We start from the raw sequence: 57,671 nt of genomic DNA, 5'->3' as shown, positions 1-57,671 counted from the left end.
TGGACTTCGCTCCTTCTGTCAGGCGGGCTATTGGGCCTCGCTTGACAGTCGGACGCGCGCCAGACTGCAATCCTTGGGCGCGGGCGAAACTTTTCTGCGCCTGCTGCAGATTTTCCACCCGACGCTGCGCATCCGGCGCGGGGGTGGCGGCATTCATCAAGGTTTTGAAATCTTCAAGATCGTCTGTCATTGAGCCAGCTCCTCTTGCCGCAAGGCCCGCAGGCGTTTGCGGATATCCGACATGCGCCAAGACACTGTGCCTTCAGATACGCCCAGCACATCAGCAGCCTGGGAATGGGTCATCTCTTCCTCAAGCGTCAGGGCCAAAGTGTCCTGCAATTCTTGCGGTAAGGCGCGCATGGCCCGTTGCAACCAATCGACCGCTTCGGCGGTCTCCGCCGCTTCGGCCCGGCGCATCTGCTCAACATCGCCCCACCCGACCGCAGCACGGCTGTGACTGGCTTGCCGACGGCGCGCATCTTCGGCGGCGTTGACGACAACACGATACAGCCAAGTGGTGAATTTGGCCTGCGCCCGAAACCCAACAATCTTGGTTGGTAAGGCGGCGCAGATATCCTGTGTCAAATCTTCGGCCTGATCACCGCGCCCACTCAACCGAAAAGCCAGACGAAAAATCCGGTCGTAATGGCGCGCAAGAAGGGCAGCGAACGCATCCGCGTCCCCCTTCGCGGCAGCTTTGGCCAGATCCTCATCCGAAGTTGTCATACGCATCACGATGAGTAAGACGGACCAGAAAGGTCAATCCTTGGCGGCGGGTCGAAAAAAATTAAAAATGACTTGCCGATGCCATTTTCCAATCCGCAGCAAAGGCTTCGGGGGGCGTATCGGTCAGCAAGGCGCCTTCATCAATAAAAGTGTACATTTCGGCATAGGACCGCTCGTGTTCATCCGCGTTGCGACAGCGGATATCGCTTGGATGCAGGTCAGAGACTTTTTCTTTACCCATAGCTCCCAAAAGCTCTCGAAAGCTTTCCAGCGTGGCGTCATGAAAGCGCTGCACCCGAACGCGTTTTTGCGGCACGTTCACTGCCCGTCCCCGGACCGGGTCTTGTGTGGCGACACCCGAAGGGCAGCGGTTCGTATTGCAATGCAACGCCTGTATGCAGCCGACCGCAAACATCATCGCCCGCGCCGCGTTGCACATATCAGCCCCAAGCGCAAATTTCTCGACCATGTCATAGCCCGTGGCCACCTTGCCCGAGCAGATGATCCGCATCTTGTCGCGCAAACCAGCGCCACGCAGGCAGTTGTTAACAAAGATCAACGCCTCGTTCAGGGGCACGCCGAGGCGGTTGGTGAATTCAACCGGAGCCGCCCCGGTGCCCCCCTCGGCACCGTCAATGGTAATAAAGTCGGGCAAAATTCCAGTTTCCAACATCGCCTTGCAGATCGCCATAAACTCGGAAGGACGTCCAATGCACAGCTTGAAACCGACGGGTTTTCCGCCTGACAATTCACGCAGGTGCTGAACGAAATGCATCAAACCCGTCGGGCCTTCAAAGGCCGAATGGATGGGAGGAGATATGACGTCCTGATGCTCGGGTACGTGGCGGATTTCGGCGATTTCCTTATCCACCTTGGCCGCAGGCAGAACCCCGCCATGGGATGGTTTCGCGCCCTGCGACAGTTTGATTTCAATCGCTTTGACCACATCTTTTTGGGCTTTTTCAGCGAATTTATCCTTATCGAACGTACCTTCGAGCGTACGGCATCCAAAATAGCCCGTACCGATCTGCCAGATGATATCACCGCCCTCGGCCAGATGGTGCGGAGACAACCCACCCTCACCCGTGTTATGCGCAAACCCCCCATCCTTGGCACCGCCATTTAACGCCCGGATCGCATTGGCGCTGAGTGCGCCGAAACTCATGGCGGATACGTTCAGACGCGAGGCATTATAGGGTTTGGTACACTGGGGTCCGCCCAGCATGACCCGTTCCTCACTTTCGGCCACCTCTTTGGGTGCAAGTGAATGGTTGGCCCGGTGATACCCTACGGTCATGATGTCGAATTGTGTGCCAAAAGCCTGTGTATCCATCTGCCCCTTGGCGCGGGAATAGACCAGGCTGCGGATGATACGGTTATAGGGGCGCCCGCTTTCGTTGGTCTCAACAAAGTATTGGCGGATTTCCGGGCTGACAAATTCCAGCATGTACCGGAAATGCCCCAGAACCGGATAATTGTTCAAAACGTTATGCTTTGTGGTCAGCATGTCATACAGGCCAACCACTGCGTAGGGGATCAGCAGGACCAGTAACCAATGCGCCGGTGGCCAGTACAGCCCCCACAACACAGTCAGCGGCAAACACACGTAGCTGAGGAAGTAATAGAGTTGACGTACAATCATTTTGCGCTCTCCCAAGGTGTTGCCAAACCGGCTAATGGCAAGCGTGGATCAATTCGGCTTTTGATTGCAAGCGTTTGAACCAAACGTCACGCGATCAGGTTAGATTACAAAACAGGCAGAATACAGAGCCACTGTTGATCCCCCTTGCCCCAATAGGTATGCCAAAACAAAGGTGAAATTGGGCAGGAATCCAGGCCGTGACACAGACCCGACCCGCCGTCCGGACCACGGCCATCACGTTTGCTGCCGTTTTCGTAGGGGGCGCTGCGGGGTCGTTGCTGCGCGAGGCGCTCTCGGCCCAGATCCCCGGCGCTCCGATTCTGACGGCCACGTTTGGGATCAATATTGTGGCCTGTTTCATACTCGGTTGGCTTTATGCAGTGCGGTATCGCGTGCATGCGCATGTATTGCATCTAGGCGCCGTCGGGTTTTGCGGTGGTCTGTCTACGTTTTCCTCATTTGTGGCTGAGCTGGAGCGTATGGCGGCAACGCATCTTTGGGGCGCTATTTCGGCTGCTGGTCTGGAAATAGCGGTTGGCCTCGCGGCAGCCGTTCTGGGTGAGGCTATCGGACGGCGTCTCCTAGGGCAGAGGCCAGCAAAATGACTGAGCTGTACCTGCACGCCATGTTCGGGCTGGGCGGCGGTCTGGGCGCAGTGCTGCGCCATTGGGTCGCCCTGCGGGTTCGCCACGACCTGCCGTTTGCAACACTGATTGTAAATGTTCTGGGCAGCCTGCTTCTTGGTCTGTGGATCGGTTTCCTGGGTGGGCCAGTCGATTTGGGCGAAGAAGAAAAACGGCTGGTCTTCGGGTTCTGCGGCGGGTTCACCACTTTCTCAAGCTTTGCTTATCAGTCGCTGGAGTTGCGGCGGCAACGCACGATTGCGCTGGCGGCGGGGAATATTCTACTTAGCCTGATCTTGTGTTGGCTTGCCTTGTTGCTGGGATTGTTCCTGACACACTAGTGCGCGGGAACAGCAGACTGTGTGCCTGGCTTAGGAGCGCGGCAGAAAAACAGCAAAGGAATCGTCGCCAGGGCCAGCAAACCCAGGTTATTGAAAACGGTCAGATATGAAATCAGTTCAGCCTGCTGGCTGATCGCTTGCCCCAGTATGGCAGCGCCTTGCGCACTGTCGGGCGTCAGGCCAAGCGGTTGCAGATAAGCCTGCGCAGCCGGGTTGTAAGGGGTCACATTCTGGCCAAGCACAGCGGTATTCGTCTGCAACCCGCGCACCACCCATGTCCCAACAAGCGAAATTCCAACCGACGACCCCAACTGACGGGTCACGTTGAACAATCCAGACGCTTCGTCCTGCCGGGTTTTTGAAATACTCTCGAACGCCAGAATCGACATGGGCACAAAGACCAACCCCATACCCAGACCGCTGACGGCACCTGGCCAGGCCAGCTCCCAAAACCCCGCATTCATATTCAGCGCGCCCATCATGAAGTTGCTTACCGCCGTCAACGCCATGCCCAGCCCGGCCAGAATACGCGGATCAAAACGATGCACCAGTACAGCGCCAGTAACCACCATGGACAGACCCGCCGTAATACCCCGCGGAATGAACAAATGGCCTGAGGCGATGACCGGATAGTCCAGCAGGTTCTGCACAAAAGTTGGCAGGATCGCGATGCCTCCGAACAGCGAGATCGCAAACCCTGCGATGACCAGATTGCACAGGGCAAAATTCCGGTCCGCGAAAAGGCGTAGATCAACGACGGGGCGCTTCGAGCTGAGCGCATGAACAACAAACCCCAACGCGCCCAGAACCGACGCGATCAGCGCCACCTGTATCACACGAGAGGTCAACCAATCCTTGGTTTCCCCCTGATCCAGTATGTATTGCAGGCACCCAATGCCGATGGCCAGCAAGGCCAAACCGATCCAGTCGATCTTGACCTCTTCGGTTTCATCATCCGGCAGCTCTCCGGCCAGCAACAGCAGGGCCATGGCCGCCACCGGCAGGTTTACGAAAAACACCATTCGCCACGAGAAATACTCGGTCAGGATGGCCCCGACTGTCGGCCCCAAGACGGGGGCAACCACGACGCCCAGACCAAAAACAGCCATCGCCTGCCCGCGTTTTTCGCGGGGATAGGCATCAAACAGGATGGACTGCGACAACGGGATTAGGAACGCACCGAACATGCCCTGCGCCAGTCGGAAGAAGACGATTGTCTCAAGGCTCCACGAGAGGCCGCACATGACGGACATAGCGGTAAAGCCCGTGATGGCGGTCAGGATCAGCCGTCGCCGTCCGACCCGGCGGGAAACAAACCCCGTCAGCGGCATGACCACGACAGCCGAGACGATATAGCTGGTCAATATCCACGTTGCCTGATCGGTTGTGGCCCCGAAAGCGGCCTGAATATGTGGCAGCGCAACATTGACAATGGTGCTGTCCAACACCTCGAGTATAGCGCTGAGAACAACGGCGATCACAATCACCGGATTGACGCGGCTGGCCGCCGATCCCGTCATTTTTCTGCCTGGTCGACGGTCGTATCCACAGTCACTTTGCTGCTGCCACCCACACGTAGGGGCACATCGGTCGGATCAAGTTCAACGCGCACCGCAAAGCGGCGGGTGACCTTGACCCAATTGCCGCTGGCATTCTCGGACGGCAAAAGCGAGAAAGTATCCCCCGAGCCGCGCCCGATCGAGGCGACCTTGCCCGTCAGCGTCACACCCGGCAGCATGTCGATCTGAACCGTAACCGGTTGGCCCGGGCGAATGCGCGGCAGAGCGGTTTCCTTGAAATTCGCATCCACCCACCACTGTGACGACTCTACAATCGAAAACTGCGGCGCATTGGCGGCCACCGCTGAACCTGGCCGTAAGGTCAGGTTAGCAATCCAACCATCCGCCGCTGCATAAACCTTGGTCCATCCCAGATCCGCCTGTGCGATCTCAAGCTGTGCGCGGGCAGACAGAACGTCATCTTGCTTTGCGGCCACACCGCTTTGCAGGGCCAACAGGCCGGACTGGCTGGCGGTCAGTCTGGCCGAGGCCTGCGCGAATTCTGTCGTTGCCTGGTCCAATGTGACCTGCGCCACATCTCCATCCGCAAAAAGCGCCTTGTTGCGTTCAAAATTGTTGTTGGCCGTGTTGAAGGCGGACTGAGCTGAATCGACCGCTGCCTTGGCCGCTGCGATCTGGGTCGAAAACGTTTGAACCTGCTGTATGGCTCTGTCCAGATCGGCCTGCGCCTGATCGACGGTTGCCTTGAATTGCGTATCGTCGATGGTGAACAGTAGGTCCCCTGCCTTGATTGGCTGATTGTCATTGATCGGCACCTCAGCAACCTTCCCGGTTACCTGCGCCGCCACGTTGATGATATTAGCACCGACATAGGCGTCTTTGGTCGTGGGGTACCTTTCCTCATGGCGCCAATACAGCAACAGACCAGCGGCGATGGCAATCAGCATGGCGGCAACGGCGACGCCTTTAATCGATTTCATGCGTCAGACCTTATACAATTCGCTACATCGGGTATGTGTGCATTCGCACCGCCAAATTGCCCATAATCCAGACAGTCCCAAGGATGATGATCAATAGCACCAGCGTGGAGAAAAGGATCAAATCCAGGTCTTCCCGGCTGCTGCGGCGGCGATCAATATGCAAGAAATAAACCAGTTGCACGACCAGTTGCGCCAACCCCAATAACGCGATTGAAAGGTAAACCCCCTTGGTCTCGATGCCGTATTTATAGGCTATCGCGAACACCGCCCCTGTCAGCAAAAGCGAGCCACCATAGCCAATTATGTAGCGCCGACGCTCGCGCCGGTGCATCTCGCTGCGCTTATCCATAGGTCAGCCCTCCGAAATAAACGATGGTGATAATCCCGATCCAGATCAGGTCGAGAAAGTGCCAAAACAATGCCAACCGCACCACGCGCGACATCAGCAGATCAGTCAAGCCAAACAGGCGCAGCTGAATGCCCAACACGATCAACCACAAGCACCCAGCAGCCACGTGCAACCCATGCAGAGGCACCAGACCGTAGAAGGCCGATAGAAACCCGCTGCGTTGAGGGACACCGCCTTTTTCGGTCATCGCCACGAAATCGCGGATTTCCAGCACCAGAAAGCTGAGACCCAATACCAGCGTCACGCAGAACCAGAACACGATCCGCCATCTGGGCAGGTTGTATTTCAGCGCCAGCATTGCCAGCCCCACGGTAAGGCTGCTGGTCAAAAGGATTATCGTCTGGGCAAAGATGCTTCTCAGATCGAACAGCTCGTGCGGACCGGGCCCGCCAGCCTGTGCATCGATCATGGTGATGTAAATGGCGAACATCAGGCCGAAATAGACCAGATCGCTCATCAGAAAGACCCAGAATCCAAAAGTGACAACCTCGGCGGCCTGGTCCGCGCTTGCATGCCGCCGGCCGAGGTTCAGCCCCGGATAGCTGTGCGTCGGTGCGCGTTTCATGTCACTGCCTCCAGGTCAGGGCGGGCAAGGCCGCGATTTTCCGGAGCGATTTCATGATCGCGATCCACCGGTGCAGAGCTGCGCACCAAATCAAGCCAGGCTTCGTGTTGTTTGCGAACCTCCTCGGCGGGGATGACCTCTTCGGTGTCCAGCCTGAAGGTCCACAGGATGAAGGACAGCAACATCAACGCTGTTACCAGTGCGGCCAGCCACCAGATCCACCAGACCAATGCGAACATCCAGACTCCGCTGAGTACACACAGGATGAACCCGATCCCAGTGTTGCGCGGCATCGAGATATCTTCGTACTCATCAGGTGTCGGATAGGCCTCACCCCGTTCCTTTGCGGCGGCAAAGTTATCCCGATCCGTCACCTGCGGGATGACGGCAAAATTGTAGGGCGGCGGCGGCGACGGGATCGACCATTCCAGCGTGCGCGCATCCCACGGATCGCCGACTGGCACGCGGGTGTTTTCCCGGTCGCGGATACTGACCCACAATTGCATAACCACCGCCAACAGCGCCGACAAGATCACCAGCGCGCCGATGACGGCGATGATCATATAGGGGTGGAAACTGGGGTCTTCCCAACTGAACGACCGGCGCGGCATCCCCATGAGGCCAACGAAATAAAGCGGCAGGAAAGTCAGCATGAACCCAACCGTCCACAATACCACTGTGATGCGCCCCCAACGCTCGTTCAGCCGGAACCCAAAAGCTTTGGGGAACCAGTAATTGTATCCGGCCAGCAGGCCGAACAGCACGCCCGGCAACAGAACATTGTGGAAATGCGCCACAAGGAACAGAGTGTTATGCACCTGATAATCGACCGTCGGATTGGCAAGGATCACACCCGACAAGCCACCAATCACAAACAACATCAGAAAGGACAGGCCGTACAGCATCGGCACCGAAAACCTGATACGGCCACGATACAGAGTCGCCATCCAGTCATAGACCTTCACCCCGGTTGGAATGGCGATCAGCATGGTGGCGATGCCGAACACAGCATTGATCAGAGCGCTTTGGCCCATAGTAAAGAAATGGTGCAGCCAGACGGTAAAGGACAGCACCGCGATGCACATTGTGGCAATCACTAGCGAGTTGTACCCGTAAAGCCGTTTGGCCGAGAATGTGGCGAAAACCTCGGAATAGATACCATAAGCGGGCAGAACCAGCAGATAGACCTCGGGGTGGCCGAACAGCCAGAACAGGTTGGCATAGTTCATCATGTTGCCGCCAAGGTCGTTGGTGAAAAAATGGAAATCCAGATACCGATCCGCCGCCAGCATCAGTGCGGCCACGCCGAGCGGCGGCATGGCAAAGATGATCAGGATCGAGCTGCTGATGATTGTCCAGCAATACATTGGCAGCCGCATGAACTTCATCCCCGGCGCCCGCAGCTTATAGATCGTGACTGCAAAGTTGATCCCCGTCAGCGTGGTACCGATGCCTGAGACAACAATGGCCCATATCCAGTAATCCGGCCCCACGCCGGGGTTAAAGGCGGCCCCGGTATAAGGCGGATAAGCCGTCCACCCCCCGGTTGAGAAATTGCCAACCACCAGCGACACCATCAACATCATGCCCGCCGAGACGGTCAGGCCCAGACTGATCTGGTTCATTACCGGAAAGGCCACATCCCGCGCACCGATCATCAGCGGGATCAGGTAATTCGCGAGCCCGAAGACAAAGGGCACGGCGACAAAGAACACCATGATCGTGCCATGGGTGCTGAACAACTCGGCAAAGTGTTCGGCCTCAAGGAAACCATCGCCCGGCCCGGCTGCTTGTTGGGCGCGCATGACAACGCCTTCAAGCACGCCGCGCGCCAGCATGACGATGGCAAAGACGATGTACATAATGCCGATTTTCTTGTGATCTGCGCTGGTTAGCCAGTCGCGCCACAAAGGCCCCCACAGGCGGAACCATGTCAGTGATCCGACCACGACAATGACGCCTACGATCACCACGGCCGCCGCCGCGTTGGCCACGATTTCATTTGCGTTAGGGTTTTGGATCAGACCCGTGATCGGGAAGGCATCCCAGTTCAGACGGCCAAAGAATCCTGTTTCGGTCATTGCACGCCCTCTTGCCCGTATTCAGCGGTTCCCGGTTGTTGATCGCGTGGCAACGGTTGCCCACCGTGATAGCGGTGCAAAATGGACTGGAACAGATCACCGTCCTCCAGCGTAAAATAAAGCGCATTGAGTGGCATCAGTGAGGTCCCCAACACTGCCTGTACCTCATCCCGATCCGTGCGCATGGCCAGCGTTCTGTACGTGTCTTCGGTCAGAGGGATCCCATGGGTGCGAACACTTTCAACCCAGGCATTAAAGTCTTCGGGCTGCATCGCCTGAGTCAGAAACTTCTGCTTGGTAAAACCCCGCCCATTATACTGCGTGTTTTCGCCCTGCATCGTCTCAGGCGTATCGGCGACCAGATGCAGCTGAGTCGTCATCCCCGGCATCGCGTAGATCTGCCCCGCCAGAGCGGGGATCATAAAGGATTGCATCACCGTATCCGTCGTCAGCGTCATCGCCACTTGCTGTTTGACAGGAATGCCGAACTCTCCAACGGTGGCGATACCAAGATCGGGGTAAATGAACAGCCATTTCCAATCGAGGCCAACAACCTGCACGTTCAGCGCGGGTGTTTCACCGAACGGAGCGGCGTAAGGGTCCAGCCGGTGGGTGGCTTTCCACAGGTAAAACGAAAGCAGCGCCACGATCACGACCGGTACGCCCCACATGGCAAATTCCAGCTTGCCCGAGAAATCCCATTTGGGCCGGTACTCTGCCGCGCTACCCTTGCGCCGCTGGTACCGCAAGGCGATCAGCGGCACCAATACTAAAACCGGCAATACGGCGATCATGATCAGAACAGTCGCCCGCAGCAGGTGGGTTTTCTGAACCGCCGCAATAGGGCCTTGCGGGTCCATGAAGCTGTTGCTTGCCCACGCCATCTGTGCCGAGGTCACAACAACCGCGATCACCAATGCCATTGCTGAAGGTTTGAGTAAGGCCACGCCTGATAGTCCTCTTAAGCCTTCGTTTCGGCCAACTATCGGCAGAGTCACAGATTTTCTCAAGGTTTTTTCCAAAACCGTCGATTGTTTCACGCCCTGCCTGAACAACCACAGCATTAGGTTCGTGCAAATCGCCTTCGATGATGCGGTTGACTTGGCATCGCAGCCGGGTGAGACATTTTGGTGATGCGTTGGATTATTCTCGCCCTCGGCCTTTGGTGCCTTACGACAAGTGCAAGCGCACAGGATCGCGCGACGGTAGAACGCCAGTTTCAAGCATGGCTGCAGGATACAGTCTGGCCGCGAGCCAAGGCCAAAGGTGTTTCACGCGCAACCATGCAGCGGGCCTTTGATGGGGTAACGCTCAACTGGAAGTTGCCCGATCTGGTGCCGCCGGGCAGTTCTGCTCAGACACCCAAACAGCAAAAACAGGCTGAATTTGGATCACCTGGCCGATACTTCAGTGCCGGTTCCGTTCAGGGTGCAACTGCTACGGGGCGGCAGATGGCGCGGCGTCACGCCAAGACCCTGGCGCGGGTCGAGGCGGAAACCGGGGTTCCCGGACGGATCATCCTGGCCATTTGGGGCCGGGAAAGCGGGTATGGCCAAGTACCCATCCGCCACGATGCCTTTCAGGTGTTGGGGACAAAAGGGTTCATGAGTACCCGGGCCGCGTATTTCACCGACGAGTTGATCGCCGCACTGCAAATTGCCGAGGCCGGCCACGCCCCAACGGGCACGTTGAAAAGCAGCTGGGCGGGCGCGTTGGGTCAACCGCAATTCATGCCTTCGAACTTCCTGACCTTTGCCGCGGACGGAAATGGCGACGGGCGGTCCGACATCTGGGGCTCGGCCGAAGATACAATCGCCTCCATCGGGCATTTCCTGTCGCAACATGGCTGGGTCACCGGACGCGACTGGGGGTTCGAGGTCACGGTTCCAACCCAGATAACCTGTGCGTTGGAAGGACCGGATCAGGGTCGACCTATTCAGGACTGGGCTGCCATGGGGATCACCCGCGTATCTGGCAAGCCATTTCCACCACACGAACTGCCGGGTGAGGGGTTTCTGATGATGCCAGCTGGACGCAAGGGACCCGCCTTTATCGTCACGCCGAATTTCTACGTTCTCAAGGATTACAACAAAAGCGATCTCTACGCTCTGTTCGTGGGCCATGTCGGAGACCGCATTCAGTATGGCGTTGGGGACTTCAAAGCCCGCTGGGGCAAGGTTGATACCTTGTACCGGTCAGATATCGCAGCCATGCAACGGGCGTTGGAAAACCAGGGCCATGATGTCGGTGGTGCGGATGGATTGCCGGGGTTCAAGACTCGCCGCTCGATTGGGCGCTGGCAACAAGTGACGGGGCGCAGCCCGACCTGCTTCCCAGAAACCAGCATGAAATCCGCTCTGAGGCAGTAGCGATTCGCTGCAAATTTGATGTGAATCGAGCTTCCTTGGCGTCAAGTTTGCGGGGTGACCTTCACGAAAATGTCAAGAAACGATGAAGTTTCATTATTAAATTTCCCAACCTACGTCCATTTCGTTCACGATCCACCTGTAGTTGCTTAAATTGTGGGCACCATCTTTATCCCGATTTGAAATAATGCCACCTTCACCGGCAGTGAAAGGCAACTTTCGCAAACACGTTCCCGACTGCAAACCGAAAGACTGCGACGCGGTGTTCCTTGCGCTCTGAAAAAGCAAAATTCGAACCCGTCCTGGTCTTGTTCAGGGTCGGACAAACAAGGTGGCCTGTACCCATCCTGAAAGGATGCGCGTGCCGGACCCCTAAAAACGGGAGTAGAAAAACATGAACAAGTATATTCGTACATCTCTGGCGGGGTTGTTGACCACGACCATGATCACCGGGGCCGCCTTTGCTGCAGGCACCCATCCTACAACCGGCGAAGCGCTGGCGGATGACCAGACCTTTATCTACCGCCTTGGCGATGAACACAGCTCGGTCGACCCGCAGGTTGTCGAAGATACCTATGGGGCCGAAATCACCCGCGACCTTTTCGAAGGTCTGATGAACCAGGACGAAGACGGCAACCTGGTTCCTGGCGTTGCCACCGGTTACACCACCAACGACACCAAGGATGTTTATACCTTTACACTGCGCGACAACGCCAAGTGGTCGAATGGCGACCCGGTGACCGCAGGTGATTTTGTCTATGCCTGGAAACGCGCTGTCGATCCCGAACTGTCCTCGCCCTATGCCTGGTTCATGGAGCTGATGTCGATCGAGAATGCTGCTGAAATTATTGCCGGGAACAAGCCTATTGACGAGTTGGGCGTCAAAGCCCTCGACGATCACACTCTGGAAGTCACTCTGAGCGCGCCCCTGCCCTATTTCCCGCAGATGACCACGCACTCCACCACCTTCCCGGCCCCGCAGAAAGTGATCGAGGAACATGGTGACGCTTGGACCCGGCCCGAAAACATCGTCTCGAACGGTGCCTATATCTGGACCGAACACCTGCCGCAGGAACGCTCGGTCCGTGAACGTAACGAGATGTATTGGGATAATGAAAACACGATCTTGGACAAAGTCGTGACGCTGGTCATCAACGACGAAAACGTCGCTTTGACCCGCTATCTGGCTGGCGAACTGGACCGCACCGAAGTTCCCGCAGGGCAGTTTCCCCGCATGAGCCAGGAACACCCGGATCAGGCCATCAGCTTCCCGCGCCTGTGTAACTACTATTACACATTCAACCTGACGGAAGACGGTCCCGAAGCGTTCAAGGACCCTAATGTCCGCCAGGCACTGTCACTGGCCGTTGATCGCGAGATCATCACCGAAAAAGTCATGGCTGGTGGCCAGCCGCAGGCTTACACTTTCGCTCCCGAAGCGACCGCTGGATTCACGGTCCCCGAGGTCGAGATGGCCTCGATGACTCAGCCCGAGCGGGATGAACTGGCTAAAGAACTGCTGGCCGGTGCCGGTTACGGCCCCGACAATCCGCTGAGCTTTGAGATGGTCTACAACACCAACGAAGATCACAAGAAAGTTGCCGTGGCGCTGAGCCAGATGTGGAAACAGAAACTGGGCGTGAATGTCGAGCTGGCCAACATGGAATGGAAAGTCTTCCTGGAAGAGCGCGGCAACCAGAACTTCGATCTGGCCCGCGGCGCATGGTGTGGCGACTATAACGAGGCCTCCACCTTCCTGGACCTGCTGCAATCGCAATCAGGCTATAACGACGGCAAGTACAACAATGCCCGCGTTGACGAACTGCTGGCTGAAGCCAAAACCTCGGACGATCCTGCACCTCTGTACACCGAGGTAGAGCGGATCATTGCACAGGAAACGCCTGTGATCCCGATTTACCACTATGCCGGCGTCTACATGATGGACACCGACGTAGGGAACTGGCCGATCAACAACGTCGAGCAGAACTGGTACTCGAAGAACCTCTACAAACGCGCCGAGTAATCGTCTTTGAACCTCGCCCTGTCCCGGATGCAACCGGGGCAGGGCCAATAAACATGGGGGCATGAAATGCTTGCCTATAGTCTGCGGCGACTGCTGGTCGCCATACCGACGATCCTGTTGCTGATCGTCGCCTGTTTCTTTCTTATGCACTTCGCGCCCGGTGGGCCCTTTACCTCGGAACGGCCTCTGCCACCGGCGGTTCTGGCCAATATCGAGGCCCGCTATGGGCTGGATCAACCGCTGTGGAAACAGTTGTGGGATTACCTCTACAACATCGTCGTGCATTTCGATTTCGGCCCGTCCTTCAAGTTCAAGGACCGCGATGTGAACGACATCATCGCACAGGGTTTTCCAATCTCGCTGACCTATGGGTCGCTGTCGTTCCTGGTTGCTACCACCGTTGGTGTGGGTCTGGGGATCGCCGCCGCAATCAAGCACAACAGCTGGATCGACTATTTCGCCGTGGGTCTGGGCATTGCTGCGCAGGCGCTACCGAACTTCATCATGGGCCCGATCCTTATCCTGACTTTCACCCTGTGGCTGGGGCTGCTGCCCGGCGGTGGTTGGAATGGTGGTCAGTGGCAATATCTGATCATGCCGGTCATTGCGCTGGCGACTTCCTACATGGGGTCAATTGCACGGATTACACGGTCGTCGATGCTTGAGGTTCTGAACTCGAACTTCATACGCACCGCGCGTGCCAAGGGCCTGCCGACCAGAACCGTGATCTGGCGCCATGCGTTGAAGCCGACCCTTCTGCCTGTTGTGTCCTATCTTGGGCCGGTCTTTGTCTACGTTCTGACCGGTTCTGTCTTTGTCGACATCTATTTCTCGACCGGTGGATTAGGTCAGGCCTATGTCGGCTCGGCCCTGTCGCGGGACTATGCCGTGCTGTTGGGCGTCACGATCCTTTATGGCGCGCTGACCGTTGTCGTGAACTTGCTGACCGACCTGGCCTATGCCTGGTTCGATCCGAAAATCCGGTACTGAGGGGCTGGCAATGCTTGGAAAATCACAAAAAGCCGCTCAGCTGGCCGGAGACGTAACCGACTATACGGTTATTCAGGGACGTTCGCTGTGGCAAGACGCACGGATGCGTTTTGTTCGAAACAAAGCCGCAATGGCCAGCGTCTTCATTCTGACCATGATCGTCCTGTTCACAATCTTTGGCCCATATTTCGCCGTCTGGAGCAACGAGGAAATCGACTGGAACGTTATGGGGGACGTGGCTGGCATGGGCATGCCCTCAATCGAAACCGGGCACTATTTCGGCGTCGACGATCTGGGACGCGACCTTTACAGCCGCGTCATTCAGGCCACTACAACATCGCTGCTGGTCGGGCTTATCGGGGCGGCAACCGCACTGATTGTCGGAACCTGCTACGGTATCGCCGCCGGATATATCGGCGGGCGCACCGACGGTGTCATGATGCGGTTTGTCGACATCCTGCTGGCGATCCCGGCCACATTGATCGTCATCTTGCTGCTCGTCGTGGCGGGGCGGTCGTTCTTCATGTTGTTCATCGCACTTGGCGCGGTGGGCTGGCTAACCATGGCGCGGATCGTTCGAGGGCAAACCCTGACCCTGAAAAACCGCGAGTTCATCGAGGCTGCCCGCGCTGCTGGTGTCAGCGAGTTCACCATCATGTATCGCCATATCCTGCCAAACCTTTTGGGTGTGGTAATCGTCTATGCCTCGTTGTTGGTGCCGGAAATGATCCTGATGGAAAGCTTCATCTCGTTTCTTGGATTGGGCATTTCGGAACCCTACACGTCCTTGGGTCGTTTGATTGCCGAAGGCGCAGGAACGATGGCTTACGGGACGCTGTGGCAGTTGATGTACCCGCTGACAATCTATGTCGCCATCATCATCTCGATGTTCTTCATCGGCGATGGTTTGCGTGACGCTCTGGACCCGAAGGATCGCTGATATGAGCCTGTTCTCTGTTAAGGACCTGAGCGTCCAGTTCAATACGCCCGATGGTGTGGTCGAGGCCGTCAAAGGCATCAGTTTCGACATCAATCCGGGCGAATGCCTTGGCATCGTGGGTGAAAGCGGGTCAGGCAAAAGCCAGACCTTCATGGCCGCGATGGGATTGTTGCCGCCTGCCGGACGGGCCATGGGGTCCGCTACTCTAAACGGCAAGGAAATCCTGAACCTGCCTATCAACAAGCTGAACAAGATCCGTGGCGATGATGTCGGCATGATCTTTCAGGACCCACTGACCGCGCTGACACCGCATCTGCGGATCGGTCAGCAAATGCGAGAGGTTCTGCAGGTACATGAAGGGCTGCAAGGGTCCGCCGCTCGGGCTCGCTGTCTGGAATGGCTGGATCGCGTCCGCATCCCCGAGGCAAAACGGCGGCTGGATCAATACCCGCACGAATTGTCGGGCGGTATGCGTCAGCGCGTGATGATTGCAATGTCGATGCTGTGCAATCCCAAGCTGCTGATCGCGGATGAACCGACCACGGCGCTGGACGTCACTGTGCAGGCCGACATTCTCGACCTGATGGTGCGCCTGCAAAAGGACGAAGGCACGGCGATTGCCCTGATCACCCATGACATGGGCGTTGTTGCGCGGATGTGCGATCGCATTCAGGTCATGCGTCTGGGTCAGTTTGTCGAGGCCGGAGACACGCGCGAAATCTTCCGCGCACCGCAGCACGAATACACCCGTACTCTGCTAGAGGCGATGCCGCGGATCGATGCTGGCGATGCGCCGAAGGCTTTGGACAAGGTCGAAGACCCGCTATTGAAAGTTGATGACGTCAAGGTCCATTTCCCGATCCACGTGCCGGGTGGCATATTTGGACGCAAGGTGCCATTGAAGGCGGTCGATGGCGTCAGTTTTGACATCCGCAAAGGTGAAACACTGGGTGTTGTAGGCGAATCTGGCTGTGGAAAATCCACTCTAGCAAGGGCGGTTCTTCAACTGATCGAGCCCAGCGGTGGCAATGTCAGCTGGCTGGGCCATCCCATTGTCGGGTTAAAACGGGCCGAGCTGAACAAATACCGCAAAGACTTGCAGATCGTGTTTCAGGACCCGCTGGCCAGCCTCGACCCGCGGATGACGATCTCGGCCTCAATCGCGGAACCGCTCAAGACCTATCGTCCCGATCTGACGGATCGGGAACGAAAGGAAATGGTCGCCGACATGATGGAACGGGTTGGTCTGAAGGCCAACATGATCAACCGTTATCCGCATGAGCTGTCCGGCGGGCAAAACCAGCGGGTCGGCATTGCACGGGCGATGATCAATAAACCCAAGTTGATCATCTGTGATGAGGCGGTTTCGGCGCTGGATGTGTCCATTCAAGCGCAAATCGTGGAATTGTTGCGCGAACTGCAACAAGAGTTCGGCCTGTCGATGATCTTCATCAGCCACGACCTGTCTGTGGTACGTGCGGTCTCGAACCGGATCATGGTTCTGTATCTTGGCCGAATAGTCGAGCTGGGGGATGGAGAGGTGATCTGTTCTGATCCAATCCACCCTTACACAAAATCCCTGATCTCGGCGGTGCCGATCCCGGACCCGGATGTGGAACGCAGCCGACAGCGGTTGAAGCTGCCTGGTGAACTGCCCTCACCCATGGATCCCAAAGCCGCATTGCGGTTTCTTCCCAGCCGGTTGGCCGCAGGTCAGACCGATTATGTGCCGCAGCTGAGCGAGGTGACGCCGGATCATTTCGTGGCCGAACACGACCCGCTGGAAATCATCATGAACGGGGCCTGACCCTGCTGCCCCGAAGCCGTTCACCCGGCTTCGGGGTTTGAATTGGACCCAGTGATTACGGCAACTGTCGGCAAGGCGAATCTATGGCAGGCAGATATCCGTTTCTGCTGCAGATAAGGGCAGAAATCCGCAATGTCGCGCAGGGTATATCCCGATCGTTTTGACTTCTACCGCACCGGGTGGCACCATCCTTTGCAAATGATACGTTGATTGTTACAGAGCGTTGATTGTTCGGACCACAGCGCCTAAGAGACCCGCGTAGTACGCTAACAGTCAGACATTGTTTTAGTAACTTGAGAGGTCAAATGACACGTAAGGTCACAAAGGCGATCTTCCCCGTCGCAGGGCTTGGTACGCGGTTCCTGCCCGCGACAAAGTCGGTCCCGAAAGAGATCATGACGTTGGTCGACCGCCCGTTGGTACAATACGCCATCGACGAAGCGCGTGCCGCCGGCATCACTGAATTCATTTTCGTGACCTCTCGCGGCAAGTCTGCACTAGAAGACTATTTCGATCACAACTTGGTGCTTGAGCAGGAGCTGAAAGCCAAAGGCAAGGAAGACCTGCTGGAAACGCTGAACGCCACCAATATGGAAAGTGGCGCGATTGCCTATATCCGTCAGCACAAAGCGTTGGGTCTGGGTCACGCGGTTTGGTGCGCCCGTCGCCTGATCGGCGACGAGCCTTTCGCGGTAATGTTGCCCGACGACGTGATTGCCGCCGACAAGCCTTGCCTGCAACAAATGATCGAAGCCTATGAAGAAACTGGTGGCAACATGGTGGCGGCCATGGAGGTTCCCGAAGACAAGACCAGCGCTTACGGTGTGTTAGACGTAGGTGAAAATATCGGAACGGTCGTACGCGCCCGCGGCATGGTCGAAAAACCCAAGCCCGAGGATGCGCCCTCGAATCTGGCCGTTATCGGCCGCTACGTGTTGGGGCCGTCGGTATTGTACAATCTGAACCAATTGAAAAGAGGCAGCGGTGGTGAGATTCAACTGACCGACGCGATCGCCGAAGATATTGGCAATGGCGTGCCGGTCTTTGGGTACAAATTCAACGGACAGCGGTTCGACTGCGGCTCAAAATCAGGGTTCCTGCAGGCCACGGTAGCCTTTGCGCTGGCCCGCCAGGACTTGCGCGAGGATCTGAGCCAGTATCTGCGTGACGTTGTGGCGACGGATCAGGCTGCTCAGTAGCAACTTCTGACGACACATCGACCGGGGTATTCCTCGGCACGGCATTTTCACAAGCCGGGGCGCTCAGCGCCTCGGCTTTTTTGATGCTTCTGAAAAGTTAGCAATTGGTTTTTCGGGCGTCCGGCACGTTCAGACGGGATTCATCCACCAAAAGGCAATGTGGCGCGCAATGCAATTGTCGGACCGACAGCCACAGGAGGACGCCCGTGCCACAAAATTCACCCCGATTGAGCCTTCCATTTCTGCAACCTTCACAGGCCCAGAAACACGTCACCCATAACGAGGCGCTGCGACAGCTGGATGTTGTTACCCAGCTAAGCCTGGCCTCGACAAACGCGTCGACTCCACCTGCCGTTCCAGACCAGGGCGAGGTTCACGCATTGGGCATCGCACCAACAGGGGATTGGACGGGTCAGGCCGGAATGTTAGCTGCTTGGCTGGACAACGCCTGGTATTTCGCCGCGCCCGGCACAGGCTGGCGCGCATGGGATGAAAGCACCGGTCAAATGAAAGTCTGGGACGGTGGGGCCTGGATCGATCCCCCGGTGGCGACGCAGAATTTGGACGGAGTGGGTATCGCCACAAGCTATGACAGCACGAACCGCCTGTCGGTAAGATCTCCGGCCACATTGCTCAGCCACGAAGGCGGTGGGCACCAGCTGAAAATCAACAAGGCCGGTGCAGGCGACACCGCGTCCTTACTGTTTCAGTCCAATTGGACCGGCCATGCCGAGATGGGTTTGTCGGGCACTACAGGCTTTTCCATCAAAGTCTCTCCCGATGGCAGCAACTGGACTGACGCACTAAGCTTTAACCCCACGACCGGCATTGCAGATGGCGCGGCAATTCAGGCCAGCCCTGATGATATCACACCCGGGCGCCTGATGCGGGCTGACTACGGTTATGGCCCTGGCAACCTGTTAGGGTCCGTTTCCGAAAATGGCGGTGTACCAGACGGAGCGGTGATCGAGCGGGGCTCAACCCCCAATGGCGACTACGTGCGTTTTGCGGATGGAACGCAGATTTGCACCGTCACCCTGCCCGCAACGGGCTGTATAAATGCTGATGGCGTGCTTTTCGCAAGCGGCGCGGCTGTTTGGGACTTCCCGATGACTTTTGCAACCGGTTCAACCATTTCGGTCAGTGGCAGCGGAGGGGCCAGCAATCGGTTCATCGGCTTTGAAGCCCCGACCGAAACGCAGGTAGGTTTCAAGATTTTGGCCACCAACAGCGATGCGACGGCGCGGACACCAACGGCCATTGCCATTGGCCGCTGGTTCTGACGGAACGAACTGCCCGGGTCCCGACCTGAGCAGTTACTTAGCCCTCAAATCCGCCGCTGCCTGATCCAGGAACCAGGCATAGGTTTCGCGAATGCCGTCTTCCAGCCCTACGCGCGCGCGCCAGCCCATGTCGGCCAGACGGGACACATCCATCAGCTTGCGCATGGTACCGTCCGGTTTGTTGACATCCTGCGTGATCCGACCGGTATAGCCGGTTGTTTTTGCCACCAACGCCGCCAGTTCCGCGATCGAAATATCCTCGCCACAGCCCACGTTGATGTGGCTCAGCATCGGTTGGGTGTTTGCCTCATAAGCATCGCGCGGCAGGTCGAGCACGAACAGCGACGCCTCGGCCATATCATCCACATGCAGGAATTCGCGGCGAGGTTTGCCGGTGCCCCAGATCACCACTTCGTCCAGACCATCGCGCTGCGCCTCATGAAACCGGCGGATCAGGGCGGGTAGAACATGGCTGTTTTCGGGGTGGAAATTGTCACCCGGACCATACAGATTTGTCGGCATGACCGAGCGGTAATCGACCCCGTGTTGCCGATTATAGCTTTCACACAGTTTGATCCCGGCGATCTTGGCAACAGCGTAGGGCTCGTTTGTGGGTTCCAGCACTCCGGTCAGCAACGCATCCTCGCGCATCGGCTGTGGCACGGCACGCGGGTAGATGCACGAACTGCCCAATTGCAGAAGATGTTTCACCCCAGCGGCAAAGGCCTGATGGATCACATTACATTCGATCATCAGGTTGTCGTAAATGAAATCCGCCGGATAGGTATTGTTGGCGTGGATGCCCCCCACCTTGGCAGCAGCAAGGATCACGACATCCGGGCGTTCAGCCTGCATAAAGTCGCGCACGGCGGCCTGATCGGTCAGATCTACTTCGGAATGTGTACGCGTGATCAACTCAAGCGCTTCGCCGGCTGCCTGACGATCCTGCAAACGCCGCAGAATAGCGCCACCTACCATGCCGCGGTGACCTGCTACGTAAATCTTGCGCATGTCGTGTTCCTCAGCCGTTTTCCAGACTTACCGGCAGTTCGTAACCATGCTCTTTCAACAGCGCATGGCGTTTCGCGGTTTTCAGGTCTTCGACAACCATTTCGGCGCACATTTCCTGCACGGTCAGTTCGGGCTCCCAGCCCAGCTTGGTTTTCGCATTCGAGGGATCGCCCAGCAGTGTTTCCACCTCGGCCGGGCGGAAATATTGCGGGTCGATGCGCATGATCACGTCGCCAGGTTTCAAGGCCGGCGCGTTTTCCCCTTCAATCGACGTGACGGTTGCGATTTCATCCACGCCGTCGCCCGAGAATTCCAACGTGATACCCAACTCGGCAGCGGACCATTCGATGAATTGGCGGACCGAATATTGCACGCCGGTAGCAATTACGAAATCTTCGGGATTGTCCTGCTGTAGCATCAACCACTGCATCCGCACGTAGTCTTTCGCGTGGCCCCAATCCCGCAGGCTGTCGATATTGCCCATGTACAGGCAATCTTCGAGACCTTGCGCGATATTGGCCAGACCGCGGGTGATCTTGCGGGTCACAAAGGTTTCGCCGCGGCGCGGGCTTTCGTGGTTAAACAAGATGCCGTTGCAGGCATACATACCATAGGCTTCGCGATAGTTGACGGTGATCCAATAAGAATACAGCTTGGCCACTGCGTATGGCGAACGGGGGTGGAACGGGGTCGTCTCACGTTGCGGCGTTTCCTGGACCAGACCATACAGCTCGGACGTGGACGCCTGATAGAACCGCGTTTTTTTCTCCAGCCCCAGAAAACGGATCGCTTCCAGCAGGCGCAGGGTTCCGATGGCGTCTACATCTGCCGTGTATTCCGGAGATTCAAAACTGACCGCCACATGCGACTGCGCACCCAGGTTGTAAACTTCGTCCGGCTGCACCTCTTGAATGATTCTCGTCAGGTTCGACGTGTCGCTCAGATCGCCGTAATGCAGGTGCAATTTGGGGTTGGGGTCATGAGGATCTTGATAAATGTGGTCGATCCGCTGCGTGTTAAAGGACGACGCCCGGCGCTTAATCCCATGAACTTCATACCCTTTTTCCAGCAGGAATTCGGCCAGATAGGACCCATCCTGCCCGGTAATACCTGTAATCAACGCCTTTTTCGTCATCTTATTTTCCCACGAAATACTGTGTGCATCTTTTCCACCTCAGAAACAGCAAGAACTCGCGGAATGCAACCCAACGCATTAAATCACTGAAAATACTGGCGGCTATTAACCGCCAGCCTGCGTATACATCACTATTTAACGTCAGGACGTCCCGTAGAGCGGCACATTGCTTTTAGCACCATCCGCCAGCGCTTTGCTCTGATCCCGGCGTACTTGTTCGTACAGAGCCAGCGATTGTTCAGAGAAGGCCGCGCTCGGGGGGGCGACATGAACAAAGTTTGACCGTTCGTCCTGACCGCGCACCAACATGGCATAGTCACGATCCGCAACCAGTTGCCGGGCGTTGGGGTTGAGATAGCGGATCGCCAGACCAATTCTGCGATCACCGGATCGGTTCGGACCCGAGCCATGAATAGTCAGCCCGTGATGCAGCGACATTTGCCCAGGGGCAAGTTCGATATGGGTTTTGTCTTCGTCTGCGACATCAACGGCGACTTCCTGCCCGCGCGACAACAGGTTGGTGTCGGAATAGGTGTCGTTATGCGGCAGGATCGGGTTTTTATGACTGCCCTGTACGAAATCCATACAACCGCTTTCGACCGTGGCCGGGGACAGCGCGATCCAGGCGGTCACTTGATCCGGTGTCTCACCCATGCCCCAATAGGTCAGATCCTGATGCATGCCCACCGTGTGTTCGGTATGGGCCTCTTTGACGAAAAACTCGGCGGACCAGACCATGATATCCGGCCCCAATACGCCTTCGACCACATCCAATACCCGCGGGTCCTGTGCCACCCTCGCGGCCAAAGGTATGACCAGATGTGCGTTTACACGCTTGTAGGTGTTCAATGGCAAAGGCAGATCTGCAGATAGCCAGTCGGTCTCGAGTTGTTCGAATTCCGCGCGGATTTCGGCGATCTCATCGGGAGAAAAAACCGTCAGAGGGAACAGAAATCCGTCTTCCCAATATTTCTCGGACTGGTTCACCGTCAGGGCGTGGGGTGAGTTAGCTGATTGCGGCATGAGGCACCTCTTGAATGATGATTCACGCAGGATAGGCCGGAACGCCACAAGGTCAGCGCACAACCTGTTGCCCGTTAGGCTAAGTTCAGCTTAGCCTATTCTCATGTCGTCCCGTATCCCGTCCCTCAACTGGCTGCGCGTGTTCGAGGCCGCGGCCCGCACCGAAAGCTTTGCCCGCGCGGCCACGCAGTTGAACATGTCGGCTGCAGCCGTCAGCCAGCAGGTGAAAGCGCTGGAAACGCGATTGGGCACGCCGCTGTTTCACCGCCACGCCCATGCCGTAACCCTGACCGAGGCGGGGCGGGCTTATCTGCCGTCTGTTCAACAATCGCTGCTGATGTTGGAAACCGCCACCACGGGGCTGTTCGGTGAAACGCGGGAACAGCGGTTGTTTGTGCAATCCATTCTGCTTTATGCGCACGGCATTCTGGCCGGTGGGCTGCCAGACTTTCACGCGTCGCACCCGCAGATCAGCCTGTCCTTGACCACCGGCAATCTGGTTTCAGATTTCGCCAACCAGTTCACCGATTTGCAGATCGTTTTCGGCAATCCGACACTCTATGGCGCGGACAGTGATGTGTTGTTGCATGAACGCCTGTATCCCGTAGCCCCGCCAAATATCGCCAATCAGATTCACCACCCCCAAGATCTGTTCCGTTTCCCTTTGATCGAGGTTTCGACTCACCGCGCCAGTTGGCTGCATCTGTTCGAGACCTTACGTCTGCCGACAGGTCAGGCGCGGTTTTTCTTTGCGGACAACTCCCTGATAGCGGCCGAGATATCGGCCAGCGGCGGTGGCATCGCACTGGCCCGCGCGCCCGCATCAGATCGGATCATGGAAATGTCGGGCCTTGTCCCCTGCCTGCCTGACATTCAAGTGGCAGGTCACGAAACCTACCATCTGGTCTATCCATCCCGCGCAGCCCTGCGGCCACCGGCGCGTGCCTTTCGCGAATGGCTGCTGGATCACAATGCGGCGGTCCAGACCCGGTAACGCCCCTGCCCTGTCACCTCGCGGATCAGGCCGCGCCGGGTGAACCGGTCGATATTGCGCTGTACTGCTGCACGTGACGCTTTTGTCAGTTCCTCGGCCAGTGGGGCCGAAACCATGGGCCAGGCGGTCAGAACGTCGATCAACAAAGGCGGTGTCCGCCCGCTCAGCCCGCTGGTTGCCTCGCGCGCGCGTTGTTCCCAAGCGCTGACCCGATCAAGATGCATCAGCGCGGCTAAGGTTGACTGTCCTGCCCCTCTGATCCAGGCCGAAAGCTTTTCGTCTACCTCGCCAACCCCGCGCAGCGCCCCGGGCCCGGACAGCGCCAAAGGCATGAACATCGCCCCGCCCCGCCCCATCGTTGCCGCGTGGCGGGCCGCGATAATTGCGGCTTCGGTATCCTGCCCGATCCCCTGGGACAGCGCGCGCCAGGCATGGAACCCCATGGCCGCCTGCGTCACCGGATGCAAGCCTTCGGCATTGCGCATCACTTCTGCCAGATCGGCCACTGCCTCGGGGATGTCTTCGATACCTTGCGCCATGCGATCCAAAAAGGCGGTCAAGCCAATTTCCCACCCATCCGAAGACGGGCCCGGTCCGGAAGTTAAACGCCGTACCGCCCAACCGGCCCGAAACAAAGCCTGAACGTCATCACCGGTTGCACCGATCCGCAGACCGGTCCACAACGCCAGCCGGTCAACACTGATCCGGTCCCCGGTCCACCAGCCCAGATCGGATACATCCATCAGTGCCAGCCGATGCGTCCATCCATCCGGCCCGGCCCGCAACCTCTCATCCAAAGCACCGAAAATTGCCGCCAGGTCGGCCAGTTCAAAAGACAGCTCGGCCTGAGCCGCACGCCAATCGCGCGGATCGAACAGCAAACGGCGATCCACTTTCGGGCCTGGGGGCAAAAAATCCTCGACCGCCTCTTCATCCTCGGGCGGCAGAAACCACAAGTCATCGTCTTCGGGCGGGTCCACATCATAGATACTGGGAGGGCCTACCGCATCGGCGTCCTCATCCGGATCAGGCATGACGGGCTTTTTCTTCATACCCATTATATTTCGAGGATTTGCCCCGCTTCACAAGGCGTTTTTGCGCATTACGCGTTTAACCCGCAAATCTTTCAGTAAGAAAATCCAGCTGACTGCTCAGATCGGTCTGATCGTTGCTGCCGATCAGCATGTAGCCATATCCGTCCTGCGTCCAGTTGGCTGTGGCCAATCCGCTCAGCACGGCCTGTTGCACGTCCTTGTTCGGCGCGCCCTCACCCTGTCGGATGACACAAAAGGCAAAGGGCCGACCTTCCGCATCGGCAAACACCACCTGAACCAACGGCTTGCCCTTAAATGACAGGACCTGCGCGCGTTTCAGCTCCATCCCCGGCAGGGTTTCAAGCTCTTCGCGGTTCAACGACCGACCCAGCTGTGCCTCAGCCTGCGCGAACTGCTCGTCTAAAGCCTGAGAGGAACTGTCCAGCGACGCAATCGTCTCTGGCACATACAACGACTGATAAATCGCTGCCTGTTGAACCCAGCCCAGCGGCTCGGGACGGGTCGCCCAAAAGGTCGCCGACGCAGCAACGACCGCGACCGAAGCCGCAACGGCAAGCAGACGCAGCCCACCACCGGCTCGCACGACCGGGACCACCGGCTGGGGCAAATCAACCTGGGGCGTTTCCACTGGCACACGTTCGAAAACCGCCTGCACCACAGGTGCGAACGGGTCCAGCGCCATCAGGCGCTGTTCCAATGCGGGATCCGCCTCAACCGCGCTTTCGATCGCGGCGGCTTCGGCCTCATCCAGTTTGTCTTCCAGATACGCCAACAGCGTCTCGTCGGAAAACTTCATTTGCCACTCCGTCGAACGGTGTCTGCCGCCTCATGCTGCATCACAGTTTTCAGTTTCTGCCGGGCATTGGACAACCGGCTCATGATAGTTCCTATCGGCACCTCCAGCAACGCGGCAGCTTCGCGGTAGCTATAGCCCTCGACGAACACAAGCACGACCGTCTCCCGCTGCGCCTCTGGCAGCTGCATCACTTGTGTAAACACTTCAGTGGCGAAAATATTCGTTTCTGAATCGTTTCCGGGTGCAATTAAGTCTGCTTCGGGTGTCACGGACAGCGCTTGCGCCTTGCGAACCGAACGCGCCCGTACCTCATTCAACCAGATCGAGCGGCAGATCGTCATCAGCCAGCTATCCAGCCGGTCATGTGACGTGACCTGGTGGTGTCGCTCCAACGCGCGCAGACATGTGGATTGTAGCAGATCGTCGGCCACGTCGGATGCGCCGGACAGTGCCAGCCCAAACCGCCAGACGCGTTTCGAATGCATCTGGATCGCGCCGCGCACGGCCTGTTCCGAACTAATCTCACCACCCATCGAATAAATCGCGACCTGTGTGTGTTTGCTTTCCACGGACCGGGCCCGCGGGGTCAGGACTGACATAACCCGAGGAGGAAAGAAATGAAACTTCTGTTGAAGGCAGTCACGATTGCGTCGGCAATTGTTGCAACCCCGGCGCTGGCGGACGGCTGGACCCTTGTCCCCGAAGGATCGCATCTGGCCTATGGGACCATCAAGAAAGACACCGTGGGCGAGGTCAATTCCTTCACCAACCTCAGCGGTCATGTCAGCCCAGACGGCAAGGCCGAGATTCAGATCGACCTGTTCTCGGTCGAAACCAATATCGACATCCGTAACGAACGTATGATCGAGTACGTGTTTCGCAAAGCAGGTACTGCGGCGCTGACGGCCACGTTTGACATGGCCGAAGTCTCAAGTCTGGGTATTGGCGAAACCACCACCGTCGACGCCGAGGCCATGTTGTCTTTGGCCGGAACCGATGTGGCCTTTGACGCCGAGATGTTTGTGGCCCGCCTTTCTGAGTCCTCGGTGATGGTGTCGACCAACGACATGGTGTTCATCAGCGCCGAAGACGCAGGCGTCAATGCTGGGGTCGAAAAACTGATGGAGCTGGCCAGCCTGCCCGGCATCACTCGCACGGTTCCGGTGACGGCCCGGCTGATCTTCAACTTGGATGGCGAACAGGCCTCGGTTGCCCCTGCTGCCCCGGTTGCCGTCGCCGCAGTGGAAGGAGACATCAAGGCGGGTAAGAAAGTGTTCCGCAAATGCAGCGCCTGCCACAAGCTCGAGCAAGACCGCCACACTGTCGGTCCGTCACTGCACGGAGTTATCGGCGCCACGGCCGGACAGGCGGACGGGTTCCGGTATTCGGCCCAATTGCAAGAGTCGGGCATTGTCTGGACCGCTGACACCCTGACCGCGTTCCTTTCTGACCCGCGCAGAACGATTCCCGGTAACAAGATGCAGTTTTCCGGCCTGAAAAAAGATGAAGATATCACCAACCTGATCGCCTATCTGCAGGCCGAAGCGCAGGGCTGAACCCGAACCCGGCGAAAACCGGGTTCCCTTTGCCCGCTCTGCCACGCTATCCCTTGTCTCAGCCACGATGAGGGAGACGCAGGGCATGAGCGAAACGGTCAAATTGTCATTGGACGAAATCCGAGACCTCAGCCTTTCTATTTTGACCACGTCTGGTTTCGGGCCGGATCATGCCGCAGCGATCGCCGATACGCTAACCACCTGTCAAATCGACGATTGCCAATCACATGGATTGTTCCGCCTGTTCATGTGCGCCGACACGATAAATGCGGGTCAGATCGACGGGCATGCAGAGCCAGTCCTTGAACCGTCGGATAACGCAGTCGTTCGGGTTGATGCGCAGGGCGGGATGTCCCTGCTGGCGTTCGAAAAAGCGCTGCCGGTTTTGATCGAGAAAACCCGCACCCACGGCATCGCCGCCATGGCGATCAACCGGTGTTTCCATTTCTCGGCACTCTGGCCCGAGGTGGAGCGTCTGTCCGCGGTCGGTCTGACGGCGATGGCGATGGGCCCAAGCCACGCCTGGGTCGCCCCCGCCGGTGGCACGCGCGGCAGCCTTGGCACCAACCCGCTGGCCTTCAGCTGGCCTCGCCAGAATAAAGACCCGTTTACCTTCGATTTCGCCACCAGCTCCTTTGCCCGGGGAGAGATCGAACTGTACCACCGCGCAGGCAAGCCCCTGCCCGAAGGTGTCGCCATCGACAAACACGGCAACCCGACCACCGATCCACAGGCCGCGATGGACGGTGCGATGCTGACCTTTGGCAGCTACAAGGGCTCGGCCCTGTCGATTATGATCGAACTGCTGGCCGGTCCACTAATCGATGATCTGACCAGTCTGGAAAGCATGGAATTCGCCGATGGCGCCGGCGGCGCACCTTATCACGGGGAAATCCTGCTGGCCTTCGATCCTGCGCAATTCAGCGGCGGTCGAGTCGATGAGAATGATACCCGTGCCGAACGTCTGTTTGCCGATATCACTGACCAGGGCGCCCGCCTGCCCTCGCAAAGGCGCTTTGCCGCGCGGGCCCGCAACACTGAACGCGGCTTCGTCGAAATAGCCAAAACACTGTACGTCGACTTGCAGGCTTTGGCCGAAAAGGCCCAGGCGCGCTAAAGCCCCTTTCCCTTGGCGATGCGGCTGGCTAAGAAGTCCCTCCAGACATATTCAGGAGGCCCCTTTGGACCGCATCGCCCGCACCATCGCCACCGAAATCAATGCCCGCCCCGAACAGGTGGGGGCCGCGGTGAAATTGCTGGACGAAGGGGCCACCGTGCCTTTTGTCGCCCGCTACCGCAAAGAGGTGACGGGTGGGCTGGACGACACCCAACTGCGCACCCTTTCTGACCGCCTGACCTATTTACGCGAACTGGAAGCGCGGCGCGAGACGATCCTTGGCTCGATCAAGGACCAGGGCAAGCTGACCGACGATCTGGTCAAGTCCATCGCACAGGCCGATACCAAGGCGCAGCTGGAAGACATTTACCTGCCCTACAAACCCAAGCGCCGCACCAAGGCGATGATTGCCCGCGAGAATGGGTTGGAACCGCTGGCGGATGCCATTCTGGCGGATCGGTCGGCTGACCCAGAAATTCTGGCGCAGGGATATGTCACCGAAGCAGTGGCAACCGTCAAGGACGCGCTGAACGGCGCGCGTGACATCATCACCGAACGGCTGACCGAAAACGCCGCCCTACTGGGTGAGCTGCGCAATTTCATGCAGCGCGAGGCCCTGCTGACTTCAAAAGTAATTGAAGGCAAGGAACAGGAAGGCGCGAAGTTCAGCGACTATTTCAGCCATTCGGAGCTTTGGGCAAAAGCCCCGTCGCATCGTGCGTTGGCGATGCTGCGGGCCTCGAAAGAGGGGATCGTGACACTGGATATCGCGCCCGATCCCGAAACCGGTGCCGCCCGTGCCGAAGCGATTGTCGCCGCGCACCTTCACACACGTGGAGACGGTCCCGGAGATCTGTGGCTACGTAAAGTGGCGGGTTGGACTTGGCGGGTTAAGCTGTCGCTGTCGATGATGGTCGAGCTGATGGCGGATCTGCGCGGCCGAGCGCAGGATGAAGCAATTGATGTTTTCTCGCGCAATCTCAAAGACTTACTATTTGCTGCACCGGCGGGTGCCAAGGCAACCCTGGGTCTGGACCCCGGCATTCGAACTGGCGTCAAAGCTGCGGTGGTTGATGCCACAGGTAAAGTGGTCGCGACCGATACGCTTTATCCGTTTCAACCTAAGAACGATCTACGCGGCGCGCAGGCCGCCATTCTGAACCTGATCGCTGCGCACGAAATTGAACTGATCGCCATCGGCAATGGCACCGCCAGCCGGGAAACCGAGAAACTGGTGGGTGATACGCTGAAACTGCTGCCAAAAGCTGTTTCGGCCCCGACCAAGGTTGTTGTGTCCGAGGCTGGCGCATCGGTCTATTCCGCCTCAGAACTGGCCGCGCGCGAATTCCCCGATCTTGACGTGTCGTTACGCGGTGCGGTTTCCATCGCTCGTCGGCTGCAGGACCCGCTGGCCGAACTGGTTAAGATCGAACCTAAATCTATTGGGGTCGGCCAATACCAGCATGACGTGGACCAGCACAGGCTGTCGCAATCTTTGGCCTCTGTGATCGAAGATGTGGTGAACGCGGTGGGGGTTGATTTGAACACGGCCTCGGCCCCCCTGCTCTCTCATGTCTCGGGGTTGGGGCCCGGCTTGGCCGAAGCAATTGTCATGCATCGCGACATGAATGGCGCATTTCAATCACGTAAAGAGCTGCTGAAGGTCGCCCGCCTTGGCCCGCGCGCTTATGAGCAAAGTGCAGGCTTTTTGCGCATACGCGACGGATCGGAACCTCTGGACGCATCGTCGGTTCACCCCGAGGCCTATAACGTGGCCCGCCGGGTTGTTTCGGCCTGCGGGCGCGACATCCGTCAGATCATGGGTCACGACGGAGCGCTAAAGGGGTTACGCGCAGAACAATTCGTCGACGACACCTTCGGCTTGCCGACCGTGCGCGACATCTTTGCCGAGCTGGAAAAGCCCGGTCGCGACCCTCGCCCCAGTTTTGTCACCGCCTCGTTCACCGACGGTGTCGAAGAGATCACCGACCTGAAACCGGGCATGGTGTTGGAAGGCACAGTGACAAATGTCGCCGCCTTTGGCGCTTTTGTGGATATCGGGGTGCATCAGGACGGGCTGGTCCATGTCAGTCAATTGGCCGACCGCTTCGTCAAAGACCCGCACGAGGTGGTCAAGACCGGACAGGTCGTCAAGGTCACTGTGGTCGAGGTGGATGTTCCCCGCAAGCGGATTGGCCTAACCATGCGCAAGGATGGCGGAACATCAGCTCGCGAAGATCGGGCCAGTCGAGGACCAAAAAAGAACACTGGCCTGTCAAAACCCAAAGGATCGCAACGCGCAAAATCTGATAGTAAAGCGCATAACAGCGCATTTGCGGATGCGTTGAAATCTGCGATGAAGGACCGTTGATGAAAACGGGCATTCACAGCCTTTGCCTTTGACGCCTAGGCGAAGGCGTCCGGCTCAAGCTCTTCCCAAAAATCAAAGATGGCATTGGCGTTCAGACCAGAACGCCAGCCATGGGCGCGGAAGTGTTCCCGGTCCAGATCATTGTCGAGCCCTGCCATAAACAAGCGTTTGTCTGCATCCCGCTGGGTTGGGTTTCGCCGCGAAACCAGTTCTTCAACGATAGACAGCTTTCGCGACCGCTCGGTACGCTCAGCCACTCGGGCTGCGTAAGCCTGATCTTCTAGCGCCTTCTCAACGTCCCGTACGCGCGCGGCCTCGACGGCCTCGGGGCTGGGTTCAGGCAGAGAATCGTTTTCCGGCGGTTGATAGTCGTCGCGCAAGGCGGCGGACAAATATCCAACCGTTGATTTCACATCCCCCTGCCCGCTTACATAATCCAATTTTTGCTGCACATAGTCTTCGCCATGTTCCGCAATCCACTGTCGCGCCAACCGGTCGGACACCCCTTGCTTACGGAGCGTCTTGTAAACTTGCAGATTGCGGACGCCATCGCTGTCATCGATTTCGAACATCGCCTTCTGTGGATTACCTTTGATCAGAAACCGGATATCCGTAACCGTGCGGCCCTTTTTTTGAAACTGTGGCTCTATCAGTATGTCCGAACTTTTATTCACCTCAGCCACGGCGGGTTTGATGATCTTGGCGTTGAGGTGTTTGAAGCTGCCGTAATAGTCGCTGCCGTCTACCCCCATGAGTTTGCGGAACACGTCCAGCGCCCACCAACCCGTAGAACCGGTTCTGACGAACCTATAACAATTCTCATACAGCGCCAGGCCATGCCCAGAGCTAAAGTTCCTTTGGATCTGCACATTGATCAGGGCATAGATTTTCGGATCATAAAGCTTTTGGGCCAGCGCCGGGGAGTAGGCGTATTCACAGACCCCGTTCTTCAGCTTGGCGAAGCTGAGCAATGAGGACACGCCCCACTCTTGTCTGCCCTGCTCATCCAACATGTCCCATTCCGCGACGGTTTCGGCCAGCGCTCGCAAACTCGCCCGCAGCGTATCGAAGTCGTTTGAATTATAGCCGACCATCATCGCAAGCGTCCGCGCGTCGATAGTATGTGTCTGCGCCGAGGTTAGTGCGTCATACGCGTTCAACAACAGGACATTCGAGAGCTTACGCTGCAAAAGCGTAAGCTTGCCGCTGATGTGAATCGCGGCGACGTTTTTCTTAACCGTCTCCCGGCGCAATGCACCAGAGAGCTGATCCATATCCAATTGTGTATCCGGCATGATTCTGCCTGGCTGCTCGTTTTGGTATTTCTTGCACAAAAAGTACCCATGGATCAATTCTATTTGGGTACCCAAATACAGGAAAGAGGGAATCCTGTATCTGGGTACCTGACCTGAAAATCCTCGCAGTTATCCACAGAACCGGATCGAGGGTCGCCCAATTAGAGGGTTTTACATGTACTGCGACCCGGCGAAAAACGAAAATTTAGGGTCTAATCTGGTCGAAATTTCAGCGTCCTGCGAATCGGCCCCCTTCTTCCTGAAACTCGGCACTCAGCAACCTGTAGACGGGTACCTTTGATACCGGAATCTGGTCCCTTTCATACCGTAAACAGGTTCTAAAGTGAGTTTAATTCTTTGGTTTTAAACACTATTTTTCTTGTAAAGTCTCTAAAACATCTAAAATAAATAAACTCTTTGTTAGCTTTGGTGTTGCCTATTTTACTGGTTTCGTGACGAAACCCACTCAGAGGGGCTTATTCTGTGGAAAACTCTCACTCTGAGGATAGCGTCATTAGAAAATGTTCGCTATGTTGGGCAATATACGCCGCTAAGGCGAACATTACCCGAGGCATCGACAGTGAATAAATCTAACCAACCTCCTCTGCCGCCCTATTTGAATCTGGATCCAGAGCTAGCAGCGCAAAAGTTGCCTGATCCTATCGGAACTTCTCGATTCGCCAAAGCGGCTACATTCTGCGCAAAAGGGCGCGAAGACCTGGCGCGACGTGGGTATGCTCCGGACGGGGAAAAAAGACTGCGTAGATTTTCCATCTGGGAGATCACCAAATACCTGATCCCAGTTGCACCTGCGCATCTGCGACGTGTGCTCAAAGCCAATCCCGAATTGCCGCAGGGTGAAGGCGAGGCTGGCTCCAAGTGGTTTTCGCTGGAGGAAGTACTGACCCTCCGACAACACTTTGCAGCCGAGGGTGTGAGCACCAAGGAATATCTGCCGTACCGACCAGATGGCCTTCCTGCAAAGGTGGTTGCTGTGGCCAATTTCAAAGGGGGTGTAGGTAAGACATCTACTGCCGCGCATCTGGCAATGTCAGCTGCGCTGGACGGATATAAAGTATTGGTTATAGATCTGGACAGCCAGGGATCGATGACCTCAATTCTAGGTGGGAGTGTTGCAGATGAATGGCAAACGGTTTTTCCACTTATAGCCAAAGATTACGCGCGTGCCGTACAAGAGGAAAACCGGGTCCGCAATGCGGCTGGGCAGCCTGAAATCCCCCTGGATGAAACGCTGCAAGAAGCGCTCAATACCTTGCCCCGCGATGTTATTCAGAAAACGCATTGGCCCAATATCGACCTGATTGGCGCCCAGTTGAACCTGTATTGGGCCGAGTTTCAGATACCCGTTTGGCGCATGGGTTTGCGCAGTTGGCCGCTTTGGGATGGTTTGACCAACTTTCTGCAGGATGAAGGAGTGTTGAACGACTACGACATTGTTTTCCTCGATACGCCTCCTGCACTTGGGTACCTAACGATCAACGCGCTGGCTGCAGCTGATATTTTGCTTGTGCCGTTGGGGGCCTCGTTTCTTGAATTTGATTCAACGGGCCGGTTCTTTGACATGCTCTACACGACTTTTGCCAGCATCGAGGACGGTGAGAACGCGGCGCAAAGGGCGGCTGGTTTACCCGAGCTCAAGTTTGAATGGGACGTGGTCAGGGCCATAATCACTCGGTTTGATGCCAGCCAGCAAACCGATATGGCAAATGTGATTCAGGCCTATTTCGGGGACTTCATGAATGCATACCGTCAGGACTATACCGCTCTGGTTGGCCAGGCGGGTGAGCAGGTCAACGGTATCTACGAAGCGGATTACAGGGACTTCAATCGCGATACGTATGTACGAGGTCGGGAAACATTCGACCGGACCTATGCCGAATTCAAGCAGGTCTTGATCGGCTGCTGGTGGCGCGACGCTCAGATGGAAGGAAACGCAGATGGCTAAACGCAGAAGACTGACCGCTCCGGACACGTCAGAATTGGAACAGCTTGAGGCTGGTTTCGCGGCGAAACCGTCGATCAGCCCGTTTGAAACCAAGTCATCGACGCCTCCGATTGCACAGGTCGCGGCTGAGGCTGCAACGCTCAACGGCATGGCAGCGGTGACCGATCGCCTTGCTCTGGCGCAGGATCAAGGTGATGCAGCTCGATGGCGCGATGCGCAGGATGCCGGACTGGTGGCGGAAATGCTATCGCTGGATCAGATTGATGCCGATTTCATTCGTCGCGACCGGATGGTTGAAGATGAAGAAGCCATGGCAGAACTTTTGGAGTCCTTGCGCGTTCACGGGTTGCGCACACCAATTGAGGTCACGCGTGACGGCGAAGGTTACGGGTTGATTTCTGGCTTCCGACGATTGAATGCCTTCCGGCGCCTGGCCGAGACCGATCCGCGGTTTTCTGAAATCCCAGCCTTTGTCCGAGAGGCTGGTTCGGGGCAGGGCGCCTATGTCTCAATGGTCGAGGAAAACGAACTTAGGGCAAATCTCAGCCCTTATGAACGTGGACGCATTGCGGTTTTAGCCGCGGGACAGGGGGTATTTGCATCGACCGAAGCCGCTGTTGACGTTTTGTTTGCTGCTGCGTCCAAGGCAAAACGATCCAAGGTTCGTAGTTTTGCGGTGGTACACGAAGCACTTGGTGACTTGTTGCAGCACCCGGTCGCCCTGTCCGAAAAATCAGGACTGAAACTAGCGGCCGCATTGCGGGAGGGGGCACAACCCCAATTGCGTCAGGCTTTGGCCGAGGTGGGCGAGCTGGACCAAAAATCGGAATGGGCGTTGCTGGAAGCCGCCCTAAAGACGTCACCTGCCCCTGTGAAAGACAAGGCGAGGGGAGGGCGTCCGCAACAGGTTCAGCGCCTGGCTCCGGTGGCGTTGACCGGAGGCAGCGACATTCTGGCCGAAGTGTCCGCAGGCGAATTACGCCTTCGTATTCGTGGAATGGATATCCCTGCCGAAGACGCGCAGAACATCGTTGAACGGTTGGCCGATTACCTGCGTGAGTTTCGCGGCAAAACATAAAGCGGGAAGGTGAGATAGGACCGCAAAATCAGACCCGCTATGTGGTGCGCAAAATGACATATTTTTGCGCACCAATTGGGTCGACCGTTTGACACCATAGGACGCTGGGATTCCACGTAATGTGCCAACGGTTATGAGGATCATGCCGTACCTGTATGAAACGGGAACTTGGTTTTCAGGACGTCAAATGGGACGGGTTCGGAATGGCTGACCGCCGTTCGATCAGCTGACCGTCAAGCCGTTCGGCACTGGGTCTTTCTTGATCCGAAATCCAGCGTGCGAGGGCAACGGCGGCTTTCTCGCCCATTTGAGACACCGGCAAATGCACTGTGGTGATGGCAGGCACTGCGACAGCAGAACTGGGCAGATCGTCGACCCCAACCAGAGAGATATCGTCGGGCACGCGGACATCCTCGGCCTGAAGACCGAACAAAACCCCCAAGGCAACGACATCTGACAGGCACAAAATGGCGTCCGGTTTTTGAGCCTGTCCGCAGATGAGTTTGGCACTTTCCGCGCCGCCACGATGGCTGATCTGGGTCTCGTAGCAGGTTAGCTTTCCGTCCCAGGGCAGGTCCTGCAGCCCGGAAAGTCGTGCGCGTGTTCGGTCATTATCATGCACCGGGCCGTGTACGACAGCTATGTGGCGATGCCCAAGGTCGGCAAGATGCTGAAGGGCAAGCTGAGCCACCGCTTCGTTGTCATACCCGATGGTCGGCAGAGGGTTTGTTGCGTCATAAAAGGATGTGATGATCGTCGGCAGCATCGTCCGATCGATCAAGTCGTGCAGTGCGTCGCTGTGGGTGGCACCTGTGATAATCAGACCTTCGGCTCCGATATCAACAAGGCTTTGCGCTTTCTCGGCTTCGATTTCGAGGTCCGAGTTCGTTGTCGCAACGACAAGGGACAATTGGTGTTCGGACAGCTCACGCTCTAGCGCGGCAAGGAACCGGGCAAAGATCGCGTTGTCCAGCGTTGGCACCAAAGCTCCGACAAATCGGGTGCGGCCGGAATTGATCGCCCGTGCGGCGGCGCTGGGTACGAATTTCAACGCGTCAATGGCAGCCTGGACTTTCTCAAGCGTGTCTTTCTTCACCACGCCTGGTTCATTGAGAACCCGAGACACCGTTGCGACCGATACACCCGCCGCTTTGGCCACGTCTCTGAGATTTGCGCGTTTTTTGGGTTCAGGGCTTCTTGGCTTCACCGTTTTCTGGGTCCGTTTCTGCGGTCGTATAAGAAAGTGTTGACATATGTAACTAGTTTCAGCAACCTCTGTAACTAGTTACATTTTGGCTATCTGGCTGCACCATGCACGGATCTTCAGTCTTACATACGTTCGCGAATACGGGGTTTAACGGCCTTGGCCGGCGGTTTCCGGGCTTTCCGAAAATCTCAGATGCGCGTACGCATATCCTGGCCCCGCGCGAGGCGTTGCAACTGAAAATGTCCGCTGGGGATTTGCTGTCGATAGAAGGGGTTGGCCCGGCGCAACCTCTGGATTTGACGGCATTTGACGAGGTTGGGCAACCAATGTTGGCAACCTTGGGGCTTACTGCAAACGGACAGATCGCAGCGGGCGACTTTGATAGTGCCCGATTTTCAGGATGGATTGCTGCGCAAGGCGGGGGGGAACCGGTTCCCGGACACAGGTTGGATCAAGTGACCGATCCGGTGATTCTGCGCGCCGACACGTCCGTTACGGTCTGGGTGATCCGTCCCATTGAGCGTTCGGGGTTGATCGAAGGTGCAGGGGCCGGATGCGTTACGGTTCAACACAAATCATCCGCTGCGCAAGACCCGCACCTGCCACCTTTGCTGGGTGATACACGGGATGAATTCACCGTACCGCGGGGCAGGGCAGTTGCCTATGAACTGAAGGCAGGAGAATTTGTTCAGATCATCGACGTCGAAGGCCAGCAGTGTTCAGATTTCATGGCGCTGCGCGCTGATGGGTTGGATTGTGGTGACGAATGGATGATCGACTCGACCGCCACCCGCTCGATGGTGCGTCGTGCATTCCCGGGGCCCGGGTTGCTGGACAAATTTTTTGATCGCGAGATGCGTCCGCTGTTGAATGTCATACAGGATACCTGCGGGCGGCATGACACTTTCGGTCTGGCTTGCACCGCACGCGGGTATGAGGAGCGGGGGTTTCCCGGTCATCTGAATTGTTCCGACAACATGTCGAATGCCTTGGCCCCGTATGGCGTCGCACGGCGTGCGGCCTGGCCGGCCATCAATTTCTTTTGGAACACATGGATCGACCCGGCGACCCATCACATCCAGACCGAAGAATCCCATTCTCGTCCTGGGGACTATGTCGCGATGCGCGCGATCGAGGATCTGGTCTGTGTCTCGACCGCCTGCCCGGATGACATTGATCCGATTAATGGTTGGAATCCGACAGATGTGCATGTGCGCATCTATCGCCCCGAAACACCGATCCGCCGCGCGGTGGCCTATCGCGAAAAGGAAGATGCCCCGATGTCGATCAGTCAGGAATCCGCGTTTCACGACCGGCTCGCTCCGCTGACCCAGCATTTCGCGCCGGCGCGCGATCTGTGGGCGCCGGTCAGCTATCCCGCCCACGGCACGCTGGGAGAATATTGGGCCTGCCGTCAGGCGGTGACGGTTCAGGATATGAGCGGGCTGCGCAAATTCGACATTATCGGCCCGGATGCCGAGGCGTTGTTGCAGCTGGCGACCACGCGAAACGTGGCCAAGTTGCCGGTGTGGCGTGGGTCTTACACTTTGATGTGTGACGAAAGCGGGGCCGTTATTGATGACGGCACCTTGTTCCGCCTTGCGCCCGAGATTTTTCGCTGGTGCTGTGGCTCGGAAGAAAGCGGGCGCGTGTTGCAGACGCTGGCGGATGAACGCGGTTTGCAGGTGCGCGTGCATGCATTGCGCGGTGCGATGCCGAACCTGGCAATCCAGGGTCCGAAATCGCGCGACCTGTTGCGCAAGATCGCCTTTACGCAACCTCATGTGCCCGGGCTGGATCACCTGAAATGGTTTGGCGTCACCGTCGCCCGTCTGCGCGATCGCGAGGGCGCGCCATTCATGCTGTCGCGCTCAGGCTATACCGGAGAACTGGGGTATGAGGTCTTCTGCTCTAAATCCGATGCAGTCGCAATCTGGGACGCGGTGATGGAAGCGGGTGAGGAATTCGGGATCACGCCAATGGGTTCGGCCGCGCTGGACGTTATCCGGATCGAGGCCGGTCTGGCCGCCGCCAACGCCGAATTCGAGCCGGGTGTCGATGCGTTCGAAGCGGGGTTGGGTTTTGCCGTCGACCTGATCAAATCCGACTTTACCGGCAAGGCTGCGCTGGAACGCAATGCGCGCGAACCGCGCCGGGTACTCAAGGGGCTGCTGATTGGCTGCGATGATGTACCCGCCCACGGTGCCCCTGTCTTCGCAGGTGAGCGGCAGGTGGGTGTGGTCACTTCGGCCACCCGCTCACCGATGTTGGAACACGCCATCGCGATGGCGCGGCTTTCGGTCGAACACGCGGAAAATGGCACCGAACTTGAGATCGGACAGCTTGATGGGCGGATGAAGCGCCTGTGTGCCACCGTCTCGGACATTCCATTCATAGATCCGCAACGCAAGCGGGCGCGCGCCTGATGGCGCATGCAACTCAACGCAACGGGAGAAGACATATGAGGAAACTAACATTCACGGCAACCTTGACCATGATCTTGGGCGCAACAACGGCAATGGCGCAGGAGAAGGTCATGGTGGGTGAACCCAGCTGGCCCGGTGCCAAAATCATGAGCCGGGTAATCGGTCAGGTCATCGAAACCCGTTTGGGCGGCGAAGTCGGATATGCTCCTGGAGCCAACGCGGTGATCTTTGCCGCCATGGATGGCGGGCGCGGCGATATCGACGTACACCCGGACGTCTGGTTGCCAAACCAGTCTTCGTTCACCGATGAGTACGTTGATCAGAAGGGTACTGTTGGACTGTCTTCGGGCAGCTACGAAGGCCGCGCCGGGATTTGCGTGCCAAACTACATGGTCGAAGATCACAACATCAAATCCATCTACGATCTGGCCACCCCAATGGCGCAGGAGCTGTTCGATTCAGACGGTGACGGGCTGGGCGAGGTCTGGGTCGGCGCGTCCGGCTGGGCGTCGACCAACACGTTCAAGGTGCGGGTACGGGACTACGGCATCGAAACCTTCCTGACACCCACCACCGAAGACGAAACCGTGTTTTATTCGCGTCTGAAGGATCAGATCGACCAGCAGAAAGGGGCCGCGTTTTACTGCTATGCGCCGCATTATGTGCACGCCCTCTATGACGTAACCATTCTGGAAGAGCCCGAGCATGACGCGGCCACCTACAAGATGGTGCAGCCGGATCAGGATGCCGACTGGTACAACAAATCCCATGTCAGCACCGGCGAGCCGGTTAAAACCGTGACCGTGGCGCATTCCAAGTCTTTGGAACAGCGCAATCCGGCGGCTGCCTCTTTTCTGGCCAATATCGACATGGACGCAGCCCAGCTTAGCGGATTGACCTACGAGGTCGTGGTCAAGGGCCGCGAGATTGACGAGGTCGTGGCCGAATGGATCGCCGGGAATGGCGATACCGTCGATGGTTGGCTTGGTCTGAAAACAAACTAAAGCCGTCGCGCCCCCGGTGTTTCGGGGGCGCCCTGTAACACTCTCAACAGCGGTGGGGTCAGTATGACAGCGGATATCGCAATTGACGCTAAAGGCGTGTGGAAAGTATTCGGCGCGCGCTCGCAGGAGGCTTTGAAAGCCATCCACAGCGAAGGGCTGAGCAAGGCCGAAGTGCTGGACCGCTTCAACTGCGTTGTTGGCGTGGCCGATGCCAGTTTCGAAATTGAGCGTGGGGAGCTGTTCTGTGTCATGGGCCTGTCTGGTTCGGGCAAATCGACCCTCGTGCGCCATGTAAACCGACTGCTCGAGCCAACGGATGGTCATATCTATCTGGATGGCGATGACGTGATGGGCCTGAATGACGAAGGATTGCGCGATTTACGCAACCGGCGTGTTGCCATGGTGTTCCAAAACTTCGGCCTGATGCCGCACCGCACCGTGCGTGACAACGTGGCGATGCCGTTGGAAATACGTGGCACCGGCAAAGCCCGCCGCTGGGAAGAGGCGGACCGGGTGTTGGAGCTGGTCGAACTGAACGGATGGGAAGACAAATACGCCCATGAGCTTTCGGGTGGCATGCAGCAGCGCGTGGGCCTTGCCCGCGCCATTGCAGCCGATCCGGAAATCCTGTTGATGGATGAGCCATTCTCGGCCCTCGATCCGCTGATCCGCAAGCAGTTGCAAGATCAGTTCATGGACCTCAGTCACAAGCTGAATAAAACGACGATGTTTATCACCCACGATCTGGACGAGGCCATTCGCATCGGCCACCGCATCGCGATTATGAAAGACGGGCGTATCGTGCAGATTGGTACGCCGGAAGAGATTATCCTCAACCCCGCCGACGACTATGTTGCCGATTTCGTTGCCGGTATATCCAAGCTCAACATGATCTTCGCCCATTCGGTGATGAAACCGGTGGACGAATTCGAGGCCCATCATGGCGAGGTGCCGGAGGATGCAAAGGAAGCGCATCCCGAGATGGATTTGTCCGATCTGATGAACCTTTGCGTCGACGGCCACGGTGTCGTCGCGGTCACGCAGGATGGCAACACGGTCGGGGTGATCAACCGCGCGGGTCTGATCCGCGCCATTCAGGACAGCCAGGCATAAGGGGACCGATATGAAACATGTTGATGTGCAACAGATCCAACCGGAAACCGCTGATCGGCTGAACGGGCTGATCGCCGATTTCGTGGGGCAGGGGCAGGAATACTACCAAAAAACCTTTGCCTATATGATGCAGGCGCCCGGTTATCGGTTCACGCTGAACAAGGCCGCAGCAATCCTGGGGCCGATCTGGTTTGGCGCGCGTGGGTTGTGGTCGTGGTTTCTGGGCTTTCTGGTGCTGGAAACACTGGCCTATATCCAGATCGGGCTGGGGCTGTTCGGTGACCTTGGTCGCGAGTTCCGTGAACGCGCAGCCCAGATCGAACAGACGCTGGAACTGCGCCGCCAACAGATTGCCGCTGCCGAACAATCTGGCTCCGCCACGTTGGAGTCGTTGAAACGTGCGGCGGAATCGCTTGAGGGCGCGTTGGTCGGGGCCCAAGAGGCCGCGCGCAGTGCGGATTCCACCGGTGTCGCTTATCTGATGGTTGGAATTGTGCTGTTGCTGGCGGTTAAGTTTCTGGCAGCGTCGCTGGCCAACTGGACGCTTGAGGGTCAGTTTGCGCGCTGGCGCTCGGACACAAGTGTCGCAAATGGCTGGTCGACCCCCCGGATGGTTGTGGCCGCGGCATTGACGGGCATTGTCGTTGTGCTGTCGATGATCAAATTTGCGCAGCCTGACGCTTTGGCGGTGCTGAAGACCTTCCCGACCAATCGCGACTGGCGGCTGAATGTGGGCGACGGGGTGCAGGCGGTTTTTGAATGGACCAAGACTGCCGGGCGCGGCTTCTTTGACGGCCTGACCTATGGCATGCGCACCCTGCTGGACTGGATTGAGGTGGTGCTTGTTGATACGCCCTGGCCGGTGGTGGCTCTGGTGATCATCATGCTGGCCTACCTGTCCGCCGGTGCGCGCGTGGCAATCTTTACCGGCGCGGCGCTGGCCTATCTTGGGCTTTTGGATTTCTGGGAAAAGGCGATGACCACGATTGCCTTGCTGGGTGCAGCGGCGTTGATTTCGATCACGCTGGGCATCCCGCTGGGTATTTATTGCGCCCGCCGCCCACGTGCCTTTGCCATCGTGCGGCCCATTCTGGATTTCATGCAGTCGATGCCATCCTTTGTCTACCTGATTCCCGTGGTGGCTTTCATCGGGTCAGGCAAACCAGCAGGCGTCGTGGCCACGATGATTTTCGGTAGTCCCCCGGTGATCCGCTTCACCGTTCTGGGTTTGCAGCAGGTGCCGGAAACGGTGCGCGAGGCTGCGCTCGCCTTTGGGGCCACGCCGCGGTACCTGCTGTGGCGAGTGGATCTGCCGCTGGCTCATAAGACCATCATGGCAGGCGTCAATCAGACCATTCTGATGTCGCTGGCTATGGTGGTTGTTGCCTCACTGATTGGCGCCAAGGGTCTGGGGGAAGACGTGCTGGAAGCGTTACAGTATGCGGCGGCAGGACAGGGTATTCTGGCCGGGCTGGCAATCCTGTTCTGTGCGCTGATCCTGGATCGGATCGTGGCCGGTAAGAAGTAGAGATCTACCGCGATTCAAAGCTGTCTGGCCGGGGGCTGCCCCCGGCCAACGCATCCCGGTTACGACCAGCGTTCGATCAGGCGAATGGCCCAGACCAGCACGATGCCATAGATCACATGCCCGACTAGCGCGACCCATGTGATACCGGTGAAATTCAAGAAGAACGGCAAACCGGCGATGGTCGTGATACCGCCAATGGCAAATACCCAAAGCCCAAAACCGTAGACTGCTGATCCCACAAAGATGTGGCGGCCTTTGAACAGCGTCGCCCAAACCGGGTTGAAGACGTAGAGCCAGCCAATCGGATAACCGATCAGGCCAACCAGATAGAAGTGAACGAAATACCCGGCGAAATCGCCATTGGGCAGGCCCAGTGTTCCGAGCAGGCTGCGCGCAAGCCCGTGCGGAGACAAACTGGCAAACCCCAATGACGGGCTGATCAGCTGCCCCCACAGGTCAAACGCATTGGACGCGAAGAAACCTGAAATGAACATCATACCCAAAAGCGGGATGTTGAATCGTGGGAACAGACCCGTCGAAGAATGCGCAGTTTCTGACATCGCCATGGGATGACCTTTCATGCCGGTTGCGTTGCTTTGTGCCTTTAAAATTGTGAACCGGCGGCTGAATTCAACGAATTGAAAGAGCTTTCACGCACAGGTGACAAAGCGAAGAATATTGAAACAAACCTGTGGGGATGGCCAGCTATCTGCGGCGTGCGGCTCGCCTCAGCAGCGGGATTTCAAAACGTCCACGACCGCATCAAAGGCCTGTACATCTTGTTCGGCGCGGGCGGTTAAAAGCGCCCCTTCCAACACGGCCAAGGTGGCGCGGGCCTCGGCCGCTGGATTTGTCACGCCTGTGATTGACTTGTCTTGCAGGCCCAGTTCAAAGATCTCTTCGATCTGCTTGATCACCATGGCGCGGAAGGCTTTGATCTTTTCAATCACCTCGTCTGACAGGCTTTCAAGGCTGCTGATCAGCGAAACGCACAGGCACAGGGTTTTGCCATCGTTGAGTGCATTTCGGTACAGCCCGATCAAGGCCAGCAATCGTTGCGACGCGGTGTCATGGGCGGCCTCGGCTTTGCGGCATTCGGCCTCAAAGGTCGAGTGGTAGCGATCCATCAAAGCAGCCGACAGGGCGGCCTTGGTGGGAAAGTGATAATGGATCGAAGCCTTGCGAATACCCACCGCATCAGCCAGATCGGCATAGCTGAACCCATCGAACCCGCGCGCGCGGGCGGCATGTTCGGCAACATCCAGCAAGGCGGTTTTGGTATCGGTCGCCATCTGTGTTCAATCCCTTTCCGAGCTATTCAAAGGCAGCGGTGTTCCCCCTGCCTTTGACACCCTCAAAGCAGTACCGGCCCGGCCCCTAAAATGCCAGAGGGATCGCGTTTCACGTGCTAGACCGCCGGAGCCTTGGCAAAGGGCAAATGCCCGGTTTTCATCCAGACTTTTGCGCCATGGGAACCCGCGGTGGCTGAAAGGGCCTGGCCTTCGGGCAGGCGCAACCAGCCATCTTTGGTCAGGTCATCACCGCCGGTGGTGATGGACCCGTCAATGACCAAAAGTTCGATGCCGCCAGCGGCGTCAGAGTTGAGAACCGCGCCCGGATCAAGGTGGCTGTAGGTGACGATCTCACGGTCATCCTTGTGCAGCGTGGCGGTTGACACGCCATTTACCGGGGCGGCCAGTTCATCCGCCATGGTCTTGCGGAACTGGGTGCGGTCGTCCAGATCGAACTGCCATAGCTTGACGAAGATGGTGCAACCGGGTTCCGATCCGGGCGTATGCTCCGAGGTTGGCGGATTGCGCACATAGGTTCCTGCGGGGAAGTCACCGTGTTCGTCCTGAAATACACCATCGAGTACGATGAACTCTTCACCGCCAGTGTGAGTATGAGCCGAAAACTTGCTGCCCGGCGCGTACCGCACGATGGTGGTGGCTCGGGCAACTTCGCCGCCGATCCGGTCCAGCATGCGCCGGTCCACACCCTTCATGGGCGAGGCCTGCCACTCAAGCTGATCAGAGTGAACGACGACGCGGGATGAGAAATCCGAGTTGAGTTCCATTGATAGTATTCCTTTCGACTTCAGTGGCAGAGGCTGGTTCAGGCCGCGATGGACGGGCGCGCCGCCATTTTTGCACGCCATGCCTTTAGATGGGTCAGGTTTTCCGGGATGTCGACCTTGGCGAAGTCGGCAAAAGCCAATCCGGCGAAGGCCGTGATGTCTGCCACCGAGAAAGTGTCGCCAGCAAGATATTCATTCTCGGCCAGAACTGAATCCAGATAAGCCATGGTTTGCCCGGCCACCTCTTTCTGTTTCAAGCCCCATTCAGCACATTGATAGGTTTCAAGATCCGGTCCAAGGCCGGGGGTCGCGTGATGGAAATATGTGCCGACCGCGTTCAGCAGACCGTTTTCCGCCCGCAGGTTCATCATCGAGATTTGCGCGCGTTCCTTAGCTGTTTCCCCAGTCAGCGATGGGCCGTCGAATGTCGCATCAATATATTCGGTGATCGCGTTGCACTGCGCGATATGTGTGCCATCGGGCAGCTCCAGGCAGGGAACTGCGGCGTCAGGGTTTTTAGCTTTGAATTCAGGGGTGCGGTGCTCACCGCCCATCACGTCCACCGGAATGAACTCAACTTTGTCAGATGCGCCCTTTTCAGCCAAGGCGATGCGGATGCGGGTTGGGTTTGGAAACCCTTCGATATCATGGATTTTCATAGGTGCGATTCCTTTGGAAGTAATATCAATGAGAGCCTACCTATCAGAAGGTAGTTATTTTTGCAACCATGATTCAGCCCCCACATCTTGCGGTTAGAAATATTCGAAGGCGTTGGGGCTCTAAGCCCCGCGTAACTGTTTCACCAGAAAGTCGATTAACGCTCGAATCCGAGCGGTCAGGTGGCGGTTTTGCGGATAGGCTGCGTAGAGTCCGAGCGATATTGCCTCTTGTGCTTCAAACAGCAATTGCAGACGGCCCGTGTCCAAAAAGGGCTGTGCCGTGTACAATGGAATCCGGCCAATCCCCAGCCCGTCCGCTGCCATATGCGCCACAGCGCGAGGGGAATTTGCGCGAAAGTTTCCGGATACAGAAACCACGTATTCCCTGTCCGATCCCTTGAAAGCCCAATTGTCGATCATATTGCCGGTGGTCTGTAGTAGACAGTTGTGGGTGGATAAGGCGGCGGGCTCTTGCGGCGTCCCATGTTGCGCCAGATATTCGGGCGACACACAGCAGACAATACGCATGTCCGTCAGCTTGCGCGCCACAAGGTTGGAATCCTTCAGTGCGCCAAAGCGAATGGCAAGGTCATACCCTTCTTCGACCATCGAGACGTGATGGTCAGACAGGTGCAATTCGATCGTGACTTTCGGATGCTCGGTTTGGAACGGTTTCAGCAAATGTATCAGTTCGGCCGAGCCAAACCCGGTTGGCGCGGTGATCCGTATACGCCCCGCCAATTCGGTCTGGCGTTTCTGGACCAGCCCTTCCAATTCATCAAACTGGTCCAGCAGTGAAACGCAACGCTCGTAATAGGACCGTCCGGTATCGGTCAGGGTGACGCTGCGGGTGGTGCGGTTGAACAATTGCGCGTTCAGGCGGTCCTCAAGCTGACCGACATATTTGCTGGCCAGCTTGGTGCTGATGCCGATCTGTTTTGCGCCTTCGGTAAACGAAGAATGTGCCGCCACCGCCGCAAAGGTGCGCATGCCTTGGATCGTGTCCATTATCTACACTGCGTTCATAGTAATTCTCTGAATGCGTATATTATCGCCTCTGATAAAGCAATCTAAGTTTGGCGCATAGATGCTGACCCTCAGCCGAACCCCTTCAATCAGAGAAAGAGCTTTCAAATGTCCAACGCAATCCGAATTCACAGCTTCCCCCTGTCCGGCCATGCCCATCGTGCCGTCCTGTTTGCCAGCATTGCCGGTATTAATCATGACGTCATCGATGTGGATTTGGCTGGTGGTGAGCATAAGCGCGAGCCGTTTTTGGCGATGAACCCAGCGGGGCAGGTACCGGTGCTTGAAGATGGTGATGTGGTCATCACCGACAGCAACGCCATTCTGGTCTATCTGGCGCGCAAATATGCACCGTCCTATCTGCCTGCGGACCCAGTGCATGAGGCCGAAGTGCAGAAGTTTCTGACCCTCGCAGCTGGTGAGATCGCCTTTGGCCCTGCCGCTGCGCGTTTGATCAATGTTTTCAATGCGCCCTTGAACAAGGACTTTACCCACGCCACCGCGGCAAAGGTTCTTGCCAAGCTGGATGCGCATCTTGAAGGCCGCGAGTGGCTGGTTGGGGATGCCCCAACAATCGCGGATGTCGCCATCTACAGCTACACCGCGCATGCGCCTGAAGGTGACGTTTCGCTTGAACCTTACGCAAACGTGCGCCGCCTTCTGGCCAATGTCGAGGCGCTGGACGGCTTTGTCCCGATGCCTCGCACCGCGGTTGGTCTGAACGCGGCCTGATCCACCCCTTGGCCAGCTGCGCATTTGTGGCTGGTCAACCCGCCCCTGACATATGAGGTCTGCCATGAACGCCCCGACCGCATCAGATACATCGCCTTTCCACGCAGGTGAACGGGATATGCAATCCCGCATCGGCAAACGGGAAAAGATGGAGGCTGTTGGCCGGAACTACATCCGCCCCTACATGCCCGATCAGCATCGAGAGTTCTTGGGCAAGCTGCCTTTTCTTGTAGTGGGCAGCGTCGATCCTGATGGTTGGCCCTGGGCGTCGATGATCTCGGGTCGGCCGGGGTTTATCCATTCACCGCATGACCGTCGGCTTGATGTTGACGTCCAGCCTCTGCCAGACGACCCGGTGCGAACGGCGCTGAAGCCCGGCGCGCCCATCGGTGTCGTCGGGGTCGAACTTTCCACGCGGCGCCGCAACCGTATGAATGCCACCGTTGGGCGGGTCGAAAATGGCGGTTTCTCTCTGGATGTGGTGCAGTCATTCGGGAATTGTCCGCAGTACATCCAGACCCATGATGTTACCTTTGTCCGAGAGCCGGACGCCAACGTCGCCCGCTCTGTCGATCGGCTATTTGAGCTGGACCCAAGAGCCCGGGACATGATCGCGACGGCCAATTCGTTTTATGTCGCCAGCCACGCCAACACCCCCGACCATACGGGCGTTGACGTTTCACATCGTGGCGGGCGGTCGGGGTTTGTGCGGGTTGAGGGCAACAGCCTGTTGGTTCCTGATTTTGCAGGCAATAATTTCTTCAACACGCTGGGCAACTTCCTCGTAAATCCGAGGGCGGGCCTAGTATTTCCGGATTATCAGACCGGCGATGTGCTGATGCTGACTGGGACGGTTGAGGTGCTGTCAGAAGACCATCCCGATATCGCGGGCTTCCATGGTGCAAGCCGGGGTTGGTGGTTTCATCTGGATCACGGCCTACGCCTTCATGACGCGCTGCCCTTCCGAGCTGAATTTCTGGAGTTTTCGCCCAACAGTCTGATGGCGGATGACTGGCAAACAGCCGAGGCCAGGCGAGAGGCTGAAGCACTGCGCCGTCAGTGGCGAACCCTGCGGGTGGCTGCTGTTCAGGATGAAAGCGACGTGATCCGGTCATTCATCTTCGAGGCCACGGATGACCTGCCTCTGTTGCCGTTTGAAGCAGGTCAGTTTCTGACACTTCGCACTAGCCCCGATGGCACGGCGCCGGCAACGCGGACCTACACGGTATCCTCAGCGCCCGGCGATGCCGGGTATCGGATTTCCGTCAAGCGCGAACCGGGTGGCGTGATGTCAAACCATTTGCACGAAACACTGTCGGTCGGTGATCTGGTCGAGGTCAAAGCCCCGAAAGGTCAGTTCTTTCTGGATGCGTCTGAAACCCGGCCTGCTGTGCTGTTTGCGGGCGGGGTCGGTATCACACCGATGATGTCGATGACCCGCCACGTGATGCACGAAGGCGCGCGAACCCGCCACACGCGCAACCTGACCATTTTTCACGCCGCGCAAACCGTGGGACAGCGGGCTTTTCACAGTGACCTGCAACAGGCTGCGGCCGAGGGCGGCGGAAAGATCCGTTATGTCTCGGTTGTCTCACAGCCCGAAGAAGGCACCCGCGTGGGGGTGGATTTTGACGCAAAAGGCTACATCACGCCCGAACTGATCCAAGATACGCTGCCTCTGGATGACTACGACTTCTTTCTTTGTGGCCCGGCCCCTTTCATGCAAGCGATCTATGACATGCTGCGCGGTCTCGGCGTGCGGAATGACCGTATTTATGCCGAAGCCTTTGGCCCTGCCGCATTGGCGCGGCGCGTCGACGAGAACGCCGTCGCGTTCCAGCCCGAACCTGAGGCCGAGGCCGCCAATGTGGAATTCAAAGCCAGCAATCAAAAGGTGCAATGGGCGCAAGGCGACCCGACCTTACTGGAGGTGGCCGAGGCGCAGGGATTGACACCAACCTTTTCCTGCCGTTCAGGATCATGCGGCAGCTGTCTAACCCGCAAGATTGCCGGTCAAGTTGCCTATCGCACCGAACCATCAGCTGAACATTCAGAAGACGAGGTGCTGATCTGTTGTGCCGTGCCCGCCAAGGGGTCGGACACGGTTGTGCTGGATATCTGAGGTGAAAGGTTTTCGGGACATTGTCCTAAGCGCCGGGTAAACAGGTCTGATGAAACGCGCGACCATGTAAGGAAACCCAATGACTGATGCCAAACTTAGAACCACATCGGGCAATGGCCGGATCTTTGACAGTGTACTCGACACGATCGGAAACACCCCCACGATCCGCATCAACAATCTGGGACCCGAAGCCGTCAACCTGTTCGTTAAATTCGAGGCGTTCAACCCCGCCGGATCGGTCAAGGATCGTCTTGCCGTCAATATCATCGAAGCCGCAGAACGCAGCGGTGCCCTGAAACCTGGCCAGACGGTTGTCGAGGCCACCAGTGGTAATACGGGCATCGGTCTTGCGATGGTCTGCGCGCAAAAGGGTTATCCGCTGGTTGTGACTATGGCCGAAAGCTTCTCGACTGAACGTCGTCGCTTGATGCGAATGCTGGGTGCAAAGGTTGTTCTGACGCCAAAGGCGGAAAAAGGCTTTGGCATGTACCGCAAGGCAGTCGAACTGGCCGAGGAACACGGCTGGTTTCTGGCGCGTCAGTTCGAAACTCAGGCCAATGCTGAGATCCACGCCGCAACAACCGCGCGGGAAATACTGGGTGACTTCAATGGCGACAGGTTGGACTATTTCGTGACAGGCTATGGCACCGGTGGCACGGTTACTGGGGTGTCGCGGGTTTTGCGCGCTGAAAGTCCTGAGACCAAAATCATCCTGACCGAACCGGCCAACGCGCAGTTGGTGAGCAGCGGCATCGCGACCGAACGTGGCAAGGATAGCGATCCAGTTTCAAGCCACCCCGCGTTCGAACCGCATGTCATTCAGGGCTGGACGCCAGACTTTATTCCCGCAGTTTTGCAGGAATCCATCGACAACCGCTATTTTGATGAGCTGATCCCGGTGGCTGGTCCGACAGGGGTTGAATGGGCGCAGAAGTTGGCCAGCCAAGAGGGTATCCTGACCGGCATATCCGGCGGCGCGACCTTTGCCGTCGCAATGCAGATTGCTGAACAGGCCGAGCCCGGCGCGTCGGTCCTGTGCATGCTGCCTGACACGGGTGAGCGGTATCTGAGTACACCCCTGTTCGACGGGTTCCCGGTTGAGATGACAGAAGAAGAGACTGCGATCTCACGCTCGACACCCGGATATCACACCGGCTGACGATCAAGCGATTCTTGCCTAATACCCCCTGTAACTGCAATGATATCGGCAAGTTACGGGGGAGCGCAGATGCGAAAACGTCTATTGCTGCTGAAAATCGCAATCGCGATGACTGTGGTCAGCATTGGTCTTTTTACCATGGATGCCCGGGCCCAGGGAACGACCAGCCCCGCTGCGCAGGGTCAAAGCTTGGCTGATGTGAAATCGATCATGGACCGTCGCTGTGTCGTCTGCCACAGCTGCTATGACGCACCCTGTCAGTTGAAGCTCACCTCGCCCGCAGGCGTTCAGCGCGGGGCAAGCAAACAGGCCGTTTATCATACCGAGCGTTTGACCGATGCCCAGCCCACGCGGCTGGGGATTGATGCGCAAACGGTCCCCGAATGGCGGGCGCTGGGATTTCACACGGTAACCCGTGATCCAAATGATGCCGAAGCTCCGGGCCTGCTGGAACGGTATCTTGAGCTGGGGCGACAGAATCCGATGCCGATTAACGCGCCACTTCCGAGCGAGCTTGGTCTGGCGCTTGATCGCCCTCTGGTCTGTCCGACATCCGGTGAATTTGATCAGTTCAGCCGCGATCATGCGCTTGCGGGCATGCCCTATGGCACAGCGCCACTGGCGGATGCCGAATTTCAGGTCCTCATGACCTGGGCGCGCAGCGGCGCAGCGCTGCCACCTGTTGCAACCGAAATTCCCTCAGAGATTCAGGACCAGATCACGCAGTGGGAGGCATTCCTGAACTCAAACGACATGCGCAGCCAGTTGATGAGCCGGTATCTGTACGAACACCTGTTTCTGGCCCGCCTCCATTTTCAGGGCGACGATGCGCGGCGGTTCTTCCAACTTGTCCGCTCGACCACAGCGCCGGGTGAAGCCATAGACATTATCGCCACGCGGCGGCCATTCGATGATCCGGGGGCGGGTGCGTTCTACTATCGTTTGCAGCAAGTCACCGAAACGATCGTCCACAAGGAACATCTGGTCTATTCGATGGGACCAGATCGCATGGCTCGCTATCGACAATTGTTTTTGGACCCCGATTGGACACTCACTGAGCTACCCCCCTATGGCGATGCCGAGGGCGGCAATCCATTCAGCACCTATATGCAGATGCCCGCCAAAAGCCGCTATCAGTTCCTGTTGGATGATGCGCTGTTTTTTGTCCGCAGCTTCATACGCGGCCCTGTCTGTCACGGAGCGACCGCAGTTGATGTGATCGAAGACCGGTTCTGGGTCAGCTTCCTTGACCCGGAAGCGGATTTGTCAGTTACCGACCCCAGCTTTCTGCAAGACGGGGCCATCTATCTGGAGTTGCCCGTGTCAGAGGCCGACGCCAGTGCATTGGGCGCGTTGCCGGGGTTTTCGCACAAGAACCAGGTTCGGTATCTCGAGTTTCGGGACGCACGGTACAAGAAGGCCCCGATATACGAAACCGGGTTTGACTATGGCTCGATCTGGGACGGCGACGGCTCTAACCCCAACGCTCTGATCACCGTGTTCCGTCACTTCGACAACGCCTCGGCCATGACCGGATTTCACGGCGGCATTCCCGAAACCGCGTGGGTTCTGGATTTCCCGGTGTTCGAACGTATCTACTATGACCTTGTCGCGGGCTATGATGTTTTCGGCCGGGTCGAGCATCAGCTGACCACGCGGCTTTATATGAACGAGCTGCGGATGGAGAGTGAGGATACGTTCCTGTTTTTCATGCCACGGGATGTCAGGTCGCAGATGCATCAAGGCTGGTATCAGGGCGTGTTGGCCGAATGGCTTACCTATTGGCACCGTCGCCACGTTGATGGACATTTCCCCACCGGCATCACCTTTGCAACCACCACTCCTAAGCAAGAGTTCCTCTTGACCTTGCTGGAACGTGGCAACGGCCTGTGGCCCACCACCGACCCGATCAACCGATGTGTGGACGGTGATTGCCCCTCGGATCAGTCAGGCATTTTGCTGCGCGATCTGGCGGATCAGATCGGAGATTGGGTGAAATATCTGCCCGACCTGTCCGTTCTTGTGGTCGAGCAAGATGGCGGCGGGGCAGAGTTGTTCACCCTGGCCCATGACAAGGCGCATTCCAACGTCGCCTTTCTGTTTGAAGAAAAGGCGCGCCGACTCCCGGCCGAGGACAAGGTGACAATTCTTCCGGGTCTGATCGGCAGTTATCCGAACTTTTATTTCCATGTCCGGCAGAACCAGGTGGCCCCCTTCATAACCGCGTTGAAATCCGTCAGATCGCAAAGCGATTACATGGCCCTGGTGGCAGAATACGGCGTGCGCCGGACAAGCCCCGAATTCTGGGCGCTCAGCGATCGGATTTACGAGATGTTCCTGGATCAGAAGCCAATACAGGCAGGGGTGTTTGACCTGAACAGGTACAAAGACCCCAAGGCAGGGGATGATCCGACCTAAACTTGTCGGGTTGCGATCCGGCCCCTAGATTTGAGACATGTGGTCTTTTGCAGATATCCGGCCGGCCTATACCCGGGCCGAACGTATCAGCGATGGGGTTGTACACGTATTGGGCGTGGCCGCGGCCCTTGTTGCCGTGCCAGTTCTGATCACGATCACCGCCCAGCACCGCTCCGAGCCCGAGGCGGTACTGGGAGTTTCGATCTATGGCGTGACGCTGGTGTTGATGCTGACGTTTTCCGCCCTCTACAACATGGTCGACAATGACAGATGGTCCGATCTACTGCGCCGGCTGGATCATTCGGGTATCTACGTCAAGATCGCTGGCACCTACACGCCGTTCGTTTTGCTTTCGGGCGGGCAGGCATGGGGGCTTTTGATTGGCTTATGGTCGTCGGCGACGCTGGGATCAACATTGAAGCTGATCGATCCAAACCGGTTTCGGTGGTTTGGTCTGGGCCTGTATCTGATGATGGGATGGGCCATCATTTGGGCCGGACAATCCATGCTGACCGAGCTGTCGCCGACAATAGTGTGGCTGATGATGGCGGGCGGTGTCGTTTATACCGTCGGCGTTGCATTCTATCTTTCGGAACACCTGCCGTTTCACAACACCATCTGGCACGTGTTTGTCCTGACCGGCAGCGCGCTGTTTTTCATCGCGATTTCGGTTCGAATTCTGTTGGAACCACATCCGTTTTCCTGACGGTGGCGCCGGTTAACGGGGCTCAAACCTGATCGGTACAGAAAAGCGAAAGCTATCGCCCTGTAACCCCTTGGGTGCTTTCGGTACGCGCTTTGTACGGGCCACAGCGCTAAGCGCGGCCTGATCCAGTGCCGAATTGCCCGAGGATTTCAGCAGTTTATGCGACAACAGACGCCCATCGCGCGAAACGGTCAGGGTGATCGTGGCGCTGCCACCATCCGTGCGGCGCAACGATTGCTTGTTGCGCTCGATGCGGGCGCGAACTTTTGCACCCCAAAACACCTTGAGCTTTGCTTGCTTTCCAGAGGACCCAGCGTTCACTTCCGCCGATCCCGCCCCGGCCTGCGATCCGTCACCTGAACCTGCGGCAACCTGTTTGTTGACACCTGCGGCGGTTACCTTGGCTTTTCGACCGTCCTGCGCGGGCGTCTTGTCTGGCTGTTGAGATTCACGCTCGGCCCTTTCCGTCGGCGCGACAACTGGTGGCGGCAGTGCCGTGTCCACCTGCGGCAGCTTCTCCGGTTCTGGCGGGGCAAGTGCGATTGTCATTTGAGCCATTGGGGCCTGATCGATTTTTAAGATTGGCCCGGCGGGGACGGCCGGGGTTTGCGGCACTTGCACGGTCGGCGTCTGCCGGGTGGGCGTGATGGGCGCAGCCTCCCACGTTTTGACCATCTCGGCCACCGAGGGGGCGGCAGCTTTTATCGTTGCCAGATCCGCACCACCAACACCGCCCGCAACAACACCAGACTTTGGCTGGCTGGCAAAGGCGGCGAGATGCAAGGCGGCGGCCAGAGCAACAAAAACAAAGGCTTCAACCCAGCGTTTCATTTTCGGGCCACCACAAGCTCGACCCGGTTCAGCCCCGCATGTGCAAGACCACGCAGCAGCCCCGACATCACTTTGGCCTCAAGCAGCGCATCGGCGCGAACCTGGACGACGCTGTTGGTTTCGCTAATCGTTGCCAAGGCGACCAGCGCCGCGTTTCCTTCCTCCCCTTCGAAGGACATACGGCCAGTTTTGTCGACATAAAGCACCCGCTTAACCTTGGGGTCGGTGTCGGATGTCGATTTTGGCGGGGTAACTTCGAACGGCTCGGGTTTGATCAGGTTCGCCGTCATCAGGAAAAAGATCAGCAGTAGAAACACGACATTGATCATCGGCAGGATGGATGCAGGGCGCGGTTTGCCGGATGGGTCCGAGAAATTCATCGCGCTATTCCACCAAAACGACCGAAATAAACCCGGCGTCACGCAGGATCTCGGTGACGGTCACGATCCGTTGCAATGTCGCGCCATCCCTGCCGCGCAAGATCACCAAATCCGTGGGGACCTGCATCAGTGGTGCAAGATCACGGGCTATATCCGCGCTGGCGATGCCGTTCAGCAACTCTTGGTCGGGCAGGACGTCAATCAGGCGCGGCGGTCCGCTATATTCGTGGCCCGCAGAGGCCAGCGGCAGCGGCAAGATGGACTCGATGCCGAAGCGGGACGCCAACATGAAGAACACCAAAAGCAGGAACACCACGTCGATCATCGGCGTGAGGTTGGGCTTGCGTCTGGGTTTTGCAATTGGGGCGAATTGCATCAGATCACTCGGCAGCCAGTTTCAGATTGCCCGGCTTGCCTGATACGAAAATACGGGTTGCGCCGTCTTCCAAATCGCGGCGGATGCGGTCGATTACGGCCTCGAACCACGTCAGCGCGGCCGAGGCTGGGATGGCCACGGCCATACCTGCTGCGGTGGTCAGAAGCGCCTCCCAGATGCCGCCAGCCAATAGGGAGGGATCGGCGCGGTTGCCTGACTGTTGCAGCGCCTGAAACGCTGCAATCATGCCCAGAACTGTGCCCAACAGACCCAACAGAGGTGCGATCGTTGCGATCAGCTCTAGTGCTCGAAGGCCGGTACCGGCGTCGGCAATCTCGCGTTTGGCCACGCGCGAAACCTCTTCGCGGGCGCGGTCTTCGGGTAGGGTGCGAATGGACCGGATGGCATGGCTCATCACCTTGGATCGAATTCCCCGGCGGCCATAGAGCGTCGTAGCAGCGGCATCGGGCTCCCCAGTCTCGAACAAATCCACGGCCTGACCGGCCTTGCCTCTCGACCATGCCCCGATCAGGGCCAGCCGCCAAATCTTCCACAGGATCAGGGCAACGGTGACCACAGACAGTGCCGCGATGGCCCAGATCGATGGTCCGCCTTTGCGCAGAAACTCGGCCGCCTGGACCGAGGCATCCTGCGCGGTTTCCACACCTGTGCTGTGCCCAGGCACGGGCTCGTTGGGTTCAGCCGAAACTGGTTGCGCTGGTCCAATCTGGTCGCCTGACACCAGAACCTCTGGCGCTGGGGGTGTCAGGGTGTCTTGCGCGGCGAGGGCAACCGGTACCATCGCAAGGGCCATAAACAGGATCAATCGGGATATCATAAGGTTCTCCTGTGTGCAGGGCCAACCGGGTTACCCCGTGGCCCCGCTGTTCTTCGGGTCAGAAGGTTGCAGTGACGAATAGGTTGATATTGCGTTTTGCAGCCGGGATCTGGTCATTGGCCCGGTAGGACCTGTCGAGGATGTTGTTAAGCTCGAGCGTCAGCAATGCGTTCTCGGTCAAATCCACGCTGCCGCGGAAGTTCAGCGTGGTCCAGCCCGAGGTCGGGTTGGTGCCGGTGGCTGTCCCGCTGTCGACGATATTGCCGTTTTCGTCTCGCAACTTGGCCGCGCTTTCGCCCCGCAGGAACATATCCCAGGTGCCCGTCAAGCTGGCTGTCTGCCAGTCTGAGCGCACACCAAGCGTCCCTGTCCATTCCGGGGTGCCACTGTCTTTGGTGCTGAACCCGTTGGAATAGGTGAACTCTCGGGTCACATTCGACACGATGACATAGGGGCGCACACCGCCCCAGCCGGGATCAACCTCGGCCGCGATTTCAATGCCCCAGCTGTCTGCGCTTTCGACATTGTCATAAATCAGCTCGGCCGGATTGACCGGATCGGCCACGGTGGTGATGTAGTCCTTGGCTTCGGTATAGAAAATGGCCGTATCCAGCACGAAGTTCCCGCGATCCACGCGCGCACCGATTTCATAGTTGGTCGCCGTTTCGGGTTTCAGGTTCGGATTGCCATTGATGACCTGGCCGCCAGCCGACGTGGACAGGTACAGCTCGGACAGGGACGGGAATGTATAACCTTGCGAGATGTTGGCCCGCAGGATGGCGTCATCTGACAGATTGTAGACGGCACCAATCGAGCCCAGCCAGCGGTCATCGCTGTTGCTGGCATCCGGCAGCGGAAACCCGTTGACCGTTCGTTCGTTCAGATCGCTTTCGACGCTATAGTAGCGCGCGCCGACCGTGGCGACGAAATCGCCAAAGGTTGCTTCATGCTGTCCAAAAATACTGGCCGTTCGGATTTCCGCATCCGTGAAAGAGGGCACGCTGATTTGGCTGGGCGGTCCAAAGGGCGGAATGATCGTGATATCAGAGGTCTTGGTGGTCTCTAGCCGGTCATCGTCATATTCAAGCCCGATGACCGATCGGTGACCGGGCGCAAATTCAAAGTTTGCTGTTGCCACGAACCCGCTGGTTGTCTGTTCATCGTCCGATCCCGCGTTGACAATGGTGGTGACCGGCCCGCCGCTGCTGGTGAATTCGCTGTCGAACACGCGGTCGACCTTTTGCGTGTAAGCGCTGAACTTCAGCATCGACATCCAGGGCGTCAGGTCTTCGCCTTCGTAGAACGCGCTGTATTTGCGCAGGTCCCGTTTGGGCAGGTTGATCTTGGCATCCGGGCTGCCGGTGAACACCTCGGTCGAGGCGTCGAAATCCTGTGCGCGCAGGCCGACATAGCTGTTGCCAAAGCGGTATCCGACAAAGCCCAGCACGCCGTGTTCTTCACTGCTGGAGGGCACCAGATCACCGTCGGGTGTTTCGCGGTCGTTCAGGTCCAGTTTCGAATACGACAGACGATAGTCAAAATCGTTGAACGTACCTGCGATGCTGGCAGCGGCGCGATAGCCGTCATTGGACCCGATGTAACCTGCGGTGCCGGAAACCTCGACCGGTTTGTCTGCGCCGCGTTTGGTGATGATGTTCACGACGCCACCGATGGCCCGATTGCCTGAGACAACCGATGAAGGACCACGCACGATCTCGATCCGTTCGATATCGGTGGGTGACACCAGCAGAGGTGTTCCATAACGGTTGTGATCCGACAGGCGCTGACCGTCCAGCAGGATGGCGACGCGCTGCGAATCTTCGCCACGGATACGGATACGATCCAGATCATTCTCGGACACCTGAACGCCCGGCACATCCGACAACAGATTGGCGACTGAGGCCGGGGGGATTTCGCGGATTTCACCGGCATCCACAACGGTGACGGAGGACGGGCTGTCGAAAACCTCGGTTGGAAGCCCGGTGCCGGTGACGATGATGTCATCGAGTTGGATGATGTCGTCTTCTTGTTCTTGCGCCCATAGCGGCGTTGCCGCCAAAACGGCGCTGGTCAGGGCCACGCTTGCGGTAGGCCGCTTTAATGCTGATTTCATTGAAACCCCCAGTATGTGTATCGTGCAGTCAGAGATGCACCCGCCTGAAACAGGCGAAATTCAG

52 protein-coding genes (1 of these 52 only partly in view) are annotated in these 57,671 nt (G+C 57.6%); 25 read left to right on the top strand and 27 right to left on the bottom strand.

Translation table 11 applies throughout. The annotated features are described in order from the left end of the window. The 3 genes from ACR0LY_RS08940 to ACR0LY_RS08930 all read right to left on the bottom strand — a co-directional run. A protein-coding gene (locus tag ACR0LY_RS08940; protein WP_170349995.1) for a vWA domain-containing protein crosses the window boundary here: on the bottom strand, positions 1-190 show its 5' end (the start). 1,760 nt of this gene lie to the left of the window's left edge; the window shows 190 of its 1,950 coding nt (coding positions 1-190); its start codon is at positions 188-190; the stop codon falls past the left edge of the window. Next, complete coding sequence (locus ACR0LY_RS08935) at positions 187-726, bottom strand: RNA polymerase sigma factor (protein WP_170349994.1); 540 nt, start codon at positions 724-726, stop codon at positions 187-189. The genes ACR0LY_RS08940 and ACR0LY_RS08935 overlap by 4 nt, the downstream gene beginning before the upstream one ends. Positions 727-787: 61 nt before the next feature. Then, positions 788-2,368 (bottom strand): FMN-binding glutamate synthase family protein, encoded by a 1,581-nt coding sequence (locus ACR0LY_RS08930; protein ID WP_170349993.1) that lies wholly within the window; start codon positions 2,366-2,368, stop codon positions 788-790. A gap of 197 nt (positions 2,369-2,565) precedes the next feature. Here ACR0LY_RS08930 and ACR0LY_RS08925 point away from each other — a divergent pair, with 197 nt between their 5' ends. Together ACR0LY_RS08925 and ACR0LY_RS08920 are read left to right on the top strand one after the other, a co-directional pair. Then, entirely contained in the window at positions 2,566-2,973 is a 408-nt protein-coding gene (locus ACR0LY_RS08925) for a CrcB family protein (RefSeq protein WP_368040139.1), read from the top strand. Further along, complete coding sequence (locus tag ACR0LY_RS08920) at positions 2,970-3,332, top strand: fluoride efflux transporter FluC (protein ID WP_170349992.1); 363 nt, start codon at positions 2,970-2,972, stop codon at positions 3,330-3,332. The genes ACR0LY_RS08925 and ACR0LY_RS08920 overlap by 4 nt, the downstream gene beginning before the upstream one ends. Here the strand turns inward: ACR0LY_RS08920 and ACR0LY_RS08915 are convergent. Genes ACR0LY_RS08915 through ACR0LY_RS08890 form a run of 6 tightly spaced genes read right to left on the bottom strand, consistent with a single transcriptional unit; the run spans position 3,329 to position 9,747 of the window. Then, positions 3,329-4,852, bottom strand: a complete 1,524-nt coding sequence (locus tag ACR0LY_RS08915; protein WP_170349991.1) for a DHA2 family efflux MFS transporter permease subunit — start codon at positions 4,850-4,852, stop codon at positions 3,329-3,331. The genes ACR0LY_RS08920 and ACR0LY_RS08915 overlap by 4 nt on opposite strands. Continuing rightward, on the bottom strand, positions 4,849-5,832 hold the full coding sequence (locus ACR0LY_RS08910; protein WP_170349990.1) for an HlyD family secretion protein: 984 nt from the start codon (positions 5,830-5,832) through the stop codon (positions 4,849-4,851). The genes ACR0LY_RS08915 and ACR0LY_RS08910 overlap by 4 nt, the downstream gene beginning before the upstream one ends. Positions 5,833-5,854: 22 nt before the next feature. Continuing rightward, entirely contained in the window at positions 5,855-6,181 is a 327-nt protein-coding gene (locus tag ACR0LY_RS08905) for a cytochrome o ubiquinol oxidase subunit IV (RefSeq protein WP_170349989.1), read from the bottom strand. Beyond that, entirely contained in the window at positions 6,174-6,806 is a 633-nt protein-coding gene (locus ACR0LY_RS08900; RefSeq protein WP_170349988.1) for a cytochrome c oxidase subunit 3, read from the bottom strand. The genes ACR0LY_RS08905 and ACR0LY_RS08900 overlap by 8 nt, the downstream gene beginning before the upstream one ends. Further along, complete coding sequence (locus ACR0LY_RS08895; RefSeq protein ID WP_170349987.1) at positions 6,803-8,887, bottom strand: cbb3-type cytochrome c oxidase subunit I; 2,085 nt, start codon at positions 8,885-8,887, stop codon at positions 6,803-6,805. The genes ACR0LY_RS08900 and ACR0LY_RS08895 overlap by 4 nt, the downstream gene beginning before the upstream one ends. Then, a complete protein-coding gene (locus ACR0LY_RS08890; protein WP_254440213.1) occupies positions 8,884-9,747 on the bottom strand; it encodes a cytochrome ubiquinol oxidase subunit II in 864 nt (287 codons plus the stop codon). The genes ACR0LY_RS08895 and ACR0LY_RS08890 overlap by 4 nt, the downstream gene beginning before the upstream one ends. On the opposite strand from ACR0LY_RS08890, the gene ACR0LY_RS08885 reads away from it, so the two are divergent. The 8 genes from ACR0LY_RS08885 to ACR0LY_RS08850 all read left to right on the top strand — a co-directional run bounded on the left by ACR0LY_RS08885 (position 9,746) and on the right by ACR0LY_RS08850 (position 19,495). Next, positions 9,746-10,021, top strand: a complete 276-nt coding sequence (locus tag ACR0LY_RS08885; protein WP_170349855.1) for a hypothetical protein — start codon at positions 9,746-9,748, stop codon at positions 10,019-10,021. The two genes, ACR0LY_RS08890 and ACR0LY_RS08885, sit on opposite strands and share 2 nt — an antisense overlap. Beyond that, complete coding sequence (locus tag ACR0LY_RS08880) at positions 10,021-11,256, top strand: lytic murein transglycosylase (RefSeq protein ID WP_170349986.1); 1,236 nt, start codon at positions 10,021-10,023, stop codon at positions 11,254-11,256. Before ACR0LY_RS08885 ends, ACR0LY_RS08880 begins: the two co-directional genes overlap by 1 nt. A 391-nt stretch (positions 11,257-11,647) precedes the next feature. Further along, the gene (locus tag ACR0LY_RS08875; RefSeq protein ID WP_170349985.1) at positions 11,648-13,276 is read left to right on the top strand and encodes a peptide ABC transporter substrate-binding protein; all 1,629 of its coding nucleotides are present in this window, start codon (positions 11,648-11,650) and stop codon (positions 13,274-13,276) included. 66 nt (positions 13,277-13,342) lie between these two features. Then, positions 13,343-14,266: an oligopeptide ABC transporter permease OppB gene (oppB, locus tag ACR0LY_RS08870; RefSeq protein WP_170349984.1), complete on the top strand. Its 924-nt coding sequence runs from the start codon at positions 13,343-13,345 to the stop codon at positions 14,264-14,266. A 10-nt stretch (positions 14,267-14,276) separates the two neighbouring features. Beyond that, positions 14,277-15,206: an ABC transporter permease subunit gene (locus ACR0LY_RS08865; RefSeq protein WP_170349983.1), complete on the top strand. Its 930-nt coding sequence runs from the start codon at positions 14,277-14,279 to the stop codon at positions 15,204-15,206. Between the two features lies 1 nt (position 15,207). Next, on the top strand, positions 15,208-17,013 hold the full coding sequence (locus tag ACR0LY_RS08860; protein ID WP_170349982.1) for an ABC transporter ATP-binding protein: 1,806 nt from the start codon (positions 15,208-15,210) through the stop codon (positions 17,011-17,013). Between the two features lie 305 nt (positions 17,014-17,318). Continuing rightward, positions 17,319-18,212, top strand: coding sequence for a UTP--glucose-1-phosphate uridylyltransferase GalU (gene galU / locus ACR0LY_RS08855; RefSeq protein WP_170349981.1), 894 nt, complete (start codon positions 17,319-17,321; stop codon positions 18,210-18,212). Positions 18,213-18,418: 206 nt separating this feature from the next. Then, positions 18,419-19,495, top strand: coding sequence for a DUF2793 domain-containing protein (locus ACR0LY_RS08850; RefSeq protein ID WP_170349980.1), 1,077 nt, complete (start codon positions 18,419-18,421; stop codon positions 19,493-19,495). A 33-nt stretch (positions 19,496-19,528) separates the two neighbouring features. On the opposite strand, the gene fcl is transcribed toward ACR0LY_RS08850, so the two are convergent. From fcl to ACR0LY_RS08835, 3 genes are all read right to left on the bottom strand, one after another. Further along, a complete protein-coding gene (gene fcl, locus ACR0LY_RS08845) occupies positions 19,529-20,506 on the bottom strand; it encodes a GDP-L-fucose synthase (protein WP_170349979.1) in 978 nt (325 codons plus the stop codon). A gap of 10 nt (positions 20,507-20,516) precedes the next feature. Continuing rightward, positions 20,517-21,641, bottom strand: coding sequence for a GDP-mannose 4,6-dehydratase (gene gmd / locus ACR0LY_RS08840; protein ID WP_170349978.1), 1,125 nt, complete (start codon positions 21,639-21,641; stop codon positions 20,517-20,519). 141 nt (positions 21,642-21,782) lie between these two features. Then, complete coding sequence (locus tag ACR0LY_RS08835; protein ID WP_170349977.1) at positions 21,783-22,664, bottom strand: phytanoyl-CoA dioxygenase family protein; 882 nt, start codon at positions 22,662-22,664, stop codon at positions 21,783-21,785. A 103-nt stretch (positions 22,665-22,767) separates the two neighbouring features. On the opposite strand from ACR0LY_RS08835, the gene ACR0LY_RS08830 reads away from it, so the two are divergent. Beyond that, positions 22,768-23,658, top strand: coding sequence for a LysR family transcriptional regulator (locus ACR0LY_RS08830; protein ID WP_170349976.1), 891 nt, complete (start codon positions 22,768-22,770; stop codon positions 23,656-23,658). Here the strand turns inward: ACR0LY_RS08830 and ACR0LY_RS08825 are convergent. Genes ACR0LY_RS08825 through ACR0LY_RS08815 form a run of 3 tightly spaced genes read right to left on the bottom strand, consistent with a single transcriptional unit; the run spans position 23,631 to position 26,108 of the window. Beyond that, a complete protein-coding gene (locus ACR0LY_RS08825; protein ID WP_170350135.1) occupies positions 23,631-24,710 on the bottom strand; it encodes a helix-turn-helix domain-containing protein in 1,080 nt (359 codons plus the stop codon). The two genes, ACR0LY_RS08830 and ACR0LY_RS08825, sit on opposite strands and share 28 nt — an antisense overlap. A gap of 58 nt (positions 24,711-24,768) precedes the next feature. Further along, a complete protein-coding gene (locus ACR0LY_RS08820) occupies positions 24,769-25,509 on the bottom strand; it encodes a hypothetical protein (RefSeq protein ID WP_170349975.1) in 741 nt (246 codons plus the stop codon). Next, positions 25,506-26,108 (bottom strand): RNA polymerase sigma factor, encoded by a 603-nt coding sequence (locus ACR0LY_RS08815; RefSeq protein WP_254437349.1) that lies wholly within the window; start codon positions 26,106-26,108, stop codon positions 25,506-25,508. Before ACR0LY_RS08815 ends, ACR0LY_RS08820 begins: the two co-directional genes overlap by 4 nt. A gap of 18 nt (positions 26,109-26,126) precedes the next feature. On the opposite strand from ACR0LY_RS08815, the gene ACR0LY_RS08810 reads away from it, so the two are divergent. The 3 genes from ACR0LY_RS08810 (at position 26,127) to ACR0LY_RS08800 (ending at position 30,553) form a co-directional block, all read left to right on the top strand. Beyond that, positions 26,127-27,065 carry a c-type cytochrome gene (locus ACR0LY_RS08810; RefSeq protein ID WP_170349974.1) on the top strand — a complete coding sequence of 313 codons (939 nt, stop codon included), beginning with the start codon at positions 26,127-26,129 and terminating at the stop codon, positions 27,063-27,065. A gap of 85 nt (positions 27,066-27,150) precedes the next feature. Next, the gene (locus ACR0LY_RS08805; protein ID WP_170349973.1) at positions 27,151-28,182 is read left to right on the top strand and encodes an Ldh family oxidoreductase; all 1,032 of its coding nucleotides are present in this window, start codon (positions 27,151-27,153) and stop codon (positions 28,180-28,182) included. Between the two features lie 64 nt (positions 28,183-28,246). Then, positions 28,247-30,553 carry a Tex family protein gene (locus ACR0LY_RS08800; protein ID WP_170349972.1) on the top strand — a complete coding sequence of 769 codons (2,307 nt, stop codon included), beginning with the start codon at positions 28,247-28,249 and terminating at the stop codon, positions 30,551-30,553. Between the two features lie 35 nt (positions 30,554-30,588). Here ACR0LY_RS08800 and ACR0LY_RS08795 read toward each other — a convergent pair whose 3' ends face one another. Further along, complete coding sequence (locus tag ACR0LY_RS08795) at positions 30,589-31,848, bottom strand: replication initiation protein (RefSeq protein ID WP_170349971.1); 1,260 nt, start codon at positions 31,846-31,848, stop codon at positions 30,589-30,591. Positions 31,849-32,428: 580 nt separating this feature from the next. Here ACR0LY_RS08795 and ACR0LY_RS08790 point away from each other — a divergent pair. Further along, entirely contained in the window at positions 32,429-33,814 is a 1,386-nt protein-coding gene (locus tag ACR0LY_RS08790) for an AAA family ATPase (RefSeq protein ID WP_170349970.1), read from the top strand. Beyond that, entirely contained in the window at positions 33,807-34,892 is a 1,086-nt protein-coding gene (locus ACR0LY_RS08785) for a ParB/RepB/Spo0J family partition protein (protein WP_170349969.1), read from the top strand. Before ACR0LY_RS08790 ends, ACR0LY_RS08785 begins: the two co-directional genes overlap by 8 nt. A 175-nt stretch (positions 34,893-35,067) precedes the next feature. Here ACR0LY_RS08785 and ACR0LY_RS08780 read toward each other — a convergent pair whose 3' ends face one another. After that, positions 35,068-36,051, bottom strand: a complete 984-nt coding sequence (locus ACR0LY_RS08780; protein ID WP_170349968.1) for a LacI family DNA-binding transcriptional regulator — start codon at positions 36,049-36,051, stop codon at positions 35,068-35,070. 152 nt (positions 36,052-36,203) lie between these two features. Between ACR0LY_RS08780 and ACR0LY_RS08775 the strand changes: the two genes are divergently transcribed. The 4 genes from ACR0LY_RS08775 (at position 36,204) to ACR0LY_RS08760 (ending at position 42,170) form a co-directional block, all read left to right on the top strand. After that, complete coding sequence (locus ACR0LY_RS08775) at positions 36,204-38,525, top strand: DUF1989 domain-containing protein (RefSeq protein WP_170349967.1); 2,322 nt, start codon at positions 36,204-36,206, stop codon at positions 38,523-38,525. Positions 38,526-38,560: 35 nt separating this feature from the next. Next, complete coding sequence (locus ACR0LY_RS08770) at positions 38,561-39,529, top strand: ABC transporter substrate-binding protein (RefSeq protein WP_170349966.1); 969 nt, start codon at positions 38,561-38,563, stop codon at positions 39,527-39,529. 63 nt (positions 39,530-39,592) lie between these two features. Next, positions 39,593-40,642, top strand: coding sequence for a quaternary amine ABC transporter ATP-binding protein (locus ACR0LY_RS08765; RefSeq protein ID WP_170349965.1), 1,050 nt, complete (start codon positions 39,593-39,595; stop codon positions 40,640-40,642). Between the two features lie 10 nt (positions 40,643-40,652). Then, positions 40,653-42,170, top strand: a complete 1,518-nt coding sequence (locus ACR0LY_RS08760; RefSeq protein WP_170349964.1) for an ABC transporter permease — start codon at positions 40,653-40,655, stop codon at positions 42,168-42,170. A 59-nt stretch (positions 42,171-42,229) separates the two neighbouring features. On the opposite strand, the gene ACR0LY_RS08755 is transcribed toward ACR0LY_RS08760, so the two are convergent. The 5 genes from ACR0LY_RS08755 to ACR0LY_RS08735 all read right to left on the bottom strand — a co-directional run bounded on the left by ACR0LY_RS08755 (position 42,230) and on the right by ACR0LY_RS08735 (position 45,914). Next, entirely contained in the window at positions 42,230-42,751 is a 522-nt protein-coding gene (locus tag ACR0LY_RS08755; RefSeq protein ID WP_480567115.1) for a hypothetical protein, read from the bottom strand. Between the two features lie 147 nt (positions 42,752-42,898). Beyond that, the gene (locus ACR0LY_RS08750; RefSeq protein ID WP_170349963.1) at positions 42,899-43,462 is read right to left on the bottom strand and encodes a TetR/AcrR family transcriptional regulator; all 564 of its coding nucleotides are present in this window, start codon (positions 43,460-43,462) and stop codon (positions 42,899-42,901) included. 116 nt (positions 43,463-43,578) lie between these two features. Further along, positions 43,579-44,247, bottom strand: coding sequence for a cupin domain-containing protein (locus tag ACR0LY_RS08745; protein ID WP_170349962.1), 669 nt, complete (start codon positions 44,245-44,247; stop codon positions 43,579-43,581). 38 nt (positions 44,248-44,285) lie between these two features. Further along, positions 44,286-44,906, bottom strand: a complete 621-nt coding sequence (locus tag ACR0LY_RS08740; protein WP_170349961.1) for a glutathione S-transferase family protein — start codon at positions 44,904-44,906, stop codon at positions 44,286-44,288. Between the two features lie 120 nt (positions 44,907-45,026). After that, complete coding sequence (locus ACR0LY_RS08735; RefSeq protein ID WP_170349960.1) at positions 45,027-45,914, bottom strand: LysR family transcriptional regulator; 888 nt, start codon at positions 45,912-45,914, stop codon at positions 45,027-45,029. Positions 45,915-46,040: 126 nt separating this feature from the next. On the opposite strand from ACR0LY_RS08735, the gene ACR0LY_RS08730 reads away from it, so the two are divergent. The 5 genes from ACR0LY_RS08730 (at position 46,041) to trhA (ending at position 53,069) form a co-directional block, all read left to right on the top strand. Further along, complete coding sequence (locus ACR0LY_RS08730) at positions 46,041-46,664, top strand: glutathione S-transferase family protein (protein ID WP_170349959.1); 624 nt, start codon at positions 46,041-46,043, stop codon at positions 46,662-46,664. A 64-nt stretch (positions 46,665-46,728) separates the two neighbouring features. Next, entirely contained in the window at positions 46,729-48,786 is a 2,058-nt protein-coding gene (locus tag ACR0LY_RS08725; RefSeq protein WP_170349958.1) for an FAD-binding oxidoreductase, read from the top strand. Positions 48,787-48,865: 79 nt separating this feature from the next. Then, positions 48,866-49,945 carry a cysteine synthase A gene (cysK, locus tag ACR0LY_RS08720; RefSeq protein ID WP_170349957.1) on the top strand — a complete coding sequence of 360 codons (1,080 nt, stop codon included), beginning with the start codon at positions 48,866-48,868 and terminating at the stop codon, positions 49,943-49,945. A gap of 69 nt (positions 49,946-50,014) precedes the next feature. Further along, positions 50,015-52,363: a fatty acid cis/trans isomerase gene (locus ACR0LY_RS08715; protein WP_254440211.1), complete on the top strand. Its 2,349-nt coding sequence runs from the start codon at positions 50,015-50,017 to the stop codon at positions 52,361-52,363. Positions 52,364-52,400: 37 nt separating this feature from the next. Continuing rightward, positions 52,401-53,069, top strand: a complete 669-nt coding sequence (gene trhA, locus ACR0LY_RS08710; RefSeq protein WP_170349956.1) for a PAQR family membrane homeostasis protein TrhA — start codon at positions 52,401-52,403, stop codon at positions 53,067-53,069. 12 nt (positions 53,070-53,081) lie between these two features. Here the strand turns inward: trhA and tolA are convergent, their stop codons facing one another. From tolA to ACR0LY_RS08685, 5 genes are read right to left on the bottom strand one after another with little or no spacing between them, the layout of a single operon-like run. Then, positions 53,082-53,900, bottom strand: a complete 819-nt coding sequence (gene tolA / locus ACR0LY_RS08705; protein WP_170349955.1) for a cell envelope integrity protein TolA — start codon at positions 53,898-53,900, stop codon at positions 53,082-53,084. Beyond that, positions 53,897-54,280, bottom strand: coding sequence for an ExbD/TolR family protein (locus tag ACR0LY_RS08700; RefSeq protein WP_170349954.1), 384 nt, complete (start codon positions 54,278-54,280; stop codon positions 53,897-53,899). The genes tolA and ACR0LY_RS08700 overlap by 4 nt, the downstream gene beginning before the upstream one ends. 4 nt (positions 54,281-54,284) lie before the next feature. Further along, on the bottom strand, positions 54,285-54,656 hold the full coding sequence (locus tag ACR0LY_RS08695; protein ID WP_170349953.1) for an ExbD/TolR family protein: 372 nt from the start codon (positions 54,654-54,656) through the stop codon (positions 54,285-54,287). 4 nt (positions 54,657-54,660) lie between these two features. Beyond that, positions 54,661-55,494 (bottom strand): MotA/TolQ/ExbB proton channel family protein, encoded by an 834-nt coding sequence (locus ACR0LY_RS08690; protein ID WP_170349952.1) that lies wholly within the window; start codon positions 55,492-55,494, stop codon positions 54,661-54,663. A 58-nt stretch (positions 55,495-55,552) separates the two neighbouring features. Then, on the bottom strand, positions 55,553-57,607 hold the full coding sequence (locus ACR0LY_RS08685) for a TonB-dependent receptor (protein WP_170349951.1): 2,055 nt from the start codon (positions 57,605-57,607) through the stop codon (positions 55,553-55,555). Positions 57,608-57,671: the final 64 nt, after the last annotated feature.

The organism is Ruegeria sp. BC5 (assembly GCF_056539205.1).
Note: the sequence above shows the minus strand (reverse complement) of the source record. Positions and strands in the feature narration are given on the sequence as shown.

What these genes read in the sequence shown, in the direction of transcription:
- ACR0LY_RS08935 (WP_170349994.1), bottom strand. Translation starts at nt 726, where the DNA reads ATGACAACTTCGGATGAGGATCTGGCCAAAGCTGCCGCGAAGGGGGAC.
- ACR0LY_RS08930 (WP_170349993.1), bottom strand. Translation starts at nt 2,368, where the DNA reads ATGATTGTACGTCAACTCTATTACTTCCTCAGCTACGTGTGTTTGCCG.
- ACR0LY_RS08920 (WP_170349992.1), top strand. Translation starts at nt 2,970, where the DNA reads ATGACTGAGCTGTACCTGCACGCCATGTTCGGGCTGGGCGGCGGTCTG.
- ACR0LY_RS08915 (WP_170349991.1), bottom strand. Translation starts at nt 4,852, where the DNA reads ATGACGGGATCGGCGGCCAGCCGCGTCAATCCGGTGATTGTGATCGCC.
- ACR0LY_RS08910 (WP_170349990.1), bottom strand. Translation starts at nt 5,832, where the DNA reads ATGAAATCGATTAAAGGCGTCGCCGTTGCCGCCATGCTGATTGCCATC.
- ACR0LY_RS08905 (WP_170349989.1), bottom strand. Translation starts at nt 6,181, where the DNA reads ATGGATAAGCGCAGCGAGATGCACCGGCGCGAGCGTCGGCGCTACATA.
- ACR0LY_RS08900 (WP_170349988.1), bottom strand. Translation starts at nt 6,806, where the DNA reads ATGAAACGCGCACCGACGCACAGCTATCCGGGGCTGAACCTCGGCCGG.
- ACR0LY_RS08895 (WP_170349987.1), bottom strand. Translation starts at nt 8,887, where the DNA reads ATGACCGAAACAGGATTCTTTGGCCGTCTGAACTGGGATGCCTTCCCG.
- ACR0LY_RS08885 (WP_170349855.1), top strand. Translation starts at nt 9,746, where the DNA reads ATGAAGCTGTTGCTTGCCCACGCCATCTGTGCCGAGGTCACAACAACC.
- ACR0LY_RS08890 (WP_254440213.1), bottom strand. Translation starts at nt 9,747, where the DNA reads ATGGACCCGCAAGGCCCTATTGCGGCGGTTCAGAAAACCCACCTGCTG.
- ACR0LY_RS08880 (WP_170349986.1), top strand. Translation starts at nt 10,021, where the DNA reads ATGCGTTGGATTATTCTCGCCCTCGGCCTTTGGTGCCTTACGACAAGT.
- ACR0LY_RS08875 (WP_170349985.1), top strand. Translation starts at nt 11,648, where the DNA reads ATGAACAAGTATATTCGTACATCTCTGGCGGGGTTGTTGACCACGACC.
- oppB (WP_170349984.1), top strand. Translation starts at nt 13,343, where the DNA reads ATGCTTGCCTATAGTCTGCGGCGACTGCTGGTCGCCATACCGACGATC.
- ACR0LY_RS08865 (WP_170349983.1), top strand. Translation starts at nt 14,277, where the DNA reads ATGCTTGGAAAATCACAAAAAGCCGCTCAGCTGGCCGGAGACGTAACC.
- ACR0LY_RS08860 (WP_170349982.1), top strand. Translation starts at nt 15,208, where the DNA reads ATGAGCCTGTTCTCTGTTAAGGACCTGAGCGTCCAGTTCAATACGCCC.
- galU (WP_170349981.1), top strand. Translation starts at nt 17,319, where the DNA reads ATGACACGTAAGGTCACAAAGGCGATCTTCCCCGTCGCAGGGCTTGGT.
- fcl (WP_170349979.1), bottom strand. Translation starts at nt 20,506, where the DNA reads ATGCGCAAGATTTACGTAGCAGGTCACCGCGGCATGGTAGGTGGCGCT.
- gmd (WP_170349978.1), bottom strand. Translation starts at nt 21,641, where the DNA reads ATGACGAAAAAGGCGTTGATTACAGGTATTACCGGGCAGGATGGGTCC.
- ACR0LY_RS08835 (WP_170349977.1), bottom strand. Translation starts at nt 22,664, where the DNA reads ATGCCGCAATCAGCTAACTCACCCCACGCCCTGACGGTGAACCAGTCC.
- ACR0LY_RS08830 (WP_170349976.1), top strand. Translation starts at nt 22,768, where the DNA reads ATGTCGTCCCGTATCCCGTCCCTCAACTGGCTGCGCGTGTTCGAGGCC.
- ACR0LY_RS08825 (WP_170350135.1), bottom strand. Translation starts at nt 24,710, where the DNA reads ATGAAGAAAAAGCCCGTCATGCCTGATCCGGATGAGGACGCCGATGCG.
- ACR0LY_RS08820 (WP_170349975.1), bottom strand. Translation starts at nt 25,509, where the DNA reads ATGAAGTTTTCCGACGAGACGCTGTTGGCGTATCTGGAAGACAAACTG.
- ACR0LY_RS08815 (WP_254437349.1), bottom strand. Translation starts at nt 26,108, where the DNA reads ATGTCAGTCCTGACCCCGCGGGCCCGGTCCGTGGAAAGCAAACACACA.
- ACR0LY_RS08810 (WP_170349974.1), top strand. Translation starts at nt 26,127, where the DNA reads ATGAAACTTCTGTTGAAGGCAGTCACGATTGCGTCGGCAATTGTTGCA.
- ACR0LY_RS08805 (WP_170349973.1), top strand. Translation starts at nt 27,151, where the DNA reads ATGAGCGAAACGGTCAAATTGTCATTGGACGAAATCCGAGACCTCAGC.
- ACR0LY_RS08795 (WP_170349971.1), bottom strand. Translation starts at nt 31,848, where the DNA reads ATGCCGGATACACAATTGGATATGGATCAGCTCTCTGGTGCATTGCGC.
- ACR0LY_RS08785 (WP_170349969.1), top strand. Translation starts at nt 33,807, where the DNA reads ATGGCTAAACGCAGAAGACTGACCGCTCCGGACACGTCAGAATTGGAA.
- ACR0LY_RS08775 (WP_170349967.1), top strand. Translation starts at nt 36,204, where the DNA reads ATGCACGGATCTTCAGTCTTACATACGTTCGCGAATACGGGGTTTAAC.
- ACR0LY_RS08770 (WP_170349966.1), top strand. Translation starts at nt 38,561, where the DNA reads ATGAGGAAACTAACATTCACGGCAACCTTGACCATGATCTTGGGCGCA.
- ACR0LY_RS08765 (WP_170349965.1), top strand. Translation starts at nt 39,593, where the DNA reads ATGACAGCGGATATCGCAATTGACGCTAAAGGCGTGTGGAAAGTATTC.
- ACR0LY_RS08760 (WP_170349964.1), top strand. Translation starts at nt 40,653, where the DNA reads ATGAAACATGTTGATGTGCAACAGATCCAACCGGAAACCGCTGATCGG.
- ACR0LY_RS08755 (WP_480567115.1), bottom strand. Translation starts at nt 42,751, where the DNA reads ATGAAAGGTCATCCCATGGCGATGTCAGAAACTGCGCATTCTTCGACG.
- ACR0LY_RS08750 (WP_170349963.1), bottom strand. Translation starts at nt 43,462, where the DNA reads ATGGCGACCGATACCAAAACCGCCTTGCTGGATGTTGCCGAACATGCC.
- ACR0LY_RS08745 (WP_170349962.1), bottom strand. Translation starts at nt 44,247, where the DNA reads ATGGAACTCAACTCGGATTTCTCATCCCGCGTCGTCGTTCACTCTGAT.
- ACR0LY_RS08740 (WP_170349961.1), bottom strand. Translation starts at nt 44,906, where the DNA reads ATGAAAATCCATGATATCGAAGGGTTTCCAAACCCAACCCGCATCCGC.
- ACR0LY_RS08735 (WP_170349960.1), bottom strand. Translation starts at nt 45,914, where the DNA reads ATGGACACGATCCAAGGCATGCGCACCTTTGCGGCGGTGGCGGCACAT.
- ACR0LY_RS08730 (WP_170349959.1), top strand. Translation starts at nt 46,041, where the DNA reads ATGTCCAACGCAATCCGAATTCACAGCTTCCCCCTGTCCGGCCATGCC.
- ACR0LY_RS08725 (WP_170349958.1), top strand. Translation starts at nt 46,729, where the DNA reads ATGAACGCCCCGACCGCATCAGATACATCGCCTTTCCACGCAGGTGAA.
- cysK (WP_170349957.1), top strand. Translation starts at nt 48,866, where the DNA reads ATGACTGATGCCAAACTTAGAACCACATCGGGCAATGGCCGGATCTTT.
- ACR0LY_RS08715 (WP_254440211.1), top strand. Translation starts at nt 50,015, where the DNA reads ATGCGAAAACGTCTATTGCTGCTGAAAATCGCAATCGCGATGACTGTG.
- trhA (WP_170349956.1), top strand. Translation starts at nt 52,401, where the DNA reads ATGTGGTCTTTTGCAGATATCCGGCCGGCCTATACCCGGGCCGAACGT.
- tolA (WP_170349955.1), bottom strand. Translation starts at nt 53,900, where the DNA reads ATGAAACGCTGGGTTGAAGCCTTTGTTTTTGTTGCTCTGGCCGCCGCC.
- ACR0LY_RS08700 (WP_170349954.1), bottom strand. Translation starts at nt 54,280, where the DNA reads ATGAATTTCTCGGACCCATCCGGCAAACCGCGCCCTGCATCCATCCTG.
- ACR0LY_RS08695 (WP_170349953.1), bottom strand. Translation starts at nt 54,656, where the DNA reads ATGCAATTCGCCCCAATTGCAAAACCCAGACGCAAGCCCAACCTCACG.
- ACR0LY_RS08690 (WP_170349952.1), bottom strand. Translation starts at nt 55,494, where the DNA reads ATGATATCCCGATTGATCCTGTTTATGGCCCTTGCGATGGTACCGGTT.
- ACR0LY_RS08685 (WP_170349951.1), bottom strand. Translation starts at nt 57,607, where the DNA reads ATGAAATCAGCATTAAAGCGGCCTACCGCAAGCGTGGCCCTGACCAGC.